Origin of the sequence: Pseudomonas sp. LjRoot277, from assembly GCF_964253845.1 — a bacterium.
GTDB lineage: Bacteria > Pseudomonadota > Gammaproteobacteria > Pseudomonadales > Pseudomonadaceae > Aquipseudomonas.
This window is the reverse complement of sequence record NZ_CAXURI020000001.1, coordinates 4,419,594-4,476,110: the sequence shown is the minus strand read 5'-3', so window position 1 is coordinate 4,476,110 and position 56,517 is coordinate 4,419,594. Positions and strand designations below refer to the sequence as shown.

The 56,517-nt window shown below is 58.9% G+C and carries 54 protein-coding genes (2 of these 54 running past the window's edge); 26 read left to right on the top strand and 28 right to left on the bottom strand.

The genetic code is table 11. The features are described from left to right. The 3 genes from ACSQ87_RS21070 to ACSQ87_RS21060 form a co-directional block, all read left to right on the top strand. On the top strand, positions 1-188 hold the end of the coding sequence (locus tag ACSQ87_RS21070; RefSeq protein ID WP_436274309.1) for an HlyD family type I secretion periplasmic adaptor subunit. Its footprint begins 1,138 nt before the window's first position; 188 of the gene's 1,326 nt are visible here — the last part of the coding sequence; its start codon lies beyond the left edge, outside the window; the stop codon is at positions 186-188. A 2-nt stretch (positions 189-190) separates the two neighbouring features. Continuing rightward, positions 191-1,576 (top strand): TolC family outer membrane protein, encoded by a 1,386-nt coding sequence (locus ACSQ87_RS21065; RefSeq protein WP_411741489.1) that lies wholly within the window; start codon positions 191-193, stop codon positions 1,574-1,576. Between the two features lie 742 nt (positions 1,577-2,318). Then, entirely contained in the window at positions 2,319-3,035 is a 717-nt protein-coding gene (locus ACSQ87_RS21060) for a response regulator transcription factor (protein WP_223430530.1), read from the top strand. Between the two features lie 289 nt (positions 3,036-3,324). Here ACSQ87_RS21060 and ACSQ87_RS21055 read toward each other — a convergent pair whose 3' ends face one another. Beyond that, positions 3,325-7,953, bottom strand: coding sequence for a beta strand repeat-containing protein (locus tag ACSQ87_RS21055; RefSeq protein WP_436274308.1), 4,629 nt, complete (start codon positions 7,951-7,953; stop codon positions 3,325-3,327). Between the two features lie 354 nt (positions 7,954-8,307). Here ACSQ87_RS21055 and ACSQ87_RS21050 point away from each other — a divergent pair, with 354 nt between their 5' ends. Next, entirely contained in the window at positions 8,308-8,637 is a 330-nt protein-coding gene (locus ACSQ87_RS21050) for a DHCW motif cupin fold protein (RefSeq protein WP_056744797.1), read from the top strand. Between the two features lie 96 nt (positions 8,638-8,733). After that, positions 8,734-9,306: an eCIS core domain-containing protein gene (locus tag ACSQ87_RS21045; RefSeq protein ID WP_436274307.1), complete on the top strand. Its 573-nt coding sequence runs from the start codon at positions 8,734-8,736 to the stop codon at positions 9,304-9,306. Here the strand turns inward: ACSQ87_RS21045 and ACSQ87_RS21040 are convergent. The 10 genes from ACSQ87_RS21040 to ACSQ87_RS20995 all read right to left on the bottom strand — a co-directional run bounded on the left by ACSQ87_RS21040 (position 9,275) and on the right by ACSQ87_RS20995 (position 17,134). Continuing rightward, positions 9,275-9,985: a class I SAM-dependent methyltransferase gene (locus tag ACSQ87_RS21040; protein ID WP_436274306.1), complete on the bottom strand. Its 711-nt coding sequence runs from the start codon at positions 9,983-9,985 to the stop codon at positions 9,275-9,277. The genes ACSQ87_RS21045 and ACSQ87_RS21040 overlap by 32 nt on opposite strands. A gap of 64 nt (positions 9,986-10,049) precedes the next feature. Continuing rightward, positions 10,050-10,646 carry a cytochrome c3 family protein gene (locus tag ACSQ87_RS21035; RefSeq protein WP_223430525.1) on the bottom strand — a complete coding sequence of 199 codons (597 nt, stop codon included), beginning with the start codon at positions 10,644-10,646 and terminating at the stop codon, positions 10,050-10,052. A 9-nt stretch (positions 10,647-10,655) separates the two neighbouring features. Further along, a complete protein-coding gene (locus ACSQ87_RS21030; protein WP_223430524.1) occupies positions 10,656-11,141 on the bottom strand; it encodes a nitrate reductase cytochrome c-type subunit in 486 nt (161 codons plus the stop codon). Positions 11,142-11,152: 11 nt separating this feature from the next. After that, positions 11,153-13,657, bottom strand: a complete 2,505-nt coding sequence (napA, locus tag ACSQ87_RS21025) for a nitrate reductase catalytic subunit NapA (protein WP_436274305.1) — start codon at positions 13,655-13,657, stop codon at positions 11,153-11,155. Then, on the bottom strand, positions 13,654-13,914 hold the full coding sequence (locus ACSQ87_RS21020; RefSeq protein ID WP_033059994.1) for a chaperone NapD: 261 nt from the start codon (positions 13,912-13,914) through the stop codon (positions 13,654-13,656). The genes napA and ACSQ87_RS21020 overlap by 4 nt, the downstream gene beginning before the upstream one ends. A 37-nt stretch (positions 13,915-13,951) precedes the next feature. Continuing rightward, positions 13,952-14,119 carry a periplasmic nitrate reductase, NapE protein gene (gene napE / locus ACSQ87_RS21015; RefSeq protein ID WP_223430521.1) on the bottom strand — a complete coding sequence of 56 codons (168 nt, stop codon included), beginning with the start codon at positions 14,117-14,119 and terminating at the stop codon, positions 13,952-13,954. A 156-nt stretch (positions 14,120-14,275) separates the two neighbouring features. Beyond that, positions 14,276-14,968: an arsenical resistance protein ArsH gene (gene arsH, locus ACSQ87_RS21010; protein ID WP_436274304.1), complete on the bottom strand. Its 693-nt coding sequence runs from the start codon at positions 14,966-14,968 to the stop codon at positions 14,276-14,278. An 11-nt stretch (positions 14,969-14,979) separates the two neighbouring features. Beyond that, positions 14,980-15,450: an arsenate reductase ArsC gene (locus tag ACSQ87_RS21005; protein ID WP_008154752.1), complete on the bottom strand. Its 471-nt coding sequence runs from the start codon at positions 15,448-15,450 to the stop codon at positions 14,980-14,982. Positions 15,451-15,479: 29 nt separating this feature from the next. Next, on the bottom strand, positions 15,480-16,763 hold the full coding sequence (locus ACSQ87_RS21000) for an arsenic transporter (protein ID WP_436274303.1): 1,284 nt from the start codon (positions 16,761-16,763) through the stop codon (positions 15,480-15,482). Positions 16,764-16,786: 23 nt separating this feature from the next. Continuing rightward, complete coding sequence (locus ACSQ87_RS20995; protein ID WP_436274302.1) at positions 16,787-17,134, bottom strand: metalloregulator ArsR/SmtB family transcription factor; 348 nt, start codon at positions 17,132-17,134, stop codon at positions 16,787-16,789. Positions 17,135-17,335: 201 nt separating this feature from the next. Here ACSQ87_RS20995 and ACSQ87_RS20990 point away from each other — a divergent pair, with 201 nt between their 5' ends. Then, on the top strand, positions 17,336-17,908 hold the full coding sequence (locus ACSQ87_RS20990; RefSeq protein WP_223430518.1) for a hypothetical protein: 573 nt from the start codon (positions 17,336-17,338) through the stop codon (positions 17,906-17,908). Positions 17,909-17,996: 88 nt separating this feature from the next. On the opposite strand, the gene ACSQ87_RS20985 is transcribed toward ACSQ87_RS20990, so the two are convergent. Next, on the bottom strand, positions 17,997-18,290 hold the full coding sequence (locus ACSQ87_RS20985; RefSeq protein ID WP_223430517.1) for a hypothetical protein: 294 nt from the start codon (positions 18,288-18,290) through the stop codon (positions 17,997-17,999). 213 nt (positions 18,291-18,503) lie between these two features. On the opposite strand from ACSQ87_RS20985, the gene ACSQ87_RS20980 reads away from it, so the two are divergent. From ACSQ87_RS20980 to ACSQ87_RS20955, 6 genes are all read left to right on the top strand, one after another. Next, positions 18,504-19,526, top strand: a complete 1,023-nt coding sequence (locus ACSQ87_RS20980; RefSeq protein ID WP_223430516.1) for a helix-turn-helix transcriptional regulator — start codon at positions 18,504-18,506, stop codon at positions 19,524-19,526. A 340-nt stretch (positions 19,527-19,866) separates the two neighbouring features. Beyond that, positions 19,867-21,735, top strand: coding sequence for an amidohydrolase (locus tag ACSQ87_RS20975; RefSeq protein WP_436274301.1), 1,869 nt, complete (start codon positions 19,867-19,869; stop codon positions 21,733-21,735). Between the two features lie 18 nt (positions 21,736-21,753). After that, positions 21,754-23,496: an amidohydrolase gene (locus ACSQ87_RS20970; RefSeq protein ID WP_223430514.1), complete on the top strand. Its 1,743-nt coding sequence runs from the start codon at positions 21,754-21,756 to the stop codon at positions 23,494-23,496. A 111-nt stretch (positions 23,497-23,607) separates the two neighbouring features. Continuing rightward, positions 23,608-24,348, top strand: coding sequence for a TorF family putative porin (locus ACSQ87_RS20965; protein WP_223430513.1), 741 nt, complete (start codon positions 23,608-23,610; stop codon positions 24,346-24,348). A gap of 50 nt (positions 24,349-24,398) precedes the next feature. Further along, entirely contained in the window at positions 24,399-25,802 is a 1,404-nt protein-coding gene (locus ACSQ87_RS20960) for a purine-cytosine permease family protein (protein ID WP_223430512.1), read from the top strand. 135 nt (positions 25,803-25,937) lie between these two features. Next, positions 25,938-26,396 (top strand): GNAT family N-acetyltransferase, encoded by a 459-nt coding sequence (locus ACSQ87_RS20955; protein ID WP_223430511.1) that lies wholly within the window; start codon positions 25,938-25,940, stop codon positions 26,394-26,396. A gap of 125 nt (positions 26,397-26,521) precedes the next feature. Here ACSQ87_RS20955 and ACSQ87_RS20950 read toward each other — a convergent pair whose 3' ends face one another. Then, complete coding sequence (locus ACSQ87_RS20950) at positions 26,522-27,391, bottom strand: AraC family transcriptional regulator (protein ID WP_436274300.1); 870 nt, start codon at positions 27,389-27,391, stop codon at positions 26,522-26,524. A gap of 148 nt (positions 27,392-27,539) precedes the next feature. Between ACSQ87_RS20950 and ACSQ87_RS20945 the strand changes: the two genes are divergently transcribed. Beyond that, positions 27,540-28,262, top strand: coding sequence for a cysteine hydrolase (locus ACSQ87_RS20945; protein WP_436274299.1), 723 nt, complete (start codon positions 27,540-27,542; stop codon positions 28,260-28,262). Between the two features lie 294 nt (positions 28,263-28,556). Here the strand turns inward: ACSQ87_RS20945 and cls are convergent, their stop codons facing one another. From cls to ACSQ87_RS20930, 3 genes are all read right to left on the bottom strand, one after another. Next, positions 28,557-29,852 (bottom strand): cardiolipin synthase, encoded by a 1,296-nt coding sequence (gene cls / locus ACSQ87_RS20940; protein ID WP_436274298.1) that lies wholly within the window; start codon positions 29,850-29,852, stop codon positions 28,557-28,559. A 268-nt stretch (positions 29,853-30,120) separates the two neighbouring features. Continuing rightward, complete coding sequence (locus ACSQ87_RS20935; protein ID WP_223430507.1) at positions 30,121-30,681, bottom strand: YSC84-related protein; 561 nt, start codon at positions 30,679-30,681, stop codon at positions 30,121-30,123. A 271-nt stretch (positions 30,682-30,952) separates the two neighbouring features. Then, a complete protein-coding gene (locus tag ACSQ87_RS20930) occupies positions 30,953-31,231 on the bottom strand; it encodes a hypothetical protein (RefSeq protein ID WP_223430506.1) in 279 nt (92 codons plus the stop codon). A gap of 26 nt (positions 31,232-31,257) precedes the next feature. Between ACSQ87_RS20930 and ACSQ87_RS20925 the strand changes: the two genes are divergently transcribed. Together ACSQ87_RS20925 and ACSQ87_RS20920 are read left to right on the top strand one after the other, a co-directional pair. Next, the gene (locus ACSQ87_RS20925) at positions 31,258-31,686 is read left to right on the top strand and encodes a hypothetical protein (RefSeq protein WP_223430505.1); all 429 of its coding nucleotides are present in this window, start codon (positions 31,258-31,260) and stop codon (positions 31,684-31,686) included. A 709-nt stretch (positions 31,687-32,395) separates the two neighbouring features. Beyond that, positions 32,396-32,695: a hypothetical protein gene (locus ACSQ87_RS20920; protein ID WP_223430504.1), complete on the top strand. Its 300-nt coding sequence runs from the start codon at positions 32,396-32,398 to the stop codon at positions 32,693-32,695. 182 nt (positions 32,696-32,877) lie between these two features. Here the strand turns inward: ACSQ87_RS20920 and ACSQ87_RS20915 are convergent, their stop codons facing one another. The 4 genes from ACSQ87_RS20915 to ACSQ87_RS20900 all read right to left on the bottom strand — a co-directional run bounded on the left by ACSQ87_RS20915 (position 32,878) and on the right by ACSQ87_RS20900 (position 38,821). Beyond that, positions 32,878-34,329, bottom strand: coding sequence for a DUF1254 domain-containing protein (locus ACSQ87_RS20915; protein ID WP_436275112.1), 1,452 nt, complete (start codon positions 34,327-34,329; stop codon positions 32,878-32,880). Between the two features lie 397 nt (positions 34,330-34,726). Beyond that, positions 34,727-35,542, bottom strand: a complete 816-nt coding sequence (locus ACSQ87_RS20910) for a transporter (RefSeq protein WP_150656222.1) — start codon at positions 35,540-35,542, stop codon at positions 34,727-34,729. A gap of 299 nt (positions 35,543-35,841) precedes the next feature. Next, positions 35,842-37,500 carry an arylsulfatase gene (locus tag ACSQ87_RS20905; protein ID WP_436274297.1) on the bottom strand — a complete coding sequence of 553 codons (1,659 nt, stop codon included), beginning with the start codon at positions 37,498-37,500 and terminating at the stop codon, positions 35,842-35,844. A gap of 418 nt (positions 37,501-37,918) precedes the next feature. Then, on the bottom strand, positions 37,919-38,821 hold the full coding sequence (locus ACSQ87_RS20900; protein ID WP_223430499.1) for a LysR substrate-binding domain-containing protein: 903 nt from the start codon (positions 38,819-38,821) through the stop codon (positions 37,919-37,921). Positions 38,822-38,927: 106 nt separating this feature from the next. On the opposite strand from ACSQ87_RS20900, the gene ACSQ87_RS20895 reads away from it, so the two are divergent. Beyond that, on the top strand, positions 38,928-40,292 hold the full coding sequence (locus tag ACSQ87_RS20895; RefSeq protein WP_436274296.1) for an MFS transporter: 1,365 nt from the start codon (positions 38,928-38,930) through the stop codon (positions 40,290-40,292). Then, positions 40,289-41,563 (top strand): glucarate dehydratase family protein, encoded by a 1,275-nt coding sequence (locus ACSQ87_RS20890; RefSeq protein ID WP_223430497.1) that lies wholly within the window; start codon positions 40,289-40,291, stop codon positions 41,561-41,563. The genes ACSQ87_RS20895 and ACSQ87_RS20890 overlap by 4 nt, the downstream gene beginning before the upstream one ends. Here ACSQ87_RS20890 and ACSQ87_RS20885 read toward each other — a convergent pair. Together ACSQ87_RS20885 and ACSQ87_RS20880 are read right to left on the bottom strand one after the other, a co-directional pair. Then, positions 41,547-41,861, bottom strand: coding sequence for a DUF7693 family protein (locus tag ACSQ87_RS20885; protein WP_223430496.1), 315 nt, complete (start codon positions 41,859-41,861; stop codon positions 41,547-41,549). The genes ACSQ87_RS20890 and ACSQ87_RS20885 overlap by 17 nt on opposite strands. Before the next feature lie 95 nt (positions 41,862-41,956). Then, positions 41,957-42,526 carry an acyl-CoA thioesterase gene (locus ACSQ87_RS20880; protein ID WP_223430495.1) on the bottom strand — a complete coding sequence of 190 codons (570 nt, stop codon included), beginning with the start codon at positions 42,524-42,526 and terminating at the stop codon, positions 41,957-41,959. 105 nt (positions 42,527-42,631) lie between these two features. Here ACSQ87_RS20880 and ACSQ87_RS20875 point away from each other — a divergent pair, with 105 nt between their 5' ends. From ACSQ87_RS20875 to ACSQ87_RS20865, 3 genes are all read left to right on the top strand, one after another. Beyond that, positions 42,632-43,597 carry a GlxA family transcriptional regulator gene (locus ACSQ87_RS20875; protein ID WP_436274295.1) on the top strand — a complete coding sequence of 322 codons (966 nt, stop codon included), beginning with the start codon at positions 42,632-42,634 and terminating at the stop codon, positions 43,595-43,597. A 38-nt stretch (positions 43,598-43,635) separates the two neighbouring features. Continuing rightward, positions 43,636-44,022: a c-type cytochrome gene (locus ACSQ87_RS20870; protein ID WP_436274294.1), complete on the top strand. Its 387-nt coding sequence runs from the start codon at positions 43,636-43,638 to the stop codon at positions 44,020-44,022. Between the two features lie 100 nt (positions 44,023-44,122). Then, complete coding sequence (locus ACSQ87_RS20865) at positions 44,123-45,184, top strand: sterol desaturase family protein (RefSeq protein WP_436274293.1); 1,062 nt, start codon at positions 44,123-44,125, stop codon at positions 45,182-45,184. A 64-nt stretch (positions 45,185-45,248) separates the two neighbouring features. Here ACSQ87_RS20865 and ACSQ87_RS20860 read toward each other — a convergent pair whose 3' ends face one another. The 4 genes from ACSQ87_RS20860 to ACSQ87_RS20845 form a co-directional block, all read right to left on the bottom strand. Then, positions 45,249-46,964, bottom strand: a complete 1,716-nt coding sequence (locus ACSQ87_RS20860; protein ID WP_436274292.1) for an amidase — start codon at positions 46,962-46,964, stop codon at positions 45,249-45,251. 181 nt (positions 46,965-47,145) lie between these two features. After that, a complete protein-coding gene (locus ACSQ87_RS20855) occupies positions 47,146-47,574 on the bottom strand; it encodes a nuclear transport factor 2 family protein (RefSeq protein WP_436274291.1) in 429 nt (142 codons plus the stop codon). 36 nt (positions 47,575-47,610) lie between these two features. Further along, entirely contained in the window at positions 47,611-48,183 is a 573-nt protein-coding gene (locus ACSQ87_RS20850; protein WP_436274290.1) for a chorismate mutase, read from the bottom strand. Positions 48,184-48,336: 153 nt separating this feature from the next. Further along, the gene (locus ACSQ87_RS20845; RefSeq protein WP_436274289.1) at positions 48,337-48,738 is read right to left on the bottom strand and encodes a hypothetical protein; all 402 of its coding nucleotides are present in this window, start codon (positions 48,736-48,738) and stop codon (positions 48,337-48,339) included. A 184-nt stretch (positions 48,739-48,922) separates the two neighbouring features. Between ACSQ87_RS20845 and ACSQ87_RS20840 the strand changes: the two genes are divergently transcribed. From ACSQ87_RS20840 to ACSQ87_RS20830, 3 genes are all read left to right on the top strand, one after another. Then, complete coding sequence (locus ACSQ87_RS20840) at positions 48,923-50,596, top strand: hypothetical protein (protein WP_436274288.1); 1,674 nt, start codon at positions 48,923-48,925, stop codon at positions 50,594-50,596. Between the two features lie 113 nt (positions 50,597-50,709). Then, positions 50,710-51,045, top strand: coding sequence for a hypothetical protein (locus ACSQ87_RS20835; protein WP_436274287.1), 336 nt, complete (start codon positions 50,710-50,712; stop codon positions 51,043-51,045). 86 nt (positions 51,046-51,131) lie between these two features. Next, positions 51,132-51,590, top strand: coding sequence for a GNAT family N-acetyltransferase (locus tag ACSQ87_RS20830; RefSeq protein ID WP_436274286.1), 459 nt, complete (start codon positions 51,132-51,134; stop codon positions 51,588-51,590). A 398-nt stretch (positions 51,591-51,988) separates the two neighbouring features. On the opposite strand, the gene ACSQ87_RS20825 is transcribed toward ACSQ87_RS20830, so the two are convergent. Both ACSQ87_RS20825 and ACSQ87_RS20820 read right to left on the bottom strand, forming a co-directional pair. Next, positions 51,989-52,483, bottom strand: a complete 495-nt coding sequence (locus tag ACSQ87_RS20825) for a PaaI family thioesterase (protein ID WP_436274285.1) — start codon at positions 52,481-52,483, stop codon at positions 51,989-51,991. Positions 52,484-52,548: 65 nt separating this feature from the next. After that, positions 52,549-54,147: a winged helix-turn-helix domain-containing protein gene (locus ACSQ87_RS20820; protein WP_436275111.1), complete on the bottom strand. Its 1,599-nt coding sequence runs from the start codon at positions 54,145-54,147 to the stop codon at positions 52,549-52,551. A gap of 243 nt (positions 54,148-54,390) precedes the next feature. Here ACSQ87_RS20820 and ACSQ87_RS20815 point away from each other — a divergent pair, with 243 nt between their 5' ends. The 3 genes from ACSQ87_RS20815 to ACSQ87_RS20805 all read left to right on the top strand — a co-directional run. After that, the gene (locus ACSQ87_RS20815; RefSeq protein ID WP_436274284.1) at positions 54,391-55,143 is read left to right on the top strand and encodes an SDR family oxidoreductase; all 753 of its coding nucleotides are present in this window, start codon (positions 54,391-54,393) and stop codon (positions 55,141-55,143) included. Positions 55,144-55,185: 42 nt separating this feature from the next. Next, positions 55,186-55,599, top strand: a complete 414-nt coding sequence (locus tag ACSQ87_RS20810; protein WP_150656204.1) for a cupin domain-containing protein — start codon at positions 55,186-55,188, stop codon at positions 55,597-55,599. A 95-nt stretch (positions 55,600-55,694) separates the two neighbouring features. Beyond that, a protein-coding gene (locus ACSQ87_RS20805; protein ID WP_436274283.1) for an HlyD family secretion protein crosses the window boundary here: on the top strand, positions 55,695-56,517 show its 5' portion. It continues 275 nt past the right edge of the window; 823 of the gene's 1,098 nt are visible here — the first part of the coding sequence; the start codon lies at positions 55,695-55,697; the stop codon falls past the right edge of the window.

Here is a 56,517-nt window from a genome sequence, read left to right as displayed (position 1 = left end):
AGACCGGGACTGCCTATTACCTGGCCCGGGTCCGGGTCACCGAAGCCGGTGTGCGCACCTTGGGTGAACGCAAATTACTGCCGGGGATGCCCGCGGATGTGTTGATCATCACGGGGCAACGCACGCTGTTGCAATACCTGATGCAGCCGGCCCGCAATGCCATCGCTCAATCGATGATCGAGGAATGATCGTGCGAGTGCCTGCAGTGTTGCCCGGTGGTCTGCTCATGCTGGTACTGGGCACCGATATTGCTTGGGCGCAAACCTCTGCGCCGACGCCGACCGGGGTCAGTGCCTCGACATTTTCCACCGATCTGATGCAGCTGTATCGCGAGGCCCGGCTGGAAGACCCGCGCATATTGGCCTCGTATGCGCGAGCGAAGGCGGGCCAGGAGCATCAGCGCGAGGCCTTCGGAGCGCTGTTGCCGCAAGTCTCGCTCAATGCAGGGACGAATCGGATTCATCAGGAGAACGAGTTGGTGCAGCGCAGTTACGATAGCGAAAACTACAGCCTGGTGCTGCGTCAGTACCTCTACAACAAGGCCGCGTGGGAGAACTACCAAAAATTCAAAAGCCAGGCCAAGCAGAACGAATCGGAAGCGTTGGAAGCGCAGGCCGAGGCCACAGTGGACTTGGCGCAGCGTTACTTCGCCGCGTTGGCGGCCGAGGATGAATTGGAGTTGGTGAAAGCGGAGCGTCAAACCACGCAAAAGAGTCTGGACAGAGTCAATGCGTTGTACGCAAAGCAGTTGGCAATGGTTACTGATCAGCTCGACCTCAAGGCCCGGGTAGATTTGCTGGCGGCGCAGGAACTGGATGCCCGGAACCAGGCCAGTATCAGTCGCGAGGCACTGGCGGAGATCGTCGGCCGGCCGGTCAAGGAGAAGCTCAACCGGATTCGCGATGATGTGCAATTACGGGTGTCGGCGCAGAGTCTTGAAACCTGGGTGCGCGAGGGTGTAGCGCAAAACCCGGCACTCAAGGCCAACGAAAGCGGCGTCGAAGCGGCGGGCGCTGCGTTGCGCAGCGGCAAGGGCGGGCACTATCCGACCCTGAGCCTTACGCTGAGCGCGCAGCAGACTAACGAGGGCTACAACAATACCCAGGCGCCGCGCACCGACAGTTATGTCGCCGGTATTGGCGTGCAAGTGCCGCTGTACAGCGGCGGATCAACCTCGGCGCGGGTGCGTGGGCTCTACCAGGATCAGATTACCGCCGAGCAGCAACTGGAATCGGTCCAGCGCCGGGTGGTCAAGGAGATCACCAGCGCTTACCTGACCGCCAACTCGAGCGCAGAGAAGATCAGTGCGAGCCGCAATGCCCTGGCCTCGGCACAGCTGTCCAGAGTGGCGGCAGAGAAAGCACTCAGTTACGGAATGGTCAATGCCGTCGATGTACTGACCAGCGTACGCAACGAATTCCGGGCTCGTCGTGACCTGCTCAAGACGCAATACGACTTCGTCACCAATGTCTTCACGCTCAATCGCTGGGCGGGAAAGCCGCCTGCCGAGAGTGTCGAAAACGTTAATACCTGGTTAAGCCCCGACAGTTCCAGTCAAGGCGTTGTGTCCCCCTGATCCTTCAGGCAATACCGACTTTGTCCCCGTCCCGACTGGACGCTGCCGGTTGGTTTTTCGATGCATGTCCCTCTCACCATGTTCCAGCACACGAATCCATGACGTTGCCGGACGCATACGCGCTGGCGGGCGCCAGTTGCTATTGCTAACCCACAGGAAGGGAGCGGCCAGGTGATTTCGCCTAGGTCTGGCTCGTGGGGGACTCGGCGAGGCAGATTTAGCCGGCAAATTGACGTCAGTGTTACTGCTGTGCTTGTGCGTGCGCCATTCGTCGGTTAATTGACGATTTTGATCGGAAGCAGACTTTGGTCGCAGGACGCCCCTGCGAGCCTAAGACCCTGATTTTCTAGGGTTGAAGACCTCTTGGGAGTATCGGCCGGGCTACCCGCATGAGGCTTGAATCGACGACTGGCGGTTGGGCGGGCTGGCAACGCGCCGGGCTGGCCTAGACTCAGTTGAGCGGCTCGTGGGAGCACATCATCATGCGCAAGCTATTGATGGTTATTCCTATTTATGTTGTCTCGATGGCTTTACCCGGCTTTTGGAAGGGGCCGCAACCGCAACCCTGCCGGTGCAACTGGTGGACTCGTGTCCCCAGGGCCGAATACCCGGGCGGGCACCGTCAAGGCCAGTCGGCACTCGCATCGGTCCTTCAATCGCTTGGCCAGATGAGCAATCTGCTGATCCAGGAGGGTCAGTGGGTGGAGGCCATCGTTCATCTTCAAAGGGAGTCAGGAAAGTAATGACGACCCACATAAAACCAATACGCGTGATGCTGATCGATTGTCGTCCCCTCGTTCTCAGGGGCCTTCACGATTTGATCAATGCGAGGAAGCCTCGGATGGAGGTGAGTGGCCAGGCCACCACCTATACCAATGCGCTGGATCTTGCCGATCAGTTGCGTCCCGATGTCATTTTTTTCAGTTTCTTTCCAGATGCGCTGGACCCGCTGGCGGTCGTGGCGGGACTCGCCCGCAGCGCCGAAATGAAAGTGCTGGTACTCAAGGGCCTGTACGAAACCGTCCCCGTTGCCCAGGCGATAGAAGCGGGTGCACGCGGCATCGTGCTGGCGGAAGACCCCACGGAATCGATCATCCGCGCCATCGTCACGGTCCACCATCGCGACATCGGACTGAATAGATCCTGGGCCGTTGGGCTTTCCGGCTATGCCGCGACCGGGCATATACCCTTGAAACGCAATTTGGAGCAGGCTAAACAGGCGCGGCTGACGCTGCGTGAGAGGGAACTGATTCGCGCCATCGTGGGGGATCCGTCCGCCAAATACATGTGCATCGCCGGGCGCCTGGGCATTAGCGAGCACACCGTGCACAACCACCTCAGCAACATCTATCAAAAGCTTAATCTGATCAACCGCATCGACTTGCTGATGTACGCGCAGAAGCACGGGCTCACCAACAACGAAGAACCGCCCGAGTCCACTTGGGCGCAATCGGACTGATTGATGCGCGCCACGGCACGGCGCACGCCGTCATCGGGCAGGGGACAAACCCGTTCCTGTGCCCGGCAAGCCCGGCAATAGCATCTGCCCAACCCAAAACACCCTGAACCAATAGTTTTGATGTGCTGCAGCGCCAGATGCTGTTTTGCGGCGTGGGTGTGCCTGGCGTCAAAGGCTTCGCCCCTTGAGCCCGGGACGCTCGTCTGGCCTCGTTGGCTCAGGAATAAGCAGCCCAATGAAAACGGCCTGGCCCCCTTGCGGGAGCCAGGCCGTGTGCCTACAGCGGCATTCAGACAATGTCAGTGCTTGCGATGTCGGTCACACCGACCAACTGGATGATGGTGGTGATACCGTTGCCGTCGGCGTCAAATGCCAGGTAGCCGTCGCCTCCAACGACGCCAAAGTAGTAGTTCTTCGTGCCGTCCAGCGCGATATCGGCGGCGGCTGTGAATGCCGCCAGGTTGGTGACCGGTGCCAGCACTTCGGTGTAGTTCGCCACCGAGCCCGGCACCGTGAAGTTGAGCGAGTCACTGCCGGTGGCAAAGCCGCCATCGATGACAGTCAAGCCTATGGAGAGCAGCCCGTCGACGTCGGTGTCGGCGATCACGAATGTGTCCGCACCCGTTGAGGCCGTCACGTGGTGGTCGCCAACAATCGTCACGTCCAGGGTTTGCGTAACCGTCGCATCACCGTCGGCATCCGCTACCGCCACATCGAAGGTCAGGTGGGCGTCCGGTGTCGTCGTGGACACGAAGCCGATGTTGACGATCTTGATGGGTTCGTTATTCCCCTCAGTCGTGGCGCCGCCGAACGCTATCTGGGCATTGGGTGTTGCACCCTCAACCCCCGGAGTCGCGGGATTGTCGATGGCCCCATTGAGCTGATACCCGGTTCCGGTTGTGTTTTGGGTCGATGTCACCACTTGCGCGCCCTGGATCGAGTAGTGTTCTCCGGTGAAGTTGTAGTCATTGCTCTCGAAGACCACGATGCCGTTTTGTGCCTGAGCCACGAATCCGTAGGTGGGCACACTGTCATTGAGAACGTCGTCATTACCGGCTGAGTTTCCAACAATGAAGGTCCGATTGATTGTATGAGTGGGGTCATTGTCATCAACCAGCTTCAATACCACCAGCATGTCTTTGCCGGCGCCAATGCCCGCCTGTGTGAACTCGAGAAAGATCGCCTTGCTCGTGGCCCTGTCCGCGCTAGAAGCGGTGAACCCCTGGGGATTTGTTTTGTAGAAGTCCAGATCAATCACCTCGTCCGATTGGAGCGTGTCGCTGGCAGCGCCAATCGAATCCGATGAGACCGTGACATACCGTCGATCATTCGAGAACAAACCTGTGGTGGTGTCGTAAGCGAAGGTTTGGGGCGTCCCGTTATTCACGCCGAATCCCTCGAACTGCACAAAGAAGTTGCTGGCAAGCGTCATCACCGAGACCGGAGGGTTCGATCCCACGGTCGTGGCCGAGTTGAGCGCATAGCCCTGGAGCGGGTTACCAGGCGTCGAGGTGTTCAGGATGCTGAAGCTCTCAATCTCATGATCCAGCAGCAAGGTATAGGTGTCAGCCACCTTGTCAAAGGTCAGCGTGCCGGTGGCGTTGGTGGTCGCTCCCTGCGCCGGATTGTTGGACACGTAGGTGAAACCCACGTTGAACACCGCCTGGCTATCAGTCTCCGAGGCCCACGTCACCAATTTGTTGGTGATGGGGTTCGTACCCACCGTGACACCCGTGAGGGCCACGGACAGGAAGTCGGAGTTCGTCGCACTGTAAGGTGCCACATGCGTGTCTGCGCCAATCGAGTAAGCGTAGACGCCCGTTCCACCTTCATCCGTCAAGGACGTCCCGTTGCTGGAGTTCGCGTAGACCAGATTCGACTTGGCCGTTACGACCGGGGTGTCGTCATCGACGTTGATCCCCAGCGTGCCATCGGCCGTATCGCCATCACCATCGGTCACCCGGTAGTTGATGGTGAATGCCTGGTTGTTCTCGGTCAGGCCCGCCACATGGAGGATCGGGTTGTTTTGCACCACCGTGTAGGCGCCCGTTGCCGCGACCATCGTCAGCGTCAGCACCGTGGTCGTGCCCTGCTTGACCAGCAGACTGGTGCTATCGGCCACATAGGTGAAGCCTGCGGGTGCTCCGCTGGTCAGATAGGCCACTGTGCCGGCCCCGTCCTGACCAAAGTCGTGGCCCAGAGTGCCGCTTGTGTTAGCCGAGTCTGCATCGTCGCCCGTGCCGCCAGCATTGCCACCGGTGAGCGCATCGTCGTCGAGCAGCACCGTGTTGTTGGCTGACACCGCCGGTCCGTCGTCGTCGAAGTTGATGTCGTCGCCGATGCCCACGCTGTCGGTGCTGGTGTCGCCGTCGCCGTCGGTCACCGTCACCACCGCGTTGATCAGGCCGGTCAGATCGATCCGGTCGTCATAGGCCGCCGCCGTGCTGCCGGCGATGGGGTGCGTGAGCGAGACATACTGCGCGACCGCCACGTTGCCGTCCTGCTGCAGCGCAATCGCGAACGCCGCCGGATCGCCGACCGTGACCGGGCCGTTGGCCACGTCATAGCGGCCGACAATCAGATCGCCTTCCTTGAACAGAATGATGTTCTTGCCATCAGTGGTATCGAGCAGCGAGTCGGTGCCGTCGCCGCCCACAATCGCCAGCGACAGCACTTTCGTCGCACCTTCCTGGTCCTGGCCAAAGCTGCTGAGCGTCGTGGTGGCCAAAGGCGTGGTGCTGATCGCGAACTCCGCTGGATTCAAGTCCGTGCCCTTGTTCACCACTTCCGTGTCGAACAGCGCCAGAACCGCCGCCAAGTCGCTGTCGTTATCCTGGTTGCCGGCTGTCTCGTCGATTGTCACTGCGCCGCCGCCATCGGCCACGTCCGCGCTCGGCCCGTCGTCGTCGAAGTTGATGTCGTCGCCGATGCCCACGCTGTCGGTGCTGGTGTCGCCGTCGCCGTCGGTCACCGTCACCACCGCGTTGATCAGGCCGGTCAGATCGATCCGGTCGTCATAGGCCGCCGCCGTGCTGCCGGCGATGGGGTGCGTGAGCGAGACATACTGCGCGACCGCTACGTTGCCGTCCTGCTGCAGCGCAATCGCGAACGCCGCCGGATCGGCGACCGTGACCGGGCCGTTGGCGACGTCATAGCGGCCGACAATCAGATCGCCTTCCTTGAACAGAATGATGTTCTTGCCATCAGTGGTGTCGAGCAGCGAGTCGGTGCCGTCGCCGCCCACAATCGCCAGCGACAGCACTTTCGTCCCACCCGCCACATCCTGGCCAAAGCTGCTGAGCGTCGTGGTGGCCAAAGGCGTGGTGCTGATCGCGAACTCCGTTGGATTCAAGTCCGTGCCCTTGTTCACCACTTCCGTGTCGAACAGCGCCAGAACCGCCGCCAAGTCGCTGTCGTTATCCTGGTTGCCGGCCGTCTCGTCGATGGTCACTGCGCCGCCGCCATCGACCACGTCCGCGCTCGGGCCGTCATCGTCGAAGATCATCTTGGAGCCGATTTCGGCGGTCGAGACAGAGGCCTGGACCAGCGTGAAACCACCGATATCAAAGTCGGCGTGGTTATTACCCTTGGCGTCGAGGGCTGCCCCGTTCTCGATGAGTACGCGGTTGTGATCCGTCGTTGTGGTGTATTCAATCTGGTAGCCGGCTTTAACGCCGGTGATGGTTGCAACCCCACCAGAAAAGCTGATGGTAATGGCCGGATCATCCGCCGATCCGTTTGAATTCTCGATCACCTGCCCGGTGCTGATGTTGATGACGCGAACATTGGAGATGGCAACCGTCGAATCATTCGCATAGCCGTCGATGAAACTCGCACCAGATTCAACAGCGGTGTTGAATGCACTGATTTTTACGACAGCACTCTTGCCGCTTTGCAACTGCACGATGTCGAAATTGGCCGACTTCGCATTGAAAACGCCGGTAAAGTCGATGTTGGATTCAACATCTGCTTCGTTCTGATCCAGGTTGGGAATGGTCATATCCTGCCTGGCACCCGTGACGAACGAAAAGCGGATGCCTTCCTGTTCCGTAATCATCTGGCTGTTGGTGCCGAAGGTGGTCGGGCCACCGGCCTGGCTGGTATTGATCGTATCGCCAGTCGTTATATTGATGTCGTCTTTCGTGTCGATGGGGTCAAGCCCGGACTGATTCGCCGGCTCCTTGCCGGTGGCGATGATGGTGGGATTCGTGATCCGCAATACACCACCGTCGTCGACAACTGTCGGGTTCGCCGTCGTGAACATCAGAAAGAGGTTCTGACCGGAAGGCGCATTGGCCAGATTGAATTCCAGGTCCTGACTGACTCCGACGAAAACCTTGTCCTGCAGATTGAGCGAATCATCGGGATTCGTCGTAACTGGATGCTTGAGCGGTTGATACTCCACGGTCCAGATCTTGCCGCCCGAAACCGGCGATCCGGTTTCTTCGATATAGGCAGCGAACACGATCGCGCCGGTCGAGCCACCGGCTCGGCCCAGAACGATGTTGTCGTTGTTCGCATCCGTATAGAGAAAGATGCTGGTGCCATCGAGGGTGTCCAGTCCACTGTCCAGGCCATTGAGCGGTGCACCAGCGCTGTCGACGAAGCTGATATTGGTAATGCTGGCTCCGGGGGCAGCGGTGACGGTGAACGCATTGCTGCCCGTGTTGCCCACGGCACCGGTATAGCCACTCAACGCTGCACCCGTTGCGGTACCGGCACCCAGTGCAGTCAAACGGGTAGCGAAGGTCGAGGGCAGGGAGGTCACCAGAATGTCGTTGTCGTCAGCGTCTCCCGCAGGGCTTGGCGTGGCGGTGAGGTTCTGCAACCCGGCCGTTTCGTCCAGCGAAACGTCCTCGCCGGTCGCCACGACGCTCAGAGCGCTCGTCAGCAGCAAATCTTGTTCTTGAATAGTCATGACGTTTACCTGGGCAGTTGCGGTCACCTAGGTCTGACCGTTGACCTTTGATCGCTACTATGGATAAGCGCCAGTGATTGCGCATCGGCCGAAACTCCCAAGCGGGGTGGGAGTTTCGGACTACTTGGGAGGGGGAGACGGGATGAGGCGCGAGGGCGCGCGGCGCATATTCAGTTTGTGAATGAGGACATGGCGCCGGTGTTCAAGACCGGTTGAATCCACAGCCGAAAGCTGCCTCTGACTATCATGCTTGAGTGGGTCGCCTGTATCTCATAAATGCGGGGCATCTGTGTCTATCGAAAGTAGTGCTGGATGGTTACGGTCCACAGACACTCCTTCATTGATGAGGCAACGATGGATCTAACGGCGGTTCCCTTTGGTACGACCGATTGGTCGACTGTCGAACCTGTTCAGTACGCTGGACAGACGGGTACCGCCTATTGGCGAACCTGCCAGTTTGGTTCAACGCGTGTGCGGATGGTTGAATACAGTCCCGGATATCTGGCCGATCACTGGTGCTGGAGAGGTCATATCCTGTTGTGCCTGGAAGGCGAGTTGCACACGGAGCTGGAGGATGGTCGTCAGTTCACGCTCACCGCCGGGATGAGCTATCAGGTGGGCAGCAACGCTGAAGGGCATCGATCTTTCAGCACCACCGGTGCCAAGTTGTTCGTCGTGGATTAACGCTGGGGCGCTTGGTTCGGGACTACGCTAAAGCCATGCGGATTGCCGATCAATGGTGACCCACTGTTTGCGCTGCGTCCGTCCCTGGAGCGCCCAATGTCGCCCATCACCACGCGCCTGGTGGCGCTGTTGGTTCTTTGCCTGACTCTTGAAGTGCCTGCCCAGACCAACGCCTGCCCAGAGGGCGAGACACAAGTGTGTCTGGACGGCTGCATCTGCCTGCCAGTGCCTGATGGCATCTACCAGATCGCGGCACCTGCCTTGGCGATGTGGCTGACCCAAGCCCGCGCCCAAGCAGCCACCGCCGACATCCAACCCATTCCACCGCACATCCGGGAACAACTGCTGCGCTGGTATGACCCCGGCGTCCTCGATGCCGCGCGCTACAAAGTCAGCGACAACGGCCAATTCAGCGCCGCCACGGCCATGCTGCAAAACCCCGATGTCGGTGCCGTGACGCTGATCGACATCATCCTTTTCCGGGACGCTCAAGCCGCAGAACAGGACATCGCGCTCTGGGCTCACGAATTAAAGCATGTGCAGCAATATCAGGAATGGGGGGTAGAAGGATTTGCCCAGCGGTATACACAGGATTTCAATGCCGTGGAGGCGCCGGCTTATGCCATACAGGCTGAGGTCAGGCGGTGGGTGCGGGAAGGGAGTTACTGAAGAGTCGCGAACCCCGCTGCTCGGCTACCAACAGCAATGACTGCGGCACAGGACTTTGCGGGTGCTGCGGTTCCTGCAGGACGGCCAGCTGAAAACCGGCCATGTCCAGTGCATTGAACCAACTGGACAAGGAGCGGAAATACCACGGCATGGGTTGCCACTGTCCCTTGAATCCAGTGAAGGTCTCTTCCCGCCAACCATCCTGATAGTCGCCCGCTGCTGCGGTCCATGGATGCAGCGTCTGGATCACCAGCGCGCCGCCAGGGGCGAGCAAGGCGTTCATGGCGGCGAGCAGCGGGATGATGTCCTGGTGCAGCAGGGCGAAGTTGGCGCAGATCAGGTTGTAGTCGCGGCCGATGTCCACCTTCGCTTCCACCAACGCTTCATAGCTCGCCAGATGCACCGGCGAAGAGCCCGCCGCCCGCGCCGCCTCGACCAGCGTCGCATCGCCATCCACACCGACCGCCTTGATGCCCCGTTCAGCCAGCACGCGCAACAGCCAGCCCTCGCCGCAGCCCAGGTCGAGCACGCGCTCGGGCTGACGGCCCAGCACCGCCAGCAGGATTGCCTGGTCGGTGACCTTGAGGCGGCTTTCGATGGCGCCGGTGCGGATGGCGTCGATCCAGGATTGGGCGTTGTGGTGCCAGCTGTCGAGGAGAGTGGATTCAGGGGCGGGCATGTCGGTGACCGGCGTTGTTGGTTGGATAAAAGGATGGGATAAGTGCGGGCGGATCGAAAAATCCTTACCAGCCTTTCACTCCGCTCATATCGGGCAGCTTGTGAGCGATGCCCTTGTGGCAGTCGATACAGGTGGCCTCACCGTTGGCCAGAGAAGTTGAGTGCATGGCAGAAGCGCGCTTGCTCTGGCGGGTAAAATCCATGAACTCGAAGTTGTGGCAATTACGGCATTCGCGAGAGTCGTTGGCCTTGAGCCTTGCCCATTCATGTTCGGCCAGCTCGCGCCGTAGCATGAGAAATTTGTCGCGCGTATCGATGGTGCCGAAAATCTTGCCCCACACCTCTTTTGAAGCCTGCATCTTGCGCGCGATCTTGTGGGTCCATTCGTGGGGGACGTGGCAGTCCGGGCAACTGGCGCGCACGCCGGATCGGTTGGTGTAGTGGATCGTGTCCTTGAGTTCGACGAAAACGTTGTCACGCATCTCATGACAGGAGATGCAGAATTTTTCGGTATTGCTCAGCTCCAGCGCGGTGTTGAAGCCACCCCAGAAAATGATCCCGGCGATAAAGCCCCCCAGTGTCAGAAAGCCCAGGCTGTAGTAGAGGCTCGGACGACGCAGAATGCCCCAGTAATCCTTAAGCAGGGCGAACAGTGCTTTCATGTTGCCTCCTCAGGGTTTCTGCGCGGCGTTGGCGTCGTCTTGCAATATCTTGTCGATCGTTTCGAAGCTGTTGCCCACCAGGGGCAGCACTTCTGTTTGCGACACGTGGCATTGGTTACAGAAGTACCGGCGCGGTGACACCGCCGCCAGCGCCTGGCCGTCGCGGTCCATGTAGTGGGTGATGCTGATCATCGTCGCCTGGGTCCGTGCGCTGTTGGCACGGCTGTGACAGGACAGGCACTTGTTGCCGTTTTTGTCGATCTGATAACCGAGGATGGTATGAGGGATGGTGGGAGGCTGGTCCGGGTAATTGCGTTCGCGCTTCAGGTCCTTGTTTTCTTCATTGGCAATGGGCGGGGCCGGCATGCTCTGGGTCAAGGTGCCACCGGGCCGGCGCCCATCCGGCCCCGGTGCATCGAGGGGGTAATTGACTTCTGCAGCCATCACCACGCCAATCGCAGCGAGCAGGAGCAACGGCAGGATTCGCAAAGGCATGACGGTTCTCCTCAGGCCACGCTGATCAACTCGATTCGTATCGCGCATTTTTTGTAGTCGGTCTGCTTGGAGATCGGGTCGGTGGCATCGAGCGTGACTTTGTTGATCAGCTTGTTGGCATCGAAAAACGGCACGAACACCAGTCCTTGAGGCGGCTTGTTACGCCCGCGGGTCTCGATGCGCGCACGAATCTCACCGCGTCGGCTGATCAACTTCACTTCACTGCCACGCCGCGCCTTCAAGGCCTTGGCATCTTCGGGGTGCATGTAGACCAATGCGTCCGGCACCGCTTTGTACAGTTCCTCGACGCGTTGGGTCATGGTGCCGGTGTGCCAGTGTTCGAGGACGCGCCCGGTGCTCAGCCAGAACGGGTAATCGGCATCCGGGGCTTCGGCCGGCGGCTCGTAGGGGAGGGCGAAGATGATCGCCTTCTTGTCCGGGTAGCCGTAGAACTGCACCTCGCTGCCTTTCTCCACATAAGGGTCCAGCCCTTCGCGGTAACGCCAGCGGGTTTCCTTGCCGTCCACCACCGGCCAGCGCAGTCCCCGTTCGCTGTGGTAGCGGTCGAACGTGGCAAGGTCATGCCCGTGGCCGCGACCGAACTGGGCGTACTCCTCGAACAAACCTTTTTGCAGGTAGAAGCCAAACGCTTTGGCTTCATCATTTTTATATCCGGCTTCCATTTGCTCGACGGGGAACTGGTCAACCTGGCCATTCTTGTAAAGCACTTCAAACAGGGTTTTGCCCTTGTGCTCAGGAGATTTGGCCAGTAACTCGGCGGGCCAGGTTTCATCGGTGGTGAAGCGCTTGGAAAACTCCAGCAACTGCCACAGGTCCGACTTGGCGTCCCCCGGCGCGGTCACCAATTGATGCCAGAACTGCGTACGCCGCTCGGCGTTGCCGAAGGCACCTTCCTTTTCCACCCACATGGCGCTGGGCAGGATCAGGTCGGCGGCTTGCGCGGAAACGGTAGGGTAGACATCCGAGACAATCACGAAATTTTCCGGGTTGCGCCAGCCCGGCAGAACTTCCTGCATGATGTTCGGCCCGGCGTGCATGTTGTTGCTGGCCTGGGTCCAGTAAACGTTGAGCACGCCGTCCTTGAGCATGCGACTCTGTTCCACCGCGTGAAAACCAGGCTTCTCCTGAATGGTGCCGGCGGGCAGCTTCCAGATTTTTTCGGCGATGGCGCGGTGCTTGGGGTTGGTCACCACCAGATCGGCGGGCAAACGGTGGGAGAAGGTCCCGACTTCGCGCGCCGTACCACAGGCCGACGGCTGGCCGGTGAGTGAGAAAGGGCTGTTGCCCGGCTCGCTGATTTTGCCGGTAAGCAGATGGATGTTGTAGATCAGGTTGTTGGCCCAGACGCCGCGAGTGTGCTGGTTGAAACCCATGGTCCAGAACGACACGACCTTGCGCTTGGGGTCGGCATACAACTCGGCCAAAGCCTTGAGCCTTTCAGCCGGAACGCCCGTCTCCTTGGCAGTTCGTTCCAGCGTGTAGGGTTTGACGAACGCTGCGTATTGTTCGAAGGAAATGTCGGTCCAGGTGTTGGCCTTGCCGGCATTTTTTGCCTTCATTTCCCGAGGGTCGTCGGGGCGCAGGCCGTATCCGATGTCGTCGGCACCTTGGGCAAATCGGGTGTGTTTAGTAATGAAATCCTGGTTCACCGCGCCGCTTTCAATGATGTGGTTGGCGATGTAGTTAAGGATCATCAGGTCGGTTTGCGGCTTGAACACCATGGGGATGTCGGCCAGCTCGAAACTGCGATGTTCGAAGGTCGACAGCACGGCCACTTTCACGTGAGGCTGGCTCAGGCGGCGGTCGGTGACCCGGCCCCAGAGCACCGGGTGCATCTCGGCCATGTTCGAGCCCCAGAGCACGAAAGCGTCGGTGGCTTCGATGTCGTCGTAGCATCCCATCGGCTCATCCATGCCAAAGGTACGCATAAAACCCATCACCGCCGAGGCCATGCAATGGCGGGCGTTGGGGTCGATGTTGTTGCTGCGAAAGCCTGCCTTCATCAGCTTGTTGGCGGCATAGCCTTCCCACACGGTCCATTGCCCGGAGCCGAACATGCCGACCGAGCCGGGACCTTTGCTCTTCAAGGCCGCCTTGAATTTCAGTTCCATGATGTCGAAGGCTTTCTCCCAACTGATCGGCTGGAATTCGCCTTGCTTGTCGTACTGGCCATTCGTCATGCGCAAAAGCGGTTGGGTCAGGCGATCAACGCCGTACATGATCTTCGAAAGGAAATAGCCCTTCACGCAGTTCAGTCCGCGGTTGACCTCTGCCTTGACGTCGCCGTGGGTGGCGACCACCCGGTTGTCCTTGGTCGCGACCATCACGCTGCACCCGGTGCCGCAGAAACGGCAGGGCGCCTTGTTCCAGTCCAGGGTGACCATGTCCGCTTCGGTCACCAGATTGCTGGCATCGGTAATAATCGGCAGGCCAGCAGCGGCGGCTGCAATGGCGGCGGCCTGGGCTTTGACGAATTCGCGGCGCGACATGCTCATTCGATATCTCCTTCGGGTTCGAGGAGTTCGTGATAGATCAACGCCGCGTTAAGTACGCCGGGCAAGTTGTTGATCTGTTCGATGCGTTGAAGGATCTGACTTTCGTGTACAGCTTCAAGGACCACCACCAGTTTTCCCGCCGCACTTTCCTGATGCAGTTCCAGGCCGTCCAACAGACGCAGGTTGGCTTTAACGGCGTCGAACAATTCAGGTCGGGCAAGTACGACAAGACTGGCAATGTGCAGAGCTTCGTCCATGCGCTGGCTCCAATAGGCTTTCAGAAAAGGCTATTAGTTAGTTGGGTGGTCCCGGTGGGCCGTACAGCATCTGGAAAAACCAGACGATAAAACCGTAACCGCCGACGAAAGCGACCGACAGCAGCGGAAAGAGGCAGACGACAAGAAAGAGAAACAGCCGGGTTTCCTTGCGGCGCTGAGGTTTTCGTTCTTCAGCCAATGACATGAGAAATCTCCTGCCGAACGTGCAGTCAGACTAGATCACGAAGTTTTCGCAGGTTTTCTGGCGGGGGTTTTACAGACCGACGGTTGTTAACCCGTGCTCCGGTGTCGCAACGGGTTATAACGTTTTAAATCATTACTTCGTTTAGTTACCAAACTTTCAAATCGAGCGTTGATTAACACGCTGAGTCAGTTCTAGCGCTGACTCTTTGCGTTCGGAGTAGCGGTCAACCAGATCCGGGCGCTCGCGCAGCAGCAACGTGAACTTCACCAGTTCTTCCATGACGTCGACCACCCGGTCATACAGCGAGGACGGTTTCATGCGGTTGCCTTCGTCAAACTCCAGAAAAGCCTTCGGCACGGACGATTGATTAGGGATCGTGAACATCCGCATCCAGCGTCCCAGCACGCGAAGCTGATTCACCACGTTAAAGGATTGGGAACCGCCGCTGACCTGCATGACGGCGAGCGTTTTCCCTTGGGTCGGGCGAACGGCGCCCAGGGCTAACGGCACCCAGTCAATCTGCGCCTTGAATACGGCAGACATGGCGCCGTGGCGCTCGGGTGAGCACCAGACCTGTCCTTCAGACCATTGCATCAGCTCAAGCAGTTCCTGAACTTTCGGGTGATCGCCGGGTGCGTCATCCGGTAGCGGTAGTCCTGATGGATTGAAGATCCGCGTCTCTGCACCGAAGTGTTCGAGCAGACGGGCTGCTTCTTCGACCAGCAGCCGACTGAATGACCGTGCGCGGGTCGACCCGTACAGCAGCAGGATTCGTGGCTTGTGTTGGCCGTCGTCACTGGCAATGGGCTGAATCAATGACGCGTCGAGATTAGGCAGTGGGTTGGTCATGGGGGCTCCGGTTACAGCGTGCTGATGCGGTCGAGTTCGCGCTTCAGAGCATCGCGGTCAAGTTGGGCGAAGGGCAGGGCGAGGAACGCCCGGCAGCGTGTTTCGATGCGTGCAAGCGTCGAGTGGAATGCAGCGGCGACGACCGTCTCATCGCCCTTCACCTCGGATGGATCCTCCAATCCCCAATGGGCCTTGAGGGCCGGCCCGAAGTAGACCGGGCAGGCCTCACCGGCGGCCTTGTCGCAGACGGTGATGACAATGTCCGGCGGGTTGGCCTCGAAGGCGTCGTTGCCTTTGCTGCTTAACCCGTCGATCGCAATCCCGGCCTCTTGCAACGTGGTCAGGCTGCGCGGCAGAACCTGCCCTTTGGGGAAGCTGCCGGCGCTGATCGCCTGGAAACCTTGCGGTGCGAGATGATTGAACATCGCTTCGGACAGAATGCTGCGACAGCTATTGGCGGTACACATGAATAGAACGCGCATGGCGACTCCTCTTTCCAGACGGGCAGGTGCTAAACGCCCAGGCGCAAGGCCAGGGCAGATAAGGTGATGAACAGAATCGGCAGCGTCAGAACGACACCCACCTTGAAGTAGTAACCCCAGGTGATGCGGATGCCCTTGCGCTCCAGAACATGCAGCCAGAGCAGTGTTGCCAGGCTACCGATAGGGGTGATTTTCGGGCCCAGATCAGAGCCGATGACATTGGCGTAGATCATGGCCTCACGCACCACGCCGGTGGCGTCACTGGCCTGGATCGACAGCGCACCCACCAACACCGTCGGCATGTTGTTCATGCCGGATGACAGCAACGCCGTGAGAAAACCAGTCCCCAACGCGGCGCCCCAGATGCCTAATTCGGCAAAGTAGTTCAGGGCCACTGTCAGATAGGTTGTCAGGCCAGCGTTTTTCAGCCCATAAACCACCAGGTACATGCCCAGCGAAAAGGTCACGACCTGCCATGGCGCTTCGCGCAACACACGTCGGGTTGAAATCACATGCCCACGCGCCGCAACGGCGAACAGCATCGCGGCGCAGACCGCCGCAATGACACTGATCGGAATGCCCAGAGGCTCCAGCGCAAACAGCCCAATCAGCAACAAACCCAGGACAATCCAGCCGACGCGAAAGGTCAGTGGGTCTCGCACGGCACGTCGTGGGTCTTGTAGGTCATCCAGTGAATAGCGTTTGGGTATGTCACGACGGAAAAACCAATACAGCACTCCGAGAGTGGAGCCCACGGTAACGAAATTGACCGGGACCATGACCGAAGCGTACTCGCTGAAACCCAGGCCGAAGTAGTCGGCTGAAACGATATTGACGAGATTCGACACCACCAGAGGCAGGCTGGCCGTGTCGGCAATAAAGCCGGCTGCCATGACAAACGCCAGGGTGGACGCTGGGGAAAAGCGCAGGGCGAGCAAAATCGAAATGACGATGGGGGTCAGTATCAGTGCCGCACCGTCATTGGCAAACAGGGCGGAAACGGCTGCGCCCAGTAGCACCGTGAAAGCGAACAGGCGACGACCATCGCCCTTGGCCCAGCGTGCTACATGCAGGGCGGCCCACTGAAAGAAGCCTGCCTCATCAAGCAACAAGCTAATGATGATGACCGCGATAAACGTAGCGGTGGCGTTCCAGACAATGCCCCACACCAGTGGAATATCGTCCAGCGTCACGACGCCTGCAATCAGTGCAAGGGCAGCCCCCAAGGAGGCGCTCCAGCCGACACCCAATCCCTTGGGCTGCCAAATGACCAACACAATGGTGACAAGAAAAATGGCGAACGCAGTAAACATGAGCAGTCTCGACGGGTGATGGGTCAGCAGCAGGCGGCAGTGTTGATAGGGCGGTCGCCCATCGTTTTGAGTCGAGTGTTGTTTTCCTCAAGCCAGTCGGCGTTGGCTTCCAGGGTTGTCTCAAGAATGCTGCGAACCCACTTTGGCAGTTCGGGGTTGAGCCGGTAATACACCCACTGACCCTGGCGGCGGTCCAGCAGCAGGCCACATGCCCGGAGTTGCGCGAGGTGGCGGGAGATTTTCGGCTGGCTGTCGTTCAGGGCGCAGACCAGTTCGCAGACGCATAACTCTCCCTCACGGGTGATCAGTAAGGTGGCCCGTGTGCGAGTTTCGTCGGACAGGCATTTGAATACGGCGGCAGGGTTCAGCATGGAAGTGTCTTCACTACATGTGGTTATCCGAATATACGGTTATCCATATGTATCGAGCAAGCCGAATCAGACCGACATCACGGTCGGTGCCAGCCTATGAATTAATGCTCATCTTGAAAATGCAATTGCAAATTTGTATCATTCGTTTTCAATTCAGCGAAGCAGGGAACGCCGCGCCAAAACAATAATAAGGTCAAGGCAATGCTCAAAATGCTTCTCGTATACGGTCATCTGCTCGCTACGTGTATTGCCCTGGGGAGGGTGTTGCAGGCGGATCACAAACTTTGGAGTTGGCGCAAGGAAATACTGGACCAGGCGAGGCGTGAGTACCTTGATGAAACTCAGAGGATCGTCAGCCTCGCACTGCTGGCCCTTTGGGCAAGCGGACTGTTGCTGGTGCTTGAGGGGTATCTCAATGAAGGCGACGCGTATCTGCTCAATCAGAAACTCTGGGCCAAGGTAACTGTCGTCGCGCTGCTTAGCCTCAACGGCGCATTGTTGCATCGAGTCGGCTTCCCGTTGCTGCAAAAGGCTCCATTCGTCGCACTGCGCAGTGCAGGCCGCACGCGGCTCGCCTTGTTGGGTGCGCTTTCCATGAGCGGTTGGCTATTCGCCGCTTTCCTGGGGGTGGCTCGAGCCTGGAATCACGTGTTGCCTTATCTACATGTGATGGGCGCATTCGCCGCATTCTCGTTACTGGCGTGTTGCGTGGCACTTGCAGTCGCCGCCAGGGCGGGCAGTGTCGGTGCGCAAAAATCCTCGGTACCGGGGTAGCTATCAATAATGGGCAGCCGGTAGCCTGGAGTTTGTCGAGCCATTGTGGTTGACCGTGAACCGAACGGCCCGCTTCACTGCCGCCCTTTTAATTTTTGCACTCCGCCAACACCACTTTGCAGGTATCGGGCGTGCCACCGGATCGGCCGGCATAGCGTATGCAATTATTCAGGGATTTTTTGCGAGCCATGTTCAAGGTGGAGCCCCAAGCCAGGCCACCCTCGCCGGCAGTGGGTAGCGCTTTTGCATAGCAGCTGTCACCTATGGCCGAATAGCGAGCTGTCGCAGCTTTGCCTGCACATCCCGCTGCCAGCGCCAGGTTGATGGCGAGCAGGGAGAACAGGATCCATGACGAGCATTGGCGCGCTGCTTTTCCGGTCATCCCATCTCCCCTGTATCAAGAGGCTAGTGGCTTGTTTGTGGTTGTACTCTATTCAGATTAGATGGTGTTGTGCCGGCCCTTGGGTCGGTTTAGCGGAATTAGCGCATTTGAGTCATTCTTGCTGACAGCCGGAACAATAGCGCTCGCTGGACCCATAACCGCGCCTATGGCATCGTCGAAAAAATACGCCATGTAGTAAACAGGATAAAAACAATGGAGGAGGGTGATGAGGTCGGCGCCAAGGCGTCGATGGCCACGCTGACAGCGTTCAATCGTTGCGTGTTGCACCTGGGTCGGCTTGCTCGAGACCGCGGGGCATCTCAATTCATCGCCGACGGCTTGCAGGCCTTCCGCCAACTGGTGCCCTTCGCTTCGGCATGGTGGGGCGAGATGTCTGCGTCAGGCGTCAATGCTCCGCCCAAAAGCTGGATGCACGGACGGATCAATCTGTCTGAGTCGTTTGCCGTCGAATGGCACAAAGTAGCGGTCAGCGACAGATTTTCCCAGGAGACCTTAAGTCAACCCGGGGTAGTTGTGCGCGACAGTGGGTTCACCGATCCCTGTGAGGAGGTGAACGACTTCGCACGGCGTCACGACATCTACCACCTGATGTGCATCACGTTCGAGCTCCCTGAAAGCGGCTTGATGTTCTTCGTCTGTCTCTACCGTGGCCTTCATGCACCGGCTTTCAATGACAGCGAGGCCGGGTTGTTTTCGGCGTTCTGCGACCATCTGTTGCAGTTGTGGCGCTTTCAGGTGCAGGACATGATTCGCTGCGACACGGGCAACGGGGCGAGTGACTTCGGGGTCGCGCGGATGGATGGCAGTCTGCTGTATGTGGGCGCAAGTCTGTGCACCGCCATTCAGCGCGAGTTGCCCGGGTGGAGCGGTTCAATGCTTCCCGTTGATGTCATTGCACAGCTGCAAAAAGCGCCGTGTGTGATTCGCCTGGGTCGCACTGCCATGACACTTAGCCCCAACGCCGAGCACGTCATCCTGTCACTCGAATCACAGTCGCGCGGGGCGGTGCTGGCGCCACGCGAGCGCACGGCGGCGATGCTGTTCGCCGCCGGTCACTCCTATAAGGAAATTGCCAAAATCCTTGCACTGAGTCCGGCCACAGTGCGCACCTATTTGCGTAACTGCTACTTGCAGCTCGGCGTGAAGAGCAAAGTGGAGCTGGGTTCAGCCCTGCGTTCGCCGACTTCGCTTGCGGAAACTGCACGTCGTAATTAAGCGCAGCGCCTTAAGCCATAACGCAGTCCTTGTAGCAGCTGGCGAAGCCTGCGTTCGGTTCGGGCCGCGTTCGGACGCAGCAGTCGTAAACCCTGAGTGCGCGGTGAGTCTCGTGCACCGCATAGTCTGACTTCACGACTGCTACGCAGCCGAACGCAGCCTTCGGCAGCTGCTACAAAGTAAGCGTTGCTGCTCAACTGACCGGTATTTGCCTGACCCCTCCTCATTTGTGGAGGTCCGTACTTCTGCTGCGCTCTATATCGTGTGCCCTGCATATCAGGGGCTTGCACGGCAGTCTGTCCGGGCCACTTCCACAACTATAAAAATAGAGGTGAGGCAGTTGAAATTTTCCAGGCTATTTATCGCCGTTGCCGCGACAACGGCATTTTCCTGCGTGACGCTGGTGGGGTGTCAGACACACGCTTCGACAGGCGCCGACATGGTCATGCGCAACGGCTATGTCTATACCGTCGACGGCAAGAATTCCGTGCAGCAGGCGATCGCCGTCACGGGCGGGAAGATCGTTTATGTCGGCAGTGATGCAGGGGTTGCCTCGTACATCGGCACGCAGACACAGCTGATCGATCTGGCCGGCCGCATGCTGATGCCGGGTTTCGTTGATGCGCACATGCATCCGGGGGATGGCGGCCGCGCCATGACCTTGTGCGACCTGAAATACCAGACGATGACCCGCAAGGCTTTCCAGGAAACCATTCAAGCGTGCCTGGATGCCGACAAGGACAAAGGCCCCGATGTCTGGCTCGAAGTGGGCAGTTGGGACCGCATTGGCATGACCGGACTTGACGGTGACGCCGACAAGTCGACGCTGGACGCGCTCAAGACCAACCGCCCAATTCAAGTCCGCTCCACCGACTTCCATACGGTGTTGACCAACTCGCGCGGCCTGCAAGTTGCCGGCATCAACAAGCACACGGCCAATCCCGGTGATGGCAAGTACATGCGCGATAGCGCCGGCAACCCGAACGGCATCTGCGAAGACGGAGCCGCCGAAGCCATGGCCGCCGTGGTGCCGCCCGCCACGGACGCAGAGAAACTCAATCAGACCCGCGCGGCGCTCGACGCCATGCGCCAGCAAGGCATCACCAGTTTCTTCGATGCCTTGTCGGGGCCGGAAAACGGCAAAGCATTTACCACCCTGCAACAGTCGGGTGAACTGACGGCCCGGGCCTTGCTGGCGATCAAACTCGACCCTGCGGCCGCGGCTGCCGACCCGGACAAAACCATCGCCGAGGCCAAGGCAATGGCCACCACCTACGATCAGGGCGAAGCGAAACCGGCGCCGGGTGTGAGCATGCGCCACGTCAAATTGTTCATGGACGGCATCATCAACGCGCCGGCGGACACGGGTGCAATGTTGACGCCGTACCTGCGCAATGCCGGCACCGATACGTCGCCGAAGTGGGCACCTGGCAAGAACACCGGTGAGCTTTACTTCCCGCCGCAAGTACTCAACCCGCTGCTGCTGAAGGCCGTTCAGGCCGGCCTCGATCCGCATATTCACGCCACCGGAGACCGCGCGGTGCGTGACTCACTGAACGGCATCGAATACCTGCGCCAGCAGCTGCCTGGCAATGGCTTCCGCCCAACCATTACTCACAACGAGTCGGTGGACCCTGCCGACTATGCGCGCTTCAAAGCGCTCGACGTGACCGCCAACATGTCCTTCCAGTGGGCCCAGCAGGCACCGTCAACGGTTGACGGTACCAACGAACATCTGGGGGCGGCGCGATTTGCCCGCATGGAACCCTCCGGCAGCATCGCTCGTGCCGGCGGCCGTGTGGCGTATGGCAGCGACTGGCCGGTCGACCCGCTCGACGAGTTCCTGGCGTTGAAGATCGGTGTCACCCGCTCAGGTGATCCGCTGAACCCGCACAGCTACGGCCCCAAGTATGCGGGGAGGTTGAATGCCGACCCGGCGCTGTCGCGCACTGAAGTGCTGCGCACCATCACCATGAACGCCGCCGAGCAGCTGAAACTGGACGCTGTCGTCGGTTCGGTCGAGGTCGGCAAGTTCGCGGACCTGATCGTTCTGGACAAGAACTTCATGCAGGTGCCCGAGGAGGAGTTGGCTCGAAACAATGTGCTGCTGACGGTCGTGGGCGGCCAGGTCGTGTGGGCCAAGGCGCCGTTCGTTGGCCTTGATCCGAAGGCATTGTCCCAGGCATCGGCCTCCCGTTCTGCCCAATAAAAACAAGAGAGTGTTCCGATGCAGCGATTTATTCCAAACCTGTTGGCCGCAGCCCTGGCCTTTTCTTCGGTGCAAGCCATGGCCGCCGCTGACCTTGTGTTGTTCAACGGCAAGGTCTTTACCGCCGAACCCGGTCAGGGACTGGTCCAGGCAGTGGCCGTGCAAGACGGCAAGATTCTCAAAGTGGGCAGCAATGCCGAGATCAACGCCCTGGCCGACACCGGCACGCAACGGATCGATCTGGCGGGCAAGGTGCTGATGCCGGGAATGATTGATACCCACAGTCACCCGGTGGTTGCGGCCTTCAACAGCATGGGGGCCAATCTGCTGGATGAAGTCAAGCCGTTGCCGGAGCTTGAACAGTGGATTATCGAACAGGATCAGGCGGGCATTGCGCGGGCCGGTGACGTGATCAGCATCGCCGGGGTCAGTTCGGCCTATTGGGACAAGAGCCGTGAGCTGGGCCAGCGCTTCAACCAGGGACGTTGGGCGGATCAACCGGTGGTCCTCAGCGGGATTGACGGGCACACCGGATGGGCCAACAACGCCATGCTCAAGCGCCTGAAGATCGACGCGGCACTGGTAAAAGGTCTCTCGGAACAGGACCGCAGCTTTGTGGGTCACGACACGGACTTCACCCCCAATGGCTATTTTGCCGAGTCGCGCTGGGACCAGGTACGCAGCCAGATCCCCGCGCCCAGCGACGAGATCATGTTGAAAGCCGCCCGCGAGGCCGTGAAGGTCAACAATCAATACGGCGTCACTGCCTGGATGGACGCGGCGGCGAATGCCGGCAGTGGCGATTCGCTGTTCGATTTCAAGGCAACCGAGCAGAGTTACGGCGTGTTGCCGCTTTACCGCGAACTGGCAGAGAAGGGCGAGCTCAATGCCCACGTCGCCGCGCTGCTGTTGGCCAACCCGAAAAGTCGACCGGCCGATCTGGAAGTGCTGGCCAAGGTGATGAAGAAATTCGAGGGCGTACCCAACCTGAGTTTTCCTGGCATCAAGGTATTCGCTGACGGCGTTCTCGAGTTTCCGGGGCAGACCGCAGCGGTCATCGTTCCCTTCAAGAACAGCCATAAAAACGGTCAACTGCTGATCGACCCCGCGCACTTCGGTGAGTTGGTCGTGGCAGCGGAGAAGCGCGACTGGATCGTGCACATGCATGCGGTCGGCGACCGTGCGGTGCGTGAATCACTCAATGGTTTTGCCTACGCGCGCAAACTCAACCCGACACCGGTGGCTCATAGCATCAGCCACCTGCAACTGGTCAACCCCAAAGAGTTTCCGCGCTTCAAGCAGCTTGGCGTGATTGCCTCCATGCAGTTGCTGTGGGCCACCGGCGAGAGTTACACCGTCGAGCTCGTCAAACCCTATATCAGCGCGTTTGCTTACGGTTATCAGTATCCCGCCAAGTCCCTGCATAACGCCGGTGCGGTCATCGCCGGTGGCAGTGACTGGCCGGTGTCCAGCCCCAATCCATGGAACGCCATCGCTCAGGCCAGCACGCGCAAAGGGCCGCTGGGTGTGTTGAATGCCAAGGAAAGCATCGATCGCCAGACCATGTTCTACGCCTACACGCTCAATGCCGCCAAGGCCCTGCGCCTGGAGCAGCAGATTGGTTCGCTGACACCCGGCAAACAGGCCGATCTGATCATCCTCGACCGCGATGTCTTCAAGGTCAGCGACGACGAACTGTTCGACACCAAGGTCCTGAAGACCTTCTTCGCCGGCAAAGAGGTGTACGCGCCCGCGTCCTGACCCTCCGTTCACCCGCACCACGCAAAAGACTGCCTGGCTCCTCGTATGACGAGGGGCTCGGCATCGCCATGCCCGAAATAACCCGCACCTCCATAAAAATAAGAGACTTGTATGAACGCACGCTCAGTATTGACCCTTGCCACTCTTGTATTGGCACCCCTGACCACCCAGGCACTGCCACTCAACGATGACTTCAGCCTGGACATGACCCTGGGAGTCTTCAGCGACTACCGCACCCGTGGCATTTCGCAAACCCTGGGTGATCCGGCGGCTCAGGCCGGCGCCACGCTGGTGCACAGCAGCGGCTTGTACGTTGGCGCCTGGACCTCGAACGTCGATTTCGGCGGCGAGTTCAAGACGCGGCAGGAACTCGAGTATTACGCCGGCTACTACTGGCAGGCGACCGAGGCCATCAGCCTCGATCTGGGGTACATCAAGTACGACTATCCAAAGGAAGGCCAATTCAACCTGAGTGAGGTCTACGCCGTCCTTGACGTTTATGGCGTGAAGCTCGGCGCCTACTACTCAAACGATACGCCGAACTTCTTTGGCGAGGACCAGGACACCCTTTACACCTACCTCAGCTACAAAATCGAATTGCCGGCCGAGATCGGCCTGGACCTGCGTGTGGGTCGCAACGATGTCAAAGACCCGGCGTTCTGGTCCGCCAACGGTGAAAGCCGCGATGCCTACACCGAGTGGGAAGCCAAGTTGACCCGTGACTTCGTGGGCGTGACCTGGGGCCTTAGCTACATCGATACCGACCTGTCGAAAAGCGAATGCACGAGCTGGTACGGCTATGGTGATCTGTGCACGGCCACGGTGGTTGCCAGTGCCAGCAAGGCGTTCTAAGCGTTCGAGTCCACACTCTAAAAACAAGCGCCTCAAAGGAAAACAGCGTAATGACCAAGGTCAGCGATAGTCAGCAGCGAAGTCCCCTGATCGAGACACGTTCGATCGATTTCATCCCCGAGGCCGAGCGGCATGGCAGCCTCTACAGCCAGTTCACCCTGTGGCTCGGTGCCAACCTGCAAATCACGGCGATCGTCACCGGCGCCCTGGCCGTGGTGCTGGGCGGCGATGTGTTCTGGTCGCTCATCGGCTTGCTGATCGGCCAGGTGCTGGGCGGCGCAGTGGTTGCCCTGCACGCGGCGCAAGGGCCGAAGCTCGGGCTGCCGCAGATGATCTCCAGCCGTGTGCAGTTCGGGGTCTATGGGGCGGCCATCCCGATTGTGCTGGTGTGCCTGATGTACCTCGGTTTCAGCGCCACCGGCGCGGTGTTGTCGGGGCAGGCGATTGCCCAGTTGATTCATGTCAGCGACAGCGCCGGCATCCTGATTTTCGCCTCGTGCATCGCGTTTCTGACGATCTTCGGTTACCGGGTCATCCACCTGGTCGGCCGGGTGGCCAGCGTGCTGGGCATCATCGCCTTCGTCTATCTGTTTACCCGGTTGATGACCCTCAACGATATCGGCCTGTTGCTGGAAAACCGTCACTTCGGCTGGAGTACTTTCCTGCTGGCGGTGTCGTTGTCCGCCTCCTGGCAGATCGCCTTTGGCCCTTATGTGGCGGACTACTCACGCTACCTGCCGAGCAAGACCTCGTCCTGGAAAACGTTCGCTGCCGTCGGGCTTGGAACGGTGTTGGGCGCTCAGGCGTCCATGGTCCTGGGGGTGTTCGCCGCGGCGTTGGCCGGTGTGAACTTCCGCGGTCACGAGGTGGCGACCATCGTCGGGTTGGGCAGCACCGGTGTGATGGCGTCCCTGCTGTACCTGAGCGTGGTGTTCGGCAAGGTCACGGTGTCCACGCTCAACGCTTATGGCAGCTTCATGTGCGTGGCCACCATCATCAGCGGTTTCCGCAGTCGTCTGGAGATTTCCGCCCGCCAGCGGATGGTGTTTGTGTTGGTGATTGTCGCGGCATCGACCACGCTCGCGCTGCTGGGCCAGTACTCGTTTCTCAACACCTTCAAGTACTTCATCCTGTTTTTGTTGACCTTCTTCACACCGTGGAGCGCGATCAATCTGGTGGATTACTACTTCATCAACAAAGAGCGCTATGACATCCCGGCATTGTCCGACCCGGCGGGTCGTTATGGCCGCTGGAACATGCGTGGGATCAGCGTGTATGTCGTGGGTGTATTGATCCAGTTGCCCTTCGTCGATACTCACTTCTATTCCGGGCCGATGGTCGCGCAGCTCGGCGGTGTCGATATTTCCTGGATCGTTGGTCTGGTGGTGCCGGGGATTCTTTATTACGGGCTGGCCAGGACATCAATGCCGGCGGTGGCCCCTGCGCGGAACTGAAAGGCCTAAGGAGGAAAGTAAAAAGATCGCAGCCTGCGTACGCCGTCCCTTGTAGGAGCTGCCGCAGGCTGCGATCTTTTGATCTACATTTCCCTTTTCCCGCTCATCAAACCAATCCGCAAGGAAACGATCAACATGGACATCCAGGCCCTGCGCGCCGACGCATCCCACCTCGATAAAATCGCCAGCCTGTTCGACGCCTATCGAGGCTTCTACGGCCAGCCGTCGAACCTGCCGCAGTCTCGCGAGTTCATCGCCGAGCGCATTGCCCGGGACGAATCCGCGATCTTCTTCGCCCAGGCCCCCAGCGGCGAGGCGCTGGGTTTCGTGCAGTTGTTCCCGACGTTCTCCTCCATCGACGCGCATCGCACCTGGCTGCTCGGCGATCTCTTCACAACACCCGCCGCCCGAGGGCAAGGGGTCGGCACGTTGCTGATGAACACCGCGCGAGCCTTTGCATTGTTGACCGGCGCCAAAGGCATGCTGCTGGAAACGGCCACGGACAATGTCAGCGCGCAACGGTTGTATGAATCCTTGGGCTATGTGCGCGACACGGGTTACTACACCTATTGCCTCGATTTGAAACAAGGCTGAGCCAACCGCTGCCGGTTACCTCAACTCGTGCAGGAATGCAGCTTGGGCCTTGGGGCACGTGAGGATGCGGTAACGCGTGCGTTATCGGCAGGACGCTGCAGACCCTTACTCACAGAGTTGATTTTTTACCGCTGGGTTGGCTGCACGTACGCCGTGACCAGCGACATATCGCTACCCGCATCGCGTTTCAGCCATTCGGCCGGCGGCCAGCCCACCACGTTGAGAAAGGTTCTGGAGAAAGACGCTTGCGAGCTGTAGCCGACCGAGGCGGCGATCACTTTGATCTGCACCCCGTCACGGAGCATGTCCTGGGCCACTTTCATTCGCCAGGCGGTGACGTAGCCCATCGGTGAAATCTCCATGATCTGGGTGAAGCAGGCCGAGAATTTTGATCGGGACATGTTCGCCAGGCCTGCAAGCTTCTCCACTGTCCAGAGCGCCTCAGGTTCCTGGTGGATCCGGTTGAACACCGCGCTCAGGCGCCCGTCCTGAAGGGCATACAGCAGACCGCTGGAAATCTTTTGCTCGATGACTGCGTGCCGCACCAACACCACGAACATGTACTCGAGCAGCAGATTGAGCGCCTTAACTCTGCCGGGGGCCTGATCCTGGAATTCGGCGAGCAGCGCGCCGATCACAGGGGTGAGGTTCGCCAGTTCCTTGAACGGGAAAACCAGTGTTTCCTTGAGACCGAGGGGGAAGGGGTGCAGGGTGTTGCGCCCGAACTGGAACGAGGCACAGATCAGCTCCGCGCCCTGTGCCGAACTGGAGCGCAATTGGTAACGGCAACTGCTCGGACAAAACAGCACGCTGGGCTCGGTGATCGACAGCTTCGGTAGCCCTGGCTGAACCATGTCGATACCGCCCTGACTGATGACATGGATGAACGCCATGCCCGGCGGCTTATCAAGGACCAGCGTGCCATCCACCCGTCCGGAGAAGAACAGCCGGCCCTGAAGGTGGGTGCGCTCGAAGAATTCGGACAGGATATCCATGATAGAGACGACCGGGTAAAGACTCTGCACGTCCTGGCAAAAGGGGGGCAGGGCGGGGCAATAGGATGAAGTTCTCGCCGATGGTAGACCCCTTCCGGGCGCCATGGGCGCAGCGTGTTTTTCTTATCGTCGACCGGAGTCCACTGTCATGAGCAACCATCCAACGACCATCGCCCCTCAGTATGCAGACCCGGCAGAGCCTGCGCTGCCGGATCCCGGCATGCAGCTTGACCTTTCACGGGCCGCGTTGGTGGTCATTGATCCACAGATCGACTTCCTCAGTCCCGAGGGCGTGAGCTGGAGTGTATTTGGCAAGAGCATCGTCGAGCACGATACCGTCAAACACATTGGCGAGTTGTTCGCCGCCGCCAAGGCCGCCGGCATCACCGTCGCCGTTTCGCCGCACTACTACTATCCGTGTGACCACGACTGGCATTTCGGCGGACCGCTCGAGAAGGTCATGCACAGCATCTGCATGTTCGATCGCAAGGGGCCGTTGACCCTCGACGGTTTCGAGAACTCCGGTGCCGACTTCATGCCCGAGTACAAGCCCTACATCCTCGACGGCAAAACCATCATTGCTTCACCGCACAAGGTGTACGGCCCGGAAACCAATGACCTGGCGCTTCAGCTGCGCAAGCACGGTGTGTCGCAAATCATATTGGCGGGCATGGCGGCGAACCTGTGCGTCGAGTCGCATCTGCGCGAACTGCTGGAGCTTGGCTTTGAAGTGGCCGTGGTTCGGGACGCGACCGCCGGCCCGACGACCCCCGAAGGTGATGGCTACCTTGCCGCACTGATCAACTATCGCTACATCGCCAATGCCCTGTGGAACACGGCGCAAACGGTTGAGTTTCTAAAGGCCAAATAGGTCAAGCGCGACCAGGCTGTACCTCGCGATGCGGGGTACAGCCTTGCCAATACGAGATCACAATCGACGAATCGAGACGCTCTTGGACTCTATGCAAACCCGAGAAACGACAGGATAACCACGACAATCACAACGACCCCGACGATGTAGATGATGTTGTTCATGAAGTCCACCTCTCAACCTGAATGAATTGCGAAACGTGAGAGTTACAACCACAAGGTACTGCACCTTACTCGCAATTCCATTGCGCAACACACAGCGCTCCGTTGCTCATTCGCAACCGCGACACTCGACTTATAGCCAGTATTCCCAGAGTTGTCCCATCTGCTCCTTGGCTCTCAAAGCGAGCGAGCGGCGCTGCCACTTTTCCAGCTTGATTTCGTTCGACTTGGCCAGATCAGCCATGAATGCCGCCTGCATCTTTTTCCCAAATCCGGTGCCCAGCACAACGACGTTGACTTCATCGTTGTGCACGAAGCTGCGCCAGTCGAGGTTGGTGGAGCCGACACTCGACCACACGCCATCGATGACTGCAGTCTTGACGTGGAGTAGCGCGTCACGGCGTTCGTAAAGCTTGACGTTGGCCTCCAGCAGCTCGTTGTAGTAGGCGCGTCCGGCATGGAACACCAGCCACGAATCGGTGCTGCCGGGCAGCACCAGTTTGACGTCCACGCCACGTGCTGCCGCCTCCTTGAGTGCCGCCAGCAGCTGCGGGTCGGGCACAAAGTACGCATTAGCCAGCCATATCTCGGTCTGCGCGCTTTGCAGTGCCGAAATCAACGTCGCATAGATCTGGCTGAACGGCTCATCTGGCGAGCTGCCGATGGCGCGAATCACCTCGGTGCCTTTGCGCTCAGGTGGCGGAAAGTAGTGACGAGCCTCGAGTGGTTGACCTTTCTGGGCCGTCCAGGTTCCGATGAACAGCTTCTGCAGCTCCGCCACCACCGGCCCCTCGATGCGCAAGTCGGTATCGCGCCAGGGCAAATCACCACTGGGACGCGTCTTCGAGTGTGAGCTGAACGAGCTCCCCGAATAGACGCTGCTGATGTTGATCCCGCCGAGAAAGGCAATACGGCCGTCCACTATCAGCAGCTTTCGGTGATCGCGCTGGTTCACGTCCCAGCCGGCTTTGGCCGTCACCGGATTGATGGGGTTGTACTCCAGCACTTTGATGCCCGCTTCGGTCAATCGAGAGAAAAACGTTGAGGGTGTTCCAAGGGTTCCGACGCTGTCACGGATCAGATTGACCTGTACGCCTTTGTGTTGCTGAGCGATCAGTGCGGCGGCGAAACGCTGACCGACTTCATCATCGTCGAGGATGTAGGTTTCCATGTTGATGTGGTCGCGCGCAGCTTCAATGGCTTTGATCATCGACTGGTAGGTGCTGGGACCGTCCTGCAGCAAGTCGACTTTGTTTCCTTCCGTTAGCGGGCTACCGGAGATGGATTCTTCGATGGCGAGGTGCACATCGAAGATGTTGGTCTCTGCGCCGGTGGACTTGAGTCGGTCGAGAATGGCTTTGCTGCGCTCGGCTGACAGAGGTCCGTTTATCCCGTCGAGTTGCACTGGCGCAGAGGGCGCGCGAGCCATGTCCGGCACTATCCTCGGCAAAGCACTGGAGCCAATCACAAATGTCAGGAGCACAACCACGCCTAGCACCAGAGCAATACATGCACCCTTACATCGGGTTAGAAGGTTCATCAGGCCCCCTCTTGGCGAGACGGTGATAGCGCTCAACAATCCAGGAATTTCGCCGTGCATCCTGTCCAAAAGGGGCGTCTTGCCTGGTACACAAGACGCCTTGGTAGAGGGGACACGCGGCACGCTTCTAAAGACAGATCCCTTGAAGGACAGGCTTTCAGCGCTTGATCAGGGAAATCTTCGTTCCCTCGATGCTGACCCCGGCCATTAACCCTTGCTGGTCGAATATGAACGCGTAGGCATCGTGCTTCACTGTCGTGCTGGACAGATTCTTCGCCACCCCTTCATCAACCACTACAACGGTGGGTCCTACGCCGACTTCCCAACCCTTGGTTTTACGTAGAAAGTCCACGGCTTTGTCGGTCATCAGGAAAACCGCATAGCCATACGACTGGGCGCCTGCTTGTAGTCCCCAGGAGCCGGTTACGGAGTTGTAATAATTCTCTACTTGCGAGCCCTTCATCAGCACGCCCTCGCCATAGCTGCCACCAAACACAAGGCCGGCCTTGATGATTTTCGGGAAGACCAGCACCGCTTTGGCATTCTGCGAAATGGTTTTGGCAGATGGGGAGGTCTTGTAAAGCGTTTGCAACGCTTGCCGGGAGTCGGCATTCAGGTCCTCGGCGGTTGCCGCACCTGCATTGTTCAGAAGGCTCGCTGATGCCAACGATGCTGTGGCGAGGAAGATCGAAAGGAAGAAGCGCATTGACTGAGTCATTTTCGTACTCCGGTAAGGGAGCAGGGATGGGAGCAGCAGTCAGCGCCTGCACCAGACAGGATCCGAACCTACTGAACGTTATCCGGCGCACCCTGATGTGTGTGAATTGCAACGCGTCGCTTTTGAATGAAGCAGGCCCAAGGCCTTTGATCAGTCGCGACGCTGTCAAAAGTTTGGACCACTGTGCAACGGCCGGGTTCGTCCTCAGAAGCTGCTTTTGGCCGATAGTTGCCCGTGCTTCGGGAGCGAAGGTCGACCGTCCACTCTTGGGTCACGCACTACCCATTTCCACGTATGAAGCATCGACGACCGTGATGTGCTCATCCCAGGCAGTTTCAGCGACATCGCGGATAATTTCCGCTAGCGTCTCAACATCCACACCCTCGGCCCTGATGCAGGCCGAAGCGAGTACACCAGAGCCCAAGCGGCCGATTACGGCCCTTCGCGAGGGGCTGTTTTCGACCAAAAGCAGACACTCTTGGTAGTACTTGGCGATGGTGATTTTGGCGAATGGCTTTATGAAGCAAAGCAGTATGACGCTCTGATACATTCGCCCTTTTTCAGGAGGGAAAAATTATGCGTAGGATTATCGCAACGGGGGCGCTCTTGCTGGCCTTGGGCGGTTGCGCAACATCACCTATGCGGGTTTCTGAAGCGCGGCCAGTGCCGGCCAATGAGATGTACGCGTTCAAAAGCCAGGGTTCGAAAGATCCGGGACGCCTGACCATTCTCCGTGATGACGGGTTTGTCGGTGCGGGATGTGACGTCGTGTTCTACATTGATGGTCAGCGCGCAGCCAAGATTGGTCCCGGCCAGAAGGCATCTTTCGTTTTGCCTGCCGGTGAAGTGAACCTCGGCACCGGGCTCGCCGAGTCTGGATTATGTGCTGGTGTCGCGATCAAAACTGTCGCGGCCAACATCAAGCCAGGGAAAGAAGTGATTTATCGAATCAACTGGGATACGCAAGGTTTCTACTTGGACCCCTACGTTGAATATGGACATTGAGCCCAGACAGTTCTGGCCTGTTTCGCACGCCACACCACCTATAGTGAGTGATCGCAAACACCAAAGCGCCCCCTGAATACGGAACGGGTGACTCGCAACAACTCATCCCAAAACCGGGCAATCCCTCTGTCATTACGGTGGATGAAGTCACTATTTTGCCGGAGAAATAAAAAGTGCTAACAGACCAGCAGACTCGTTTATCACTCAAAGAACTAATCGAAAAATACCTCAGGGGAATAGATCCCGATTACGAACGTCTGATCGAAATCGTTCAGGATCCATCGCAGCAAGTTCCCATCAGAGGTGTGCTCGAAGACATTCGGCGATTTAACAACGTGCACTTCACGCAACAGGAACTGGAACTGATCGACGGCCTTTTATACATGTACGGGTAAGTCGGTTACACGTTAGCAACGGTGCTAGGCCTTTCGGCGCCAATTTTCTCCGGTTGCTACCTCGTCAGGCTTGGCGAAAGAGCGGGAGGCGCGATTTTGCTCACTCTCCTCTGCCGTTTGGGCGTCCGCTATCGGTCGAGGCTGTGTAAAAACGTTTTTCAGCGCGATTGGAGCCCAGTGTTGGACTGAAAATCGCGTTTCTACGCAAAATCCAGTTCGGCTGAGCAGCCGATAATTTTCAGATTTCGCATAGACGCGCAAACTTCAATTTTGACGAAGCGTTTTTACACACTCCATACTGCGCGGAAGTCATCATGGCTGAAGCCATTTTATGCAAACACTGCCAATCCGACCTCAGGCAGAAAATACAAATCCCGCCCAGGGGGCCACTACCATCAGAAAAGAGAATGGGCCCTGTCAGCAAGGTCCTCGTCGGAACCATTATCGCCATCACCTTGTACTTGGCTTTCGGTTTTTTTGTCAGTAACAGGTTGGAAGACAAGGAAATAATGCAGGCCCGAGAGGCCACCGAACTATGCCGCCAGGAAGTAAACAGCTATTCCGGCCCGGAAATCGGGAAAAGCGTAATTGAAGAAACTTGCCGAAAGCTTTGAAGACGAATTCCGCAAGAGTTTTGACCACGAGCCATAGGAAAAGCCGATTACGAAGCCCGCCATTGAGCGGGCTTTCTTGCCTTTGGCTTCAGGCAGCGACCGGCCAATATGATTGGCAGCTATTGGCAAAAAGGCAGCACTGGCCGACATCGACCTACAGCGAGTGTCAGCAGTGGGTCACACTACTTCGATACCACCAGCGCCGGTGGCTGCCAGCTGCCTTCGCCAGCGGGAAGAATCGAAGGTGGCGTGGCCTTCGGCCAATAGAGGCGCATCACCAGATAGGCCGTGTCGTCAGGCGCCGGCAACCAGTTGGACTCCTTGGTCTTGCCCGGCGAATCCTTCTGGATGTACAGCGTCAGTGAACCATCCGCGTTCTTTTTCATGGCCGACAGCATCGGCGAATTGATCAGGTAGCGGTTGAGCGGATTCTTGATCAGCAGTTGGCTCTTGCCGTCGTACATGGTCACCGACCAGAAAGCATTGACGGGCGGCAGTTTGCCGGCTGGGAAGGTGAGGGTGTAGTTGCGCTTGCTGGTATCGAGCGTCTGGCCGGTACCGTCGGTGCGCGTGTAGGGGTACGTCGCCTCGGCGGCGTCGTTGCCATACAGGCCACCCTTTGCGGCGCCGGCACGCATCAGCCAGTCGGACTGGTAGAACGCTTGGTCGCCGAAGAACGCGCCGACGTTCCAGCCGTTGATATTTTTCATTCCGCTCGAGAGAAACTTGTCGACCTTCTCGTCGCCGGCCTTCATCCCCAGCAGGACCACGGCTTTGTGCTCAAGCGAGAGGTCTTTGAATTCAAAGCTACGGCCGGGGCCTACGCCGATGCTGGCCAGCCTGGCCCGGATTTCCTTGTCGTCAGCCGAAGGCGGTACATACTGCAGCGCGGCCGACAGGTACTCGAAGAAGTTGGCCTTAATGCCATCCGTGGTGGCCGGCACGAAAGCAATCTTCGGCGCAGCGGGCGGCGCGGGTTGATGGAGGAAGGCGGACAGCGGCTGGATCTTGTAGCCCGCCTGCACCTTCTCGACATTTGGCATGTCGGCCGGATTGAACAGCTGGGTCCGGATCAGCGTCAGCGCGAAGGGGGTCGTGGCGTTGAACACCTTCTCGATGCCTGGAGGTGTCGCACCCTTCCAGTCGGGGCCTGCGATCAGATAGCTCCCGGGCGCGCTGGCAGTTGCCCGGCTCCCGATGTAGCCGTAGTTGTAGGTGTTGCCGTCGATTAGTTGCACCGAGTAGTAGCGCTTTTTGGAGACGGCTGGCACGGTGATCACAAGCGGCTCTGCGCGCAGGTCAGCCCAGAGTATCGAGTACGGGGTGTCGCTGTTGGGCGTAATAACGGCCGTATCGGCGGGCGTAGAAACCCGATGCTCGTTGTGCAATTGGTTAAATGGTGCCTTGAACTGGCTGGACTTGGAGTCCACCGCGAATTCGTTCATCACGGCGTAGTTCATGACCAGCGGCAAGCCATAGACAAAGCCTTCCTCGGCGATCGTCTTGGTTTGCTCCAGACTCGGCGCGGGCACACCCTTGGCCACATCCGCCTTGTCTGCCTGCGCGATCGGATCGTTCTTGCCCGCACACCCTGCGAAAAGCGTTGAACCCACGACGACGACCGCCGCAGCCATTGTCCAGCCCCGGTTAGACTTCCTGTTCATTTCCACCTCGTTAGTTTTGAGCAAGCTGGCACCGTGAGCCTTCATGGCCACGGTAAAATAATCTGAATGCCTGAAACCCTCCCGACTTTTTTCAGTAGCGACTAAGTAAATCCTGCGGCGAAGCGCAAACTCACACGCCCAGGGAGTGTAGATCACAATAAGCCAGCATCTCCTTGCGCAGCTAAGATCGTGCCCGTTATTTGTGCGTCTTATCGCCACGATGAATACGAGGTGCAGGTCAGATTCAGTTCCGTACCCGTATCCGTAACATTTACTCGGCGGTGTTGCGGGACATTTGGCTTCGAGAACAGTTGATCGTAATTAGCGGCCCATAGCGGCCACTTGAAACGTCTGCTCAATACGGCACTCATTTGGGAAACAACAGCGTAAACGCGACTCGAAATCCCCAGCCTTCGGCGCCATTTTCGGGACTATCAACCCAATAGCGCGGCCCCATTTGTAAGCTCATGGGCTGGTGACCCACCTTGAACAATTGGGTAACGAACAGATTGATCGGCACAGACCATTCCTTTGTCTGCCAGTCGTAAGTGGACTCGGTATTTATGCCAAACGTGGTGTAGGTATGAGTGGTAAAGCTGAAGAAGGGCTGCAGGAATGTCTGATTGACCTTGTCCTTGTCATCCGGCGGGCTGTTTTCCAGCGACCAGATGTGGTTGGCCAGAATGCCGCGGGTCCAGCCATTGCTTTGTTTGAGCGCCACCACCGTCGGCCCCAATCCCCATTGCTCGTTGCTCAGTAGGTCATCGCTGCCGGTGGGGGCCAATATGGCTGGGCCTGCTCCCCAGATCCAACCGCTGGCGGTGGGCTGTTTAGGCGAAAAAAAGAAGCTTTGAGTGGTGTCTCCCACACCTGATTTGTCGGCAATCCCGCCGGGGACTAGGCCATGCTGATCTATGACGGGCAGGATGGTGCGGGAAATCAGGTTCCACTCCTCGTTAAGACTGAAGGGCAGTACCGGCTGGATGTTGGTAACGCTCTGATACCCTTCACCGCTGGGGCCGAGCTTCTGGTTCCAGTTGTATTGAATCGGCAAACTGTATAGCGCAGCGACCGGGTTCAGGGATTGTTTGGCTAGTTCTGCCTGGCTATCAGCAGCGACGCCAGGTTCAAGCCAAACCATCGCCAAGACGATAAAAGGTGCGGACTGAAATCCTTTGCTCATTGTTAGCTCCTTTCTCGTCGGCACAGAGAATTTGGACTGCGGTGTCGCAATTGCAGGGCTGAGCCCTGGCGCAGCTGAGCTTAGATCAGTTCTTTGAACTTCGTTCAGATTGGCTATCTGCTGCGTCGACCGGTTGAATCCACAACCCTTTGCAGACATTCAGAAAACGCTAAGTCATGTTTTAAGTCCTGAGTTTCTAGAAAGTGCACTGGTCAGCCGTTACGTTGAAAAGCTAACCAGATGACGTCAGTTCGCAAAGTGGCGACCTCTGATAAGGCCGCCGCTCATTGCCTGGGTAACTAATTACCGGCTGGCATCGGCAGGTGAATTCCCTCCTTCTGCAATTCTTCTCGAACCGACTGGAATTTCTGGTATTTGGACAGTTCGATCGGCCCGTCATAGGTCATGCTTTGCATCTTGCGTGGAGGGTATTTGATATAGGTCTGCATGAGCTTGTTGATTGCCTGACTGATGGGCACCATCGTCCAGGTGCGCTCGGTGACGTTGCTCATGAAGATGTCGTAACGCTCCTGAGGATCTTGTAGCAAATCGAAGACCTGCGGCACCGTTGCCACGTATTTTGTGGCACCTTTCCAGCCCAAGTTGGTGTCCACGGCCAAGCCACCAGTTTGGGCACCATCGTCGCCGCGCAGGTTGAAGACGGCTTTGAAGTTGCCAACACGGGCAGCGCCTGGCGACAGCTCGTTCTCGGTAAAGTAAAACCACTCTTTACGCGGATCAGGGCCGGTTCCGAGTATTACGGGGGTCATGTCGTAACTGTCGAAATAAATGGGCTGACCCTCGCGATCTTTCTCAGGCAGCTTTATTCCGGCAACCGAGGCGAATGTGGCCATCAGATCGAGGCCGCCGAGGATGTCGTGGTTTTTCGCATTGGGTTTGATTTTGCCTGGCCAGGCCATGATCGCCGGAACCCGGTTACCACCTTCACGTACTGTGCCTTTGGTGCCACGGAATGGCGTGTAACCGGCATCCGGGTACACGTCCTGCCAGGCGCCGTTGTCCGTGGTGTAAACCACCAAGGTGTTTTTATCCATCCCCAGTGCCTTGAGCTTGGCCATGATGCGGCCAATGCGGGCATCGAGTTCAACCACCGAGTCGGCGTACTTGGACTTGGAGATCGACTTATGGACGAACTCCGGTGCCGGCATGTTCGGCTGGTGCACTTTCATGAAATTGATATTAATAAAGAATGGCTTGTCCGATTTGGAGGCCGTGTCGAGGAATTCGAGTGCAGCTTTCTCGACATAACCGTCAAAGAAAGGAATCCCGACCACACCTGGCTTGCCATCGACCACCGGCGTATCAACATACTGACCATTGATCTTGAACTCTTCGACAGGCTTTTCCCCGGCCTTACCCGAAAGCGCGCCTTTGGTTACCTGGGCGAACATTGCACGGGTGTCCGGATCCATGTCGGGGAACCACTCCGGATCGGCGTAGGTGTAGGCATTGAGGTGATAGAGGCCGACGTATTTCATGACGTCGTAACCTTGGGCATTGGGCATTGCATAGTCGGCCTCGCCCAAGTGCCACTTGCCGGTGAAATAGGTTTCATAACCACCGGTCTTGAGCACCGAGGCCAGCGTCCACTCCGCCGCTGGCAAACCGCCGCCTTGGCCCTGGAAAGCCACGGTTGTCATGCCGCTGCGGTTGGGGATGCGCCCGGTTTGCATGGCAGCCCGGCCCGGTGTGCAGCTGGGTTGGGCATAGAATGAGTAAAAGGTTGTACCTTCTGCGGCCAGTTCATCGATGCTGGGTGTCGGCATGCCTCGACCGACACCTCCACCGTAAGGCCCCAGATCACCGTAGCCAGTGTCATCGGAGACGATAAACAGGATGTTGGGCTTTTCTGTTTGTGCGGCTTGGGCAAGACTATTGAGCGCTATCAGTAATGAGCAAGCAATGTAAAACCTGGTGCGATGCGGGAGCCGTTTCATAGTGTCGTTCCTTATCGAGAGACGATCCTTGTTGCCGCTACTCAAACATCAAGTACGCAACGACCAGGATCCCGGTGAGTACCCCCCCCAAAAAAAACCATGCCAATGGACAGTTCAAGGGGGTCAACTAACCCAGCGATAGGACTGTTACTACTCAAGGCGCCCGCAAAAGCCTAGTACGGTTATTTTCATTGCGCGCGTTTCTGGTGAGGAATTTCAACATCGTTGGTTGATAACGTCGCTCACTGAGACGTTACTGTCTTGCTTGATAGGGATTTGAAGTGTCCAAGCAAAAAAATAGAAAGCCGCGAATGTCACCTATGACAGTGACTGCTTTTGGCCGATAGTTGTAGGTCGCGAAGGGCCGCTACTGACCAACGTGGTCGATGACCCCAAAGAAACGCCAGGCAACGCAAACTCAAACGCCCCATCCCTCCCGCACAGCCCTTCGAATGCCTTCCAGCAACATCGCAAACGCCGGGTTGTCATTGTTCTCGCGCCAGATCAAATGCAGCTCGCTCTGCACACCTTCGCCCAGATCGATTTCGCGAAATACTACGTTCTTGAACACCACGCTGGTGGCGCAGCGAGGCACCAGGGCCAGGCCCATGCCGGCGTTGACCAAGGCCAGGATGGTCAACGATGAACCGAGCCATTGCACGTATTCCGGGGCGACGCGGGCAGAGCGGAGCATGCCGGTCAGCAGTTCGTTGAACGGCGGGTAGGCGGCGTGGGAGTACATCAGGAACGGTTGCGCATCAAGGTCTTTGACCGACACGGTTTCTGCGCTCGCCAGCCGATGACTGCTCGGCGCCGCCAACACAAACGGCTCGCGCACCAGACATTCGGTGGCGTATCCCGGCTCCAGCAACGGTGCTCGAACGATGCCCAGATCGATACGCCGCGCACGCAGCGCTTCATGCTGCTGGTAGGTGTTCATCTCCGTCAGGTCGATTTTCACATGCGGCTGTTTGAGCCGTGCTTCGGCGATGACCTTGGGCAGGAATTCATACACCGCGCTGCCAACGAAGCTGATGTTGACTGAGCCGATGTCGCCCTCGGCAAAACGGCGGGCGGTGACGGCGGCTTGCTGGGCGCGCTCCAGCAGGTTCTGCGCTTCGATGAAGAAGGCGCGGCCGGCGGCGGTCAGGGCGACGCTGCGGGTGGTGCGGGTAAACAGCTCGACACCCAGGTGATGTTCCAGCAGTTGAATCTGTCGACTGAGGGGCGGTTGAGTCATGTTCAACCGTTCGGCGGCCCGACGGAAATTCAGTTCGGTCGCCACCGTGGTGAAACAGCGCAGTTGAGTCAGTTCGAACATTGATCTAATTCCGGTATCAATCGAATGCCAAGTTAGATTAGACGGGATCAATGTGCGCGTCCATGATCGGCTCGTCCCTAAAAAAACAATGATCGGGAGTCGCCCCTTGAATACCCTCCAGAGTCCGCCGGACCCGAATGTGCTCGCCCGCGCAGCGGCCAAGGTGAAGCGCCATGTGCTGCCGCTGTTTGTGGTGATGTTCATCGTCAACTACATCGACCGCGTCAACATCGGCTTCGTGCGCAGCCACATGGAAACCGACCTCGGCATTGGCGCAGCAGCCTACGGCCTGGGCGCCGGGTTGTTCTTCATCGGTTACGCGATCTTCGAAGTCCCCTCCAACATGCTGCTGCAACGCTACGGTGCTCGCGCCTGGCTGACGCGCATCATGTTCACCTGGGGGGCGGCGGCGATGGCCATGGCGTTTGTGCGCGGCGAAACCAGCTTCTATGTACTGCGTTTTGTCCTCGGTGCAGCCGAAGCGGGCTTCTTTCCCGGCATCATTTACTACTTCACCCAATGGCTGCCGTCGACTGAACGTGGCAAGGCCATGGCGATTTTCCTCAGCGGTTCGGCCATTGCCTCGGTGATCTCCGGTCCTGTCTCCGGCGCGCTGCTGAATGTCAGCGGTTTCAGCCTGCATGGCTGGCAGTGGATGTTCTTGATCGAAGGCTTTGCCTCGATCGTGCTCTGTGGGTTCGTGTGGTTCTGGCTGCAATCCCATCCGCGCGAGGCGAAATGGCTGAGCGCCGAAGAAAAGGACGCGCTGGTTGACGCCATCGCGCTGGAACAACAGGCCCGCGAAGCCACACAGACAGTCAAGCCGTCGATGTTCAAGCTGCTGGCCGACAAGCAGATCGCGCTGTTCTGCTTCATCTACTTTTCCATCGCCCTGACCATCTACGGCGCCACGTTCTGGCTGCCGAGCATGATCAAGAAAATGGGCAACCTCGGCGACTTCCAGGTGGGCCTGTTCAACTCGATTCCGTGGATCATTTCGATCATCGCGATGTATGGCTTCGCCGCCATGGCCAGCAAATGGAAACACCAGCAAGCCTGGGTGGCCTTGACCCTGGTGATCGCCGCGTTCGGCATGTTCATGTCCACCACCGGCGGGCCGATCTTTGCCTTCGTCGCCATCTGTTTTGCCGCCATTGGTTTCAAGGCCGCCTCGGCATTGTTCTGGCCGATTCCGCAAGGTTATCTGGACGCTCGCATCGCCGCTGCGGTGATCGCCTTGATCAATTCCATCGGCAACCTCGGCGGTTTCGTCGCCCCGACAGCGTTCGGTTTCCTGGAGCAAAAAACCGGCTCCATCGAAGGCGGCCTCTACGGTTTGGCGGCCACGTCACTGGTCGCGGCCGTGGTGATCTTTTTCGCTCGCACGGCACCGCGTGGCGACGTCGCAACACCTGAAAAATCCATCAGTCATCAAGCTTTGAGTTCAGGTTCAAAGGGAGCAGCCTCTTGAAAATCAAACGAGTCACCGTCACCCCAATCGCTTTCCGTGATCCGCCACTGCTGAATGCCAGTGGTATCCACGAACCTTTTGCGCTGCGCTCGATCATCGAGATTGAAAGCGACAACGGCTACATTGGCCTGGGTGAAAGCTACGGCGACGCTCCGGCGCTGCTGATCCAGCGGCAACTGCAAGACCAGTTGATCGGCCTTGATCCGTTCAACCTCAATCAGCTGCGCCGCATCGTGCAGGCCACGGTGGCGGCGAACAAACCGGCGAGCATTGCCGGAGCGGAATTGGCGCCCGGCTCCCATGCCAGCAAAGCGGTGAGCAATGCGTATTCGGCGTTCGAAGTGGCGTTCCTGGATTTGCAGGCGCACTCGTTGAACGTGCCGTTGGTGGACTTGCTGGGCGGTGCGATTCGCGACGAGATTCCGTTCAGCGCCTACCTGTTCTTCAAGTACGCCCAGCACGTCGACTCACCCTACACACCCGACAGTTGGGGCGAGGCGCTGAACGAAGAACAGATCGTCGCCCAGGCGCGGCGCATGATCGAGGCCAACGGTTTCAAGAGCATCAAGCTCAAGGCCGGCACGCTGCCGCCGGAGCACGAAGTGTCGTGCATCAAGGCGTTGAAAAAGGCTTTCCCCGGTTACCCGTTGCGCATCGACCCGAACGGCAACTGGTCGCTGGAAACCTCGATTCGCATGGCCGAACTGCTGGGCGATGACCTGCAGTACTACGAAGACCCGACGCCGGGCCTGGACGGCATGTCCGAACTGCACAAGCGTACCGGCCTGCCGCTGGCGACCAACATGGTGGTCACCGATTTCGATGAGTTCCGCCGCAGTGTTGCTTTGAACAGCGTGCAGATCGTCCTCGCCGACCACCACTATTGGGGCGGCCTGCGCGACACCCAGGCGCTGGCGAAAATGTGTGACACCTTTGGCCTTGGCGTGTCGATGCATTCCAACTCGCACTTGGGCATCAGCCTGATGGCGATGGCGCATGTCGCCGCCGCGGTGCCCAATCTGGATTACGCCTGCGACACGCATTACCCGTGGCAGGAACCGGATGAAGAGGTGATCAAGGGCGGCAAAATACCCATCGTCGATGGCTGCGTGAAGATCACCCGCGCGCCCGGGTTGGGTCTGGAGCTGGATCACGATCAACTGGGCAAGCTGCACGACCAGTACCTGACTTGCGGCATTCGTCAGCGCGATGACGTGAAACAGATGCAGCGTTACAAGCCGGAGTGGAAAGCGGTCAAACCGCGCTTTTGATCACCTGAGCTGTGCTCAGGCGCTCGATCTGCGCCAGCTCCCAGACGCTGAGCAAACTGACCGGATCGGTGCCGTAACGTTGCCAACTGTCGAGCACGCCCTCGCGACCGTCCGGGCTTTGGCAACGTTGGCAGTGGCGCAGGTGATTGCCGTCGAAGTCGAGGGTCAGACGCCAGCCCTCGATATCGACTTGCACCTGGCCCGGCTCGGGTTGTTCGTCGAGGCGCTTTAGAAGCCGAACTTCCAGCGCGGCGTCGCGCAATTGCTGGTAAACCTCGCGGGCGGTCAGGGGCGGCACTGATGTCTCCGGTGAAATTGTGGCAAGCGTAGATTCGGGGTGCACAGGATAGAGCGTGCGCTTGAGGCTGTCAGCGGATAGCGGGAGCGCCGAATTTATTCGACGGTCTGCGGGCGTCGAGCAGGCTGTCCTTCTTCCTCTCGCAGCTCACGGCTCATGTCGTTGCAGCTTTGCGACCAGTCTGTCAGCCACGCCGGCATCGGCGGTGACTGTTCAGCCAAGCCCAGTTCCCGGGCGTACTCGCCAGGTGGAACGGTGCCTTTGGCAGAGCGGAACAGACCCCGCATCACCACGACGCCGACCACGCGTCCCTTGCTCACGAAGCGGTGCTCCATAAAGCTCCACTTGTGGTCCCAGCCAAGCATCCTGGTGTGAATCTCGAACGCTTCGAACAGTTTCAGCTCACGACGAAACTTGCCCCAAGTATCGCCAACGATAGGCACGGCCTTGTTACGCAGCGCCACCCGGAATGCACCGCTGCGCAGCACGTAGTCCATGCGTCCGATATCGGCCAGGGTGAAATACCGGCCATTGGTAACGTGCCGGTTGAGGTCGAGATCAAGCGGCCAGACGCGCATGTGGACGATGGTGGTGGCCAGGGCGTCAACCGGCTTGCGCCATGGACGACGAAACAGCATGAGGAAAAGTCGGAACCAGAGATTCATAAGTACGCCGATGATGGAATGACCGGTGCACTTTAGGGAGGAAGGATCGGGTAAGGTAGGTGCGCAAATGACTTTTTTCATGCGAAAAGCGCAATCGGATCATATATGCACGTCACGCTTTTACTGGCGGATCAATGTTCTGCCGCCAGCGCCACGATGGCCCTGGAAGTGCTCAGCGCCGCCAACCTGTTCGCCGACACGGCCGGCGGGCCTTTTGAAGTGGTCATCGCCTCGCTTGAGGGGGGTGATGTCGCCGCGTGGGGAGGGCAGACGTTGCGCGTGGACCTGTCCACCGGCGAGATCCCGCGAACCGACCTGGTGCTGATCCCCGGATTCCTCTTCACCTTGAAGGATGCCTTGCCGGCCTTTTCAGCCTATGGGCCATGGCTGCGTCAACAGCATGCGCAGGGTGCCGTGGTGGCGTCGATGTGTACGGCGGCGTTCATGCTGGCCGAAACGGGCCTGCTGGATGGCGTTCGTGCTACCACGCACTGGGCCTTTGCAGACCTGTTTCGTCGTCGGTATGCCGAGGTCCGTCTGGAGGAGACGCAGATCCTCTGCGAGGACAATCGCGTGATCACGTGCGGGGGCGCGAGTGCCGCCATGGATCTTCTGCTGCACCTCGTGCGCCGGTTCGCTTCACTGGAACTGGCGCAAAAGTGCGGCAAGTACTTGCTGGTCGACGCTGTGCGCAGCGAGCAATCGGTGTACGTCATGTGGTCATTGCCGAAGAACCATGGGGATGGCGACATCTTGCGGGTTCAACACTGGCTGGAGGAACACTTCGAAGAGCCGCTGCTGATTGATGACGTCGCCCGGCAATTCGGGTTCGGCGTCAGGAACTTCAAAAGGCGTTTCAAGGAGGCCACCGGTTACACGCCCATTACCTACCTGCAAACCCTGCGTCTGGAGAAGGCAAAACAGCTTCTTGAATCCACCCGCATGACACTCGACAGCATTACTTACGCCGTGGGCTACGAAGACGGTAATTCGTTCCGTAGACTGTTCCGCCAGCGAGTGGGTCTGCTGCCAGCGGCGTACAGGAAGAAGTTTCAACCGGGTGCGAGTTGATTCACTTGCGCCAAGCCACAGTTGATTGGGAGCAGAACATGCAGAAAACCGCCGTACTCACCTTGGCCCTGGTGCTCAATGCTGGATTATGCGGCGCGCAAGCACACGCGGCCGGCGATGCTGAAGCGGGTGCGACACTGTTCAAGCGGATATGCGGTGGCTGCCATCAGGTCGGGGAGTCGGCGCGCGGTTCATTCGGGCCGCAGCTCAATGGCATTTTTGGACGCCCTTCGGGCAGCACCACGGATTACCAGTATTCCGATGCGATGAAATCCGCCGGCATTGTCTGGAACCGCGAAACGCTGACTGCGTATCTCGAAGCTCCCAAAAAAGTGGTGCCCGGCACCCGCATGATTTTCTGGGGGCTCAGCGATCCGGAAAAGATTGAAAACCTGTTGGCGTACCTTCAGACGTTTCAGCCGTAATAGGGCTTTGTGACGTTCGAAAGGCATTCGTTCAGCTCGGAACACCCGGTGGTTACGATCTGAATTACAATCCCCCCCTTTTGACGGAGGGGAGCCGTTAATGGATGTTTTCGCGCTTCTGTATGACTACCTGATGAAGTGGGTGATCGAGCCAGTCACGGATCAGTTCTTTGGCATTTTTGATCTGAACGGCCGCTTCAGCATCGTGTTTCTCTGCGTGTCCTACAGCATCGCCTACAGCCTGTACCGCTTCAGAAAATATCGCGGGCTGACCGACGCACGTTCTTTCTGGCAGTTCATCGGCGGGCACCGGGTTCATTTTCATCCCTCGGCGTTGCTGGATTACCGGTATTACTTCGTGCGGGCCATCCTGAAGGTCGCGCTGGTGCTGCCCATTGTTGGCCTGGTCGATCCGTACGTCCTGCGTTCCGGCGACTACATCTCGTTTTTCAACAATCTTTGGGGCGCGCGCGTGCAGGTGGGGGAGAATCTCTTACTTTCCTTACTCTACGGGCTGGGCGTGTTTCTGGTGCAAGACTTCATCCATTACTGGGGCCATCGCGCCTTTCATTCCCGGTATCTGTGGGCGTTCCACAAAGTCCATCATTCCGCGCCCGTCCTGGTGCCGGCGACGGCAAGCCGGATTCACTTTGTGGAAAAAATGGTCGAGAAACTGACTGACACCGTCTTCCTCGGCGCTTTTGCCGGTGTCTTCTGGTACGCCTGTGGCGGGGAGATCAGCCGGTACACCTTGTTCGGCGTGACGTATATGGTCCTGATCCTCAATGCCTTGGCGGCCAATTTGCGTCACAGCCATGTCTGGCTTTCATTCGGGCCCGTGGTCGAGCATGTGCTGAACAGCCCGGCGCAGCACCAGATTCACCACAGTGACGCGCCTCGACACTTCAACAAGAACTTCGGTATCAACCTGTCACTCTGGGACTGGATGTTCGGTACGCTCTACGTCACACACTCGACGCCCGAGCCCATTCAATTCGGCACTGGCAAACAGGATCACGACCGTTACCTGACGCTCTATAGCCTGATCGTCACGCCCTTTGTGGACATCGCCCGCAAGTTCCCCGCCAGGCGTGCCATGGAATGGCCGTCGCGTTTCGCCGAAAAACGCACGTTGAGACTCTTGCGCCGACGTTGGCGCTGAATTCCGGGGCGACAGTCAACCAGTGGACGGGATTGGAGCGTGTAAAGCCCCAATCCCGCCCTTTCTATTGTTGGCCAACCGGCAAGGGAGGGGTGCGAGGCGGGATCAATCGTTTTGTTCCGATCGACTCGAACGCCGAAGCCAGGCGCAGCAGCGTCGAATCGTCATAGGCACGACCGGCAAATGTGAGCCCGACCGGCATACCGATGTCCGGCATGACGCCCATCGGTACCGTGACCGTGGGGACGCCCAGGTGCCGGATGGCGAGGTTGCCATTGGCGACCCAAACGCCATTGCTCCACGCGATATCCGCAGACTTCGGATCGACATCGGCATTCGCCGGACCCACGTCGGCCACCGTCGGGAACAGCACCGCATCGAGCCCCAGCCGATCCATCCAGTCCTCAAGATCGATTCGACGTGTCTGCTCAAGTCCGCGCAGTCCGTCAGGCACGGTGGTGATCTGGTCCCACGGTGTGATGCCGCGCTCGGCCATTTTCACGTACTCGTCCATGCCTGCGGCAAGGTCGTCCTCCCGGTTGGGGAGCGTGCCCGGGTCGTGGGGGAAAATCAGCGGTCCGTCGACATCGACCAAGCGGTTCAACTTGGGATCACCATTGGCCCGCAGAAAATCATCGAACGCCCAGGCCGACAGGTCCCACAACTCATGATGCAGGAACTCTTTGGACACCAGGCCCCGCGTAAATACGGTCGGCGCACCCGGGCGATCACCCTCGCAATTGGACACCAGCGGGAAATCGACTTCTATCACTTCCGCACCGGCAGCTTCGAGTGCCTTGCGCGCCTCTTCCCAGAGCCCGATCACCGAAGGACGGGTGATGATTCGCTGCCCCGTCGGACCACCGATGCCTGGCGCATCGCTCGTGCCCGCATCGGGATCCGCGTTGATGTACATGCGCGGAACACCAAAGCGCTTTCCTGCCAGTGCATCGGACTTCACGGCCAACTCGGCATAGGAAGCGGGGCGCACCGAAGCGACACTCGGAATCGGCACCCAGGGTTGCATCCGCCACAGATCGCCACGGGTGTCGGGATCTTCCGCCACCACCACGTCGAGCACCTCGAGCAAGTCGGCCATGGTTCTGGCAAACGGCACGACAACGTCCATCGTCGGCGTCAACGGCCAGTTGCCGCGCACCGAAATCACCCCGCGCGAAGGCGTATAGGCGCACAGACCATTGTTCGATGCAGGGCCGCGTCCGCTCGACCAGGTTTCTTCCGCGAGGCCGAATGCCGCGAAGCTGGCGGCGGTTGCCGTACCGGCGCCGTTCGATGAGCCCGAGGCGAATGGGGCGGTGAGATAGTCAGCGTTGTATGGGCTTTCCGCACGGCCATAGACCCCGCGCTGCATGCCGCCGTTTGCCATGGGCGGCATGTTGGTTTTGCCCAGGCAGATCGCACCAGCAGCACGAAGCCGTTCAATCGTGAACGCATCGCGATAAGCAATCAGGTTCGCGAAGGCGGGACTGCCGGAGGCGGCAGTGAGCCCTTTCACCAGATAACTGTCCTTGGCCGTATAGGGAATACCATCGAGCGGACCCAGCGTCTCGCCCTTGGCCCGACGGGCATCGGACGCCTGCGCCTCGTTCAGCGCCTCGGGGTTTCGAACCACCACCGCGTTGAGGGCGGTGGGCGTGTCGGGACCGTCGTAGGCATCGATCCTGGCGAGATAGGCCTGAACCAGCTCAACCGCAGTAGTTCGGCCTGACTCGAGCGCAGCACGCAGTTCGGCAATGGAAACTTCGGTGACCTCGATCATGCTATTACCACCGACGGCTGATGGGCGACGCAATGAATGTTGCCATCGCGCTGAATGTTGGGCTCAGGGACATTACTAATCTCAAAATGGGTATTCATCGGTGTTCTCGTTGCGCTGCTTTACGCGCTCTATTTAACATCAAGCCGGGAGCAGAGGCATCGCCCAAGACGATGCAACGTCTTCAGGCTTTGCTGGCCGCCAGGTAAGCGCCAAGGCGTTGTCCCATTTGCTCGCCCAAGGCTTGCAGGCCACTCAAGGGACGGACCATCACTTCAAACTCGACGATTTTTCCTTGTTCATTGAACCGGATCATGTCGATGCCCTTTAACTGTTTCCCGCCGACGTTGGCGCTGAACTCCAGGACGACGCTCAACCCGTCTGCGGTCGACAGTTCCCGGTGGTAGACAAAGTCCTCAAATACCTCGATGACCGTGTTGAGAATCATCGATACCACGGTTGCACCCGGGTAAGGCGTGTGAGCCATCGGGGAGCGGAATATCGCCTGTGGGTCCAACAAACCGGGCAAGGCGCTCAAGTCACCCTTGCTGATCATGTCGTGCCACTGGTTCAGGGATTCTGCGGCTTTGGGATGCAGTTTCAGTTCAGACATTTTCAACTCCTGTATTTTTGTTGTTTGGTTACCTTGTCATCGATCAGAGACGCACAGTTCCCCGGTGGCGCGTATCAGTGCCTGACCATGCAGACCGTCCTTGATCAGGCTGGATCGTTCTTTGGCTAGCCAGTCCGCGCATTGCGGGTTGTTGCGATAAGGCGCGAAGGCGGCGTATTGCTGCAACAGGCGGTTTTGCAGCTCATCGAGCTGTGGCCGGATTTGATTGGCGAGGTCTGGCCGCGGCGTGTCAGGCGCCTTTCCGGCCGATCGCCATTGGGCCACCAGCCCGTACTGCACCAGCTTGTTGGCTTCGATCTGTGCGGCGATCAGTTCGGCTACTTCGTCCGGGTCCAGTTTGCGCTCAACGGCCAGCTTCCTGGCGTTGGCGATGACGTGTGCTTCCCGGGCACTGTCCTGGATCGGTTTGCCACTGTCCCACTTGGTCAGCGCCACAAGATCAGCAATGCTCAGGCGCTCGTTCAATGTTACCAGCAGCGGTTGCAAGCTATCGGGTGCCGGGGAGGGCGCACCGGCCTGCGCGCTGCAGGCGAGTAAACCGAGGACGGCGCAGGTGAGCAGTTGCGGTAAGCGTGGGGAGTGGAGCATGGGCAAACCTCATTGGGTACGGGACTCACAATCAGGTGTTATGTATCACAGGTGCGGCGGAGGCATTAAGCAGGGATCGATTTATTTTGTGCACGAAAAAGCCCGGCTTGTCAGGCCGGGCTTTTCGTTGAGTGCTTCGGTAAAGCCATTCATTTATGCAGCGCGGTTTTCGATCAGGCGATCCGAGCCACCTTCGGCAACGCGTTTCTCGATCAGACGGTCGGAACCACCTTCGGCGACGCGGTTCTCGATCAGACGATCCGAGCCACCTTCAGCGACGCGGTTTTCGATCAGACGATCCGAACCACCTTCGGCAACACGTTTCTCGATCAGACGATCCGAGCCACCTTCGGCAACACGATTTTCGATCAGACGATCCGAGCCACCTTCAGCGACGCGGTTTTCGATCAGACGGTCGGAACCACCCTCAGCCACACGACTTTCAATCAGACGATCCGAGCCGCCTTCAGCGACAACCGGGTGAGCAGATGTAGCGGCGAAAGCGTTAACTGCAAAAACCGAGAAAGCGATGCTGAGAAGGATTTGGCGTTTCATGATGGTGTGCTCCGGGGTGTAGTTGTTTGGTATGGGGCTGATGTTACGCCGCGGATTTTTTATGAGAACTTCATTGAGGTGATGGTGACTATCGACGCCGGCAATGATCCTCCTGTCGTCGGCTGTACCGCTCAGTCAGAACCGCGGGGGTATGCTGGACCTCTCTGGTCGAGAGGATAAATCGATGCACGACTATTACGATTTGGGCACCTACAGCCGCCCGGTGACGACCCACTCGTCCCAGGCCCAGCGCTGGTTCGATCGTGGCTTGTTATGGTGCTACGGCTACAACCACGACGAATCCATACGCTGTTTCCACAAGGCGATCGAACACGACCGCGATTGCGCAATGGCCTACTGGGGCATCGCTTACGCTTCGGGCCCCAACTACAACAAGCGTTGGGATGCCTTCATCGAACAGGAGTTGAAAGAGGCCGTGGCCCAGGCCCGGCTGGCGGCGCAAACCGCGCTGGCGCATATCGACGGCGCAACACCGGTGGAACAGGCGCTGATCCGCACGCTGGAGCAACGCTACCAGGCCGATCAGGCCACCAGCCTCGACCAACTCTTCGCCTGGAACGATGCCTATGCGGCGTCCATGCGCGATGTCTACAACGCCTTTCCCGAAGATCCCGATGTCGTTGCGCTGTTTGCCGAAGCGCTGATCGACCGCACACCCTGGCAATTGTGGGACCTGAAAACCGGTAAACCGGCGCCGGGCGCCGACACGCTTGAAACGGTAGACGTGCTGGAACGGGCGCTACGGCGGATGGAGCAGCACGGCGATGCGCCGCACCCCGGCGTGCTGCATATGTACGTCCACACCCTGGAAATGTCGCCCTACCCGGAACGGGCATTGCGCGCCGGCGATGTCCTGCGTGACCTGGTGCCGGACGCCGGACATTTGCGCCATATGCCGTCGCACATCGACGTGCTCTGCGGTGATTACCGTGGGGCCATGGTCACCAATAGCCAGGCGATTCTGGCCGACGGCAAATACCTGGAACAGGAAGGGCCGCTCAACTTCTACACTCTGTATCGATGCCACAACTACCACTTCAAACTCTATTCGGCGATGTTCCTCGGGCAGTACCAACCGGCCCTGGAAGCCGCCAATCAACTGATATCGACCATCAGGGAAGAACTGCTGCGCGTAGAGCAACCGCCCATGGCCGATTGGCTGGAAGGCTTCGTGTCGATGAAGGTGCACGTGCAGATTCGCTTCGGCAAATGGCAGGACATCCTCGCCACGCCGCTGCCGAACGACCAGACGCTGTACTGCGTGACCACGGCGATGCTGCATTACGCCAGAGGCGTGGCGCATGCGGCCACCGGGTATATCGCCGCCGCAGAAGCCGAACAGCGTCTATTCCTCGAAGCTTGGACCCGAGTGCCGGACACCCGCTACCTGTTCAATAATAAATGCACCGACATTCTGGCGGTTGCGGCAGGCATGCTGCGCGGGGAAATCGAGTACCGTAAGGGCAATTACGACGACGCCTTCGCCCACTTGCGCCAGGCACTTTCTCTGGATGACAACCTGCCTTACGACGAGCCATGGGGCTGGATGCAACCGGTCAGGCATGCGTTGGGCGCGTTGCTTCTGGAGCAGGGCAGGGTAGAAGAAGCGTTGCAGGCCTATCGTGCCGATCTGGGACTGGACAACACACTTAGTCGTGCGTCCTGGCATCTGGACAATGTGTGGAGCCTGCACGGTTATGTGGAATGCCTGAGACGACTGGGTCTGGATGCCGAAGCTGCTGCCGCCCAGACGCGCCTTGCTCTGGCCATGGCCCGGGCGGATGTGGAGATTAAGGCCTCGTGTTTTTGCCGTGTTGGGGCGGGGTGTTGTCAGTGATGCACAATAGCGCCGGAGATTGCCTATGGATCGCTTGTCTACGTTGTTGTCGCAGTTCGGCGTGCGCGCAAGCCTGTTTTACAACGGCAATCTTTGCGGCATGGCGTCATACGATGGTGCTGACCAGCGCCGTCATCATCGCTGCCACGTACGCTGACCCCGTCGTCGCGCCGGCCTTTTCAGGACTCGTGCCCATCGTGCTGGCCATCAGCGGAAATGTTCATGGTGGGATTTCCTCGCGCTCGCTTCAAGTGCCTTTAGCACTGGCCGTACTCGGCTTGCTCCTGGTCAACGGCCAAAGCATCGCCCGGTTCGAGGGGCAATCACCCACCGCGCTGGCGCTCGGGATCGGCGCGTCACTCTCGGCGGTCGCACTGTGGGTCTGGTTTGGGCTGGCCAATCAAAAAGCACTGATCAAAAGGCCCTGCATGGTTAGACGATCCTCCTGAATTTCGCATAGTCTGTACCGCAGGCAGACGGCTGTATGTTTGTCCCGAACCCTACCTGCGGGACGAATACATAAGGAGTGTTTCAGATGCTGCGAGTGGATTGGCTCGACAAACAAATGGACAAGTGCGGCGTTATGGCCGAATGGCTTTATCGGGAATTCAGTTATGAGTTTGCGCAGCAATCTCTTTCAAGTTGGCAACACGAGTTCTCTGATGGACAGCGTGATGGCCGTTGGAAGTGTCTGATCGCAACGGAACGAGGCCAGTTGCTAGGTGGCGCTGCGCTTGCCAGTAACGACCTATCTGACCGGCCAGATCTGGGCCCGTGGCTTGCATGTGTGTTCATCACACCTGAAGCTCGACGGAGAGGGCTCGCAGCGCAGTTAATCGAAGGCATCTGTGGCCATGCAAGAGACGCTGGATTCACAACCTTGTACTTGCACACCCACAGCCAGAGCAATTATTACACCAAGCTTGGCTGGGAAGTGCTGGAGCGCTTTGAGGCTTGGGGGAAAGAGCAATGCCTTATGTCACGGAGTTTATAGTCAAAGCCGACTTCAAATGCCCGCCGCTTGTTTTTTGTAAGCAGCAAAACTCTGATGTGACGTCTGCGTTTTCACACAGCCTGGACCCGAGCGGACCTTGAAGCCCTCGCGAGAGACGAGTGAGCGAAGCGAAGCGAACGATTTGAACCGTTTGTCAGGCGTACAACCCATACCCAGCCGCGATGATCAGCGGAGAAACCAGCAGCATTGTCCAGAACCCCGATTTTGGAACAGCAATGAAACGTCACCAGCACCCGCCCGTTGACCAATACGGCTTCAAGGGCAGGATATTCAACCTCAAACCTTATCCCGTCCCCGAAAATCCAGTTGCCGCTAACTTCGAGCATCCAGCCATGAAGGCGCTGCATGCGGCCAGCCAGGTTGTTGAGTGGAGCAACCTACCGACTATGAGCAACGGCGGCCAGTTGTTCGGTATCCACGCGAACAAAAACGGAGTCTCCAATAGCCGTGAGCACTTCCCCCGCGTAGACCTCGCAGATGACGCGAGTTTTGCGTCCGACTTCACCTTCGACTTTCGCGCGCAGGGTTAGCGGTACACCCATCGGTGTCGGTTTGATGAACTTGATGCCGAGGTTGCCAGTGACGCAATTGATGCGGGGGAGGCTCCCGACTTCGCGGTGTTCCGTACGGTAGTGATAAGCCATCGCCGTCCAGTTTGAATGGCAATCAACCAGCATCGCTGTCAGTCCGCCGTAAACCAGATCCGGCCAGCCGCAATACTTGGCATCGGGCAAGTGCTCGGCCATGACATGCACGCCGTCCTCATGCCAGAAGCTCTTGATGTGAAGCCCGTGCGGATTACTGCTGCCGCAGCCGTAACAAACGCCTTCAGGCGCGGCGGTGTCTTGCAGGGAGGTGTCGAGCCTGGACATACCGTGGTCATCCTCAAAAATTTGAACCGAACCTGTCGGATTTTAACGCTGCAATCGTGCTTCGGTCACTCGGGCAAGCCGGCCAGCCGCAGTCCATCCGCGAACCGCGCGAGATCCTCGGGCCGCTGGATGGGCAGCCAGTCTCTCAGGTTGGAGACGCGCAACGATGGTTCCAGCTCGTGCAGGCGTTGTATCGCCTGCTTCGCTTTGTCCATTTGTCCGGTGAGCGCATGACTGGCCGCCATCAGGGCAACCGAGGGCAGGAGGGTGGGCAGGTTCCCCAGCGCCTTCTCCGCCCAGGTCGAAGCGGCGTCGTAGCGCCCGGCGAAGAAATACGCGAGCGCCATTCCCACCTGCATCCGGAACATTTCCGGGTCCAGCGGGCTCAAGCGAACGGCATGGGTCAAATGCTCAATCGCTTCGTCTGTTTCACCGCGCAGTGCGCGCAGGATACCGCCCAGGAACCAGGCGGGGGCGAGGTTGGGATTGAGCAGGCGTGCCCTGTCGAGCAGGGCAATGCCGCCATCGACATCGCCAGCGAGATGAGCAAGCGCATGTCCGCCTCGCGTCAGCGCCACCGCATCATCCCGACCGAGTGCCACCGCCAGCCGCGCAAGCCGTACGCCTTCGGCGATCTCTCGAGTCCGATCGATCATCCAGCCATTCAACTTGCGCCAGAAATGGCACCAGGATGCCATGCCATAGGCCGATGCAAATTCCGGGTCAAGCTCAATGGCCTTGTAGAACAATGGCAGCGCCACCTCGATGGCTTCCCGGGTGCCGCTGTGCAGTTTCGCCATGCCGCGCAGGTAATAGTCGTAGGCGTCCAGGCTTTCCGTCGGTTTGCGCTTGGCGCGTTCGATTTCCGCCCGTTCCAGCTGCGGCGCGATGGCTCCGACGACGCTTTCGGCGATTTGATCCTGCAGTTCAAAGATGTCGTCGAGCAGGCCTTCGAAGCGATCCGCCCAGATATGCGTGCCGTTTGTTGCGTCGATGAGCTGCCCGGTGATGCGTACCTTGTTCCCCGATTTACGCACGCTACCTTCGAGCACGTAGCGCACGCCGAGCTCCTGGCCGACGCCCCTGACGTCCACCGCGCGGCCCTTGTAGGTGAAGCTCGAATTGCGTGCGATGACGAACAGCCAGCGGATTCGCGACAGGGCGGCGATGATGTCCTCGACCATGCCGTCGGCGAAATATTCCTGCTCCGGGTCGCCGCTCAGGTTGTGGAAGGGCAGGACGGTAATGGAGGGTTTGTCCGGGAGGACGAGCGAGGAGGGTGGCGTTTGCTTCGGATCCACGGGCGCAATTTCGTCGGTGCCAGGCCCGTCAGGCTGTCGTGCTCCGTCGATCTCGCCGACCTTGATCTCGCCGACGAAGCGGTAGCCCTTGCGGGCGACCGTGCGCACCAGTCGCTGTTCCTCGCCGGTATCGCCGATGGCCTTGCGCACCGCATTGATGTGGCTGGTGATCGTCGATTCCGAGACGATCCGGCCGTTCCACACCGCCTTGAGCAGGTCGTCCTTGCTGACGACGCGATCGCGGTTGTTGACGAGTTGCAGCAATAGATCGAAGGCCTGTGGCCCGACGGCCACGACTTGCCCGCGCAAGGTCAGTTCCCGGCGCTCCTGATCGAGTACGTAGTCTTCAAACACGAATGGCAAGGTGCGGATCCCCTGGTCGAGCGCCCTCGACTCCGTGTCCGAGCTGGCGATTGGTACGTGGTGCCGATAATACGGCAGCGCGTAATCCTCTGCACCGTCCAGCAAGCGGCTTCTTTGGACGAAAAACCAAGCTTGCCCGAAGACAAACCCAAGGCCGGCACAAGGACTTCCCTCGCGCGCGCAGGCACTCTCTTTCTACATCGACAGCAATGGTTGCTGTCGAGAAGCGTAGGAAGAGAACCCATGAAGATCGTCGTCATCGGAGGCACCGGCCTCATTGGATCGAAACTTGTGCAGAACCTCCGCGAGCGCGGCCATGACGTGCTCGCCGCCAGCCCCAGCACGGGCGTAAACAGCATCACCCGCGAGGGCTTGGCCCAGGCGATGGATGGTGCTGACATCGTTGTCGACGTGGCGAACGCGCCGTCGTGGGAGGACCAGGCCGTCCTCGAGTTTTTCGAAACATCGAGCCGTAACCTGCTCGCCGCCGAAGCGGCCGCCGGGGTTCGCCATCACGTTGCCCTGTCGATTGTCGGAAGCGAACGGCTTCCCGAGAACGGCTATTTCCGGGCCAAGGTCGCGCAGGAAAACCTCATCAAGGCGTCCGGCATTCCTTACACCATCCTGCGTGCGACGCAGTTTTTCGAGTTTGTCGGCGGCATTGCGCAGTCGTTTACCGTCGGCGAAGAGCTTTGCGTTTCACCGGCGCTGATCCAGCCGTTGGCGTCCGACGACGTAGTGGCGGCGCTCACCGACGTCGTACTGGCAGCGCCGGTCAATGGCACGGTCGAAGTCGCGGGGCCCGAAGCCATGCCGCTAGACGAGCTGATCAGGCGCTTTCTGCGGGTCACTCAGGATACTCGCCAGGTCATACCGGACGTACACGCGCGCTACTACGGCGCCGAGCTTGACGATCAATCGCTGACCCCCGGCAAGAACCCGCGCCTGGGCGCGATCCGCTTCGAAGACTGGCTCAGTCAGTCGACGGCCGGGTAACGGGCCGCGACGTCACAACTCACACCACGAAGGAGAATTGTCATGTTTACCCGATACCTCTTGGCCGCTGCCTTTGCAGTGCTGTCGATCAGCGCAGCGTCGGCCGCCGAGCCGCACGCCGGCAAGGTGACGGTCGTGTTTGACCGTCCCATTCCCAACATCCCCGGCAAGAGCATGAAGGGCGTAGTCGTCGAGTATGGGCCGGGCGCCGCGTCGCCGTCCCACACCCATCCGAAAACGGCCTTCATTTATGCAACGGTCCTGGAGGGCTCGTTTCGCATCAAAATCAAAGGCGAGCCGGAAAAGATCTACAAGGTCGGCGAAAACTTTGTAGAGGAGCCGGGCTCCGTGCACGAAGTCAGCGCCAACGCCAGCGACACCCAACCCGCACGCCTGTTGGCCGTATTCGTCCTCGACACCGATGAAACACCGCTCGTTACACCGATCAAAAAGTGAGCCGATGACTCGCTCATGAATGCTCGACAGCCCGGCGGCAGGCCACTGCCGCCATTGGCTGCTGTAGTCCCAGGCATTGAACAGGAAATGACAACATGAACTCGCTTCAGGACAAGGCCGCCATTGCCACCGGCGCAACTGCCGAGATCCCTGTCGTGGTGGTGCGGCAAAGCAAGAGAAAGAAGATCGGCATCCTGCTGTGCATCGGTGCCGTGGTGGTCCTGGCTGGCGGATGGGCCATGGCGCTTTCGAGCGGTGCGACTTCCACCGATAACGCTTATGTGCGCGGCGACGTCACGTCGCTCGCCGCAAAGGTTGCCGGCTATGTGACTGCGGTCGAGGTCGAGGACAACCAAACCGTCCGGGCCGGTGACGTCCTGTTCCGTATCGATGATCGGGACTACCGCGCACGGCTGGCGCAAGCCGTGGCCAATGTCAGCGCTGCCCAGGCTCGCCTGACCCATGTCGATGCAGAGACCCAGCTTCAGCGTGCCTTGATTCGACAGGCCGAAGCCCAGAGACGTTCGGGCGTGGCCGAGATGAATCTGGCGACCAAAACCCATGATCGCAGCCACAAACTGATTCTCAGCAACGCGGTCAGCCAAGCCCTCGTCGATGAAAGCGATGCGGCACGATCGAGAGCCGAGGCGACGGTATCGGCCGCTTCGGCATCGGTGGAGGCGCAACAGCAACACATCGCCGTCCTTGTGGCCGAGCGGGAAGCTGCCGTTGCTGCGGTGACGCAGGCGCAGGCCGCACGAGATCTCGCCCAGATCGATCTCGACAGCACCGTGGTACGCGCGCCGGTTGATGGCGTGGTCGGTAACCGACAGGTCCGCATCGGCCGTTTTGTTACGACGGGCGTTGCCTTGCTCGATATCGTGCCGGTCAATGACGTATGGGTTGTGGCGAATTTCA

What these genes read in the sequence shown, in the direction of transcription:
- ACSQ87_RS21060 (WP_223430530.1), top strand. Translation starts at nt 2,319, where the DNA reads ATGACGACCCACATAAAACCAATACGCGTGATGCTGATCGATTGTCGT.
- ACSQ87_RS21055 (WP_436274308.1), bottom strand. Translation starts at nt 7,953, where the DNA reads ATGACTATTCAAGAACAAGATTTGCTGCTGACGAGCGCTCTGAGCGTC.
- ACSQ87_RS21050 (WP_056744797.1), top strand. Translation starts at nt 8,308, where the DNA reads ATGGATCTAACGGCGGTTCCCTTTGGTACGACCGATTGGTCGACTGTC.
- ACSQ87_RS21045 (WP_436274307.1), top strand. Translation starts at nt 8,734, where the DNA reads ATGTCGCCCATCACCACGCGCCTGGTGGCGCTGTTGGTTCTTTGCCTG.
- ACSQ87_RS21040 (WP_436274306.1), bottom strand. Translation starts at nt 9,985, where the DNA reads ATGCCCGCCCCTGAATCCACTCTCCTCGACAGCTGGCACCACAACGCC.
- ACSQ87_RS21035 (WP_223430525.1), bottom strand. Translation starts at nt 10,646, where the DNA reads ATGAAAGCACTGTTCGCCCTGCTTAAGGATTACTGGGGCATTCTGCGT.
- ACSQ87_RS21030 (WP_223430524.1), bottom strand. Translation starts at nt 11,141, where the DNA reads ATGCCTTTGCGAATCCTGCCGTTGCTCCTGCTCGCTGCGATTGGCGTG.
- napA (WP_436274305.1), bottom strand. Translation starts at nt 13,657, where the DNA reads ATGAGCATGTCGCGCCGCGAATTCGTCAAAGCCCAGGCCGCCGCCATT.
- ACSQ87_RS21020 (WP_033059994.1), bottom strand. Translation starts at nt 13,914, where the DNA reads ATGGACGAAGCTCTGCACATTGCCAGTCTTGTCGTACTTGCCCGACCT.
- napE (WP_223430521.1), bottom strand. Translation starts at nt 14,119, where the DNA reads ATGTCATTGGCTGAAGAACGAAAACCTCAGCGCCGCAAGGAAACCCGG.
- arsH (WP_436274304.1), bottom strand. Translation starts at nt 14,968, where the DNA reads ATGACCAACCCACTGCCTAATCTCGACGCGTCATTGATTCAGCCCATT.
- ACSQ87_RS21005 (WP_008154752.1), bottom strand. Translation starts at nt 15,450, where the DNA reads ATGCGCGTTCTATTCATGTGTACCGCCAATAGCTGTCGCAGCATTCTG.
- ACSQ87_RS21000 (WP_436274303.1), bottom strand. Translation starts at nt 16,763, where the DNA reads ATGTTTACTGCGTTCGCCATTTTTCTTGTCACCATTGTGTTGGTCATT.
- ACSQ87_RS20995 (WP_436274302.1), bottom strand. Translation starts at nt 17,134, where the DNA reads ATGCTGAACCCTGCCGCCGTATTCAAATGCCTGTCCGACGAAACTCGC.
- ACSQ87_RS20990 (WP_223430518.1), top strand. Translation starts at nt 17,336, where the DNA reads ATGCTCAAAATGCTTCTCGTATACGGTCATCTGCTCGCTACGTGTATT.
- ACSQ87_RS20985 (WP_223430517.1), bottom strand. Translation starts at nt 18,290, where the DNA reads ATGACCGGAAAAGCAGCGCGCCAATGCTCGTCATGGATCCTGTTCTCC.
- ACSQ87_RS20980 (WP_223430516.1), top strand. Translation starts at nt 18,504, where the DNA reads ATGGAGGAGGGTGATGAGGTCGGCGCCAAGGCGTCGATGGCCACGCTG.
- ACSQ87_RS20970 (WP_223430514.1), top strand. Translation starts at nt 21,754, where the DNA reads ATGCAGCGATTTATTCCAAACCTGTTGGCCGCAGCCCTGGCCTTTTCT.
- ACSQ87_RS20965 (WP_223430513.1), top strand. Translation starts at nt 23,608, where the DNA reads ATGAACGCACGCTCAGTATTGACCCTTGCCACTCTTGTATTGGCACCC.
- ACSQ87_RS20960 (WP_223430512.1), top strand. Translation starts at nt 24,399, where the DNA reads ATGACCAAGGTCAGCGATAGTCAGCAGCGAAGTCCCCTGATCGAGACA.
- ACSQ87_RS20955 (WP_223430511.1), top strand. Translation starts at nt 25,938, where the DNA reads ATGGACATCCAGGCCCTGCGCGCCGACGCATCCCACCTCGATAAAATC.
- ACSQ87_RS20950 (WP_436274300.1), bottom strand. Translation starts at nt 27,391, where the DNA reads ATGGATATCCTGTCCGAATTCTTCGAGCGCACCCACCTTCAGGGCCGG.
- ACSQ87_RS20945 (WP_436274299.1), top strand. Translation starts at nt 27,540, where the DNA reads ATGAGCAACCATCCAACGACCATCGCCCCTCAGTATGCAGACCCGGCA.
- cls (WP_436274298.1), bottom strand. Translation starts at nt 29,852, where the DNA reads ATGGCTCGCGCGCCCTCTGCGCCAGTGCAACTCGACGGGATAAACGGA.
- ACSQ87_RS20935 (WP_223430507.1), bottom strand. Translation starts at nt 30,681, where the DNA reads ATGACTCAGTCAATGCGCTTCTTCCTTTCGATCTTCCTCGCCACAGCA.
- ACSQ87_RS20930 (WP_223430506.1), bottom strand. Translation starts at nt 31,231, where the DNA reads ATGTATCAGAGCGTCATACTGCTTTGCTTCATAAAGCCATTCGCCAAA.
- ACSQ87_RS20925 (WP_223430505.1), top strand. Translation starts at nt 31,258, where the DNA reads ATGCGTAGGATTATCGCAACGGGGGCGCTCTTGCTGGCCTTGGGCGGT.
- ACSQ87_RS20920 (WP_223430504.1), top strand. Translation starts at nt 32,396, where the DNA reads ATGGCTGAAGCCATTTTATGCAAACACTGCCAATCCGACCTCAGGCAG.
- ACSQ87_RS20915 (WP_436275112.1), bottom strand. Translation starts at nt 34,329, where the DNA reads ATGGCTGCGGCGGTCGTCGTCGTGGGTTCAACGCTTTTCGCAGGGTGT.
- ACSQ87_RS20910 (WP_150656222.1), bottom strand. Translation starts at nt 35,542, where the DNA reads ATGAGCAAAGGATTTCAGTCCGCACCTTTTATCGTCTTGGCGATGGTT.
- ACSQ87_RS20905 (WP_436274297.1), bottom strand. Translation starts at nt 37,500, where the DNA reads ATGAAACGGCTCCCGCATCGCACCAGGTTTTACATTGCTTGCTCATTA.
- ACSQ87_RS20900 (WP_223430499.1), bottom strand. Translation starts at nt 38,821, where the DNA reads ATGTTCGAACTGACTCAACTGCGCTGTTTCACCACGGTGGCGACCGAA.
- ACSQ87_RS20880 (WP_223430495.1), bottom strand. Translation starts at nt 42,526, where the DNA reads ATGAATCTCTGGTTCCGACTTTTCCTCATGCTGTTTCGTCGTCCATGG.
- ACSQ87_RS20875 (WP_436274295.1), top strand. Translation starts at nt 42,632, where the DNA reads ATGCACGTCACGCTTTTACTGGCGGATCAATGTTCTGCCGCCAGCGCC.
- ACSQ87_RS20870 (WP_436274294.1), top strand. Translation starts at nt 43,636, where the DNA reads ATGCAGAAAACCGCCGTACTCACCTTGGCCCTGGTGCTCAATGCTGGA.
- ACSQ87_RS20865 (WP_436274293.1), top strand. Translation starts at nt 44,123, where the DNA reads ATGGATGTTTTCGCGCTTCTGTATGACTACCTGATGAAGTGGGTGATC.
- ACSQ87_RS20860 (WP_436274292.1), bottom strand. Translation starts at nt 46,964, where the DNA reads ATGATCGAGGTCACCGAAGTTTCCATTGCCGAACTGCGTGCTGCGCTC.
- ACSQ87_RS20855 (WP_436274291.1), bottom strand. Translation starts at nt 47,574, where the DNA reads ATGTCTGAACTGAAACTGCATCCCAAAGCCGCAGAATCCCTGAACCAG.
- ACSQ87_RS20850 (WP_436274290.1), bottom strand. Translation starts at nt 48,183, where the DNA reads ATGCTCCACTCCCCACGCTTACCGCAACTGCTCACCTGCGCCGTCCTC.
- ACSQ87_RS20845 (WP_436274289.1), bottom strand. Translation starts at nt 48,738, where the DNA reads ATGAAACGCCAAATCCTTCTCAGCATCGCTTTCTCGGTTTTTGCAGTT.
- ACSQ87_RS20840 (WP_436274288.1), top strand. Translation starts at nt 48,923, where the DNA reads ATGCACGACTATTACGATTTGGGCACCTACAGCCGCCCGGTGACGACC.
- ACSQ87_RS20835 (WP_436274287.1), top strand. Translation starts at nt 50,710, where the DNA reads ATGGTGCTGACCAGCGCCGTCATCATCGCTGCCACGTACGCTGACCCC.
- ACSQ87_RS20830 (WP_436274286.1), top strand. Translation starts at nt 51,132, where the DNA reads ATGCTGCGAGTGGATTGGCTCGACAAACAAATGGACAAGTGCGGCGTT.
- ACSQ87_RS20825 (WP_436274285.1), bottom strand. Translation starts at nt 52,483, where the DNA reads ATGTCCAGGCTCGACACCTCCCTGCAAGACACCGCCGCGCCTGAAGGC.
- ACSQ87_RS20815 (WP_436274284.1), top strand. Translation starts at nt 54,391, where the DNA reads ATGAAGATCGTCGTCATCGGAGGCACCGGCCTCATTGGATCGAAACTT.
- ACSQ87_RS20810 (WP_150656204.1), top strand. Translation starts at nt 55,186, where the DNA reads ATGTTTACCCGATACCTCTTGGCCGCTGCCTTTGCAGTGCTGTCGATC.